This is a genomic window from Kitasatospora sp. NPDC093550 (assembly GCF_044764985.1).
Lineage (GTDB): Bacteria > Actinomycetota > Actinomycetes > Streptomycetales > Streptomycetaceae > Kitasatospora.
Genome location: NZ_JBIWJF010000004.1, coordinates 57,672 through 113,510, shown reverse-complemented (window position 1 = coordinate 113,510; position 55,839 = coordinate 57,672). Strand labels below are relative to the sequence as shown.

The following is a 55,839-nucleotide window of genomic DNA, read 5'->3' as shown; positions in this document are numbered from 1 at the left end:
GGCCGGACCGGGGCAGGGCCTCACCGCGCTGGCCCGCCGCCGGCCGGCCGTGGTCTCCGGACGCAGCGCGGCCGTCCCCACCCTGCCGGCCCGGCGCGGGGCGCCCGCCGACGACCGGCGGGCGGTGCTGGCGGCGGCGGACTTCCTCCGGGCGGAGGGGTACGGGATCGACGCGCCCGTGGTGGCGCCGGTCTGACAGCGCGCCGGGCCCGGACCGCGAACGGCGGACCGGGCCCGGCGCGGGTGCTCAGGGCCGGACGACCAGGTCGTCGCCGAGCACCCCGCCCTCGGCCACCGCGCGCTCCAGCAGCCCCACCAGGCGGGCCGGCGCCGGCATCGCCGCGTTCTCGTCCCGCAGCCGGGCGGCGCTCGCGCGGTGCCGGGGCACGGTGAGCAGCGCGGTGACGGCCTCCGCGACGGCGTCGGCGTCCGGGCCGTCCGGCAGGTCGAGGGTGAGACCGGCGCCGGCCTCGGTGATCCGCTCCGCCCAGTGGTCCTGGATCGCGGTGTGCGGCACCACCAGCTGGGGCAGCCCGGTGACGGCGCTGATCATGCCGGTGCCGACCCCGCCGTGGTGGATCACCGCATCGCAGCTCGACAGCAGGGTGCTCATCGGGAAGGCGCTCAACAGCCGGACGCCGTCCGGCAGATCGGCGGCGGACACGTCGTGGTGCCCGGCCACCGTCACCACCGGCTCGGCCCCGGCCCGCAGCACGCCCTCGGCCAGCCGCCCCAGCAGCCCGGTCAGGGCGGTGGTGGTCACCCCGCCGGTGACGCAGACCCGCGGCCGCTCCGGCCGGTCCAGCAACCACTCCGGGAGCACCAGCGGGCCGTTGTACGGGACCAGCCGCATCGGCGCCCAGGGCACCGGGTGCGGCGAGCGCAGAGTCTGCGGGCAGGGGTCGATCCAGGCCTCCGGCGCGAACCGGGGCTCGACGCCGAAGCGCTCGAAGAGCCGGGCGAAGGGCTGCCGGAGGTCCTCGTCCCGCTCGAAGTCGAAGCCGAAGGAGAAGCCCCAGGTGTGGCCGAAGGCGGGGACCTTGACCGCCGCCGCGGTGACCAGCCCGGCCAGCGCCACCGTGTCGTAGACGACCACGTCGGGCCGCCAGGCGCGGGCGAGCGCGACCAGGTCGTCGGTCATCGCGTCGGCGGAGGTGATCTGCCGGGTGCCGAGCAGCCGCCGGGCCTCCCGGTCGAGGCGCTCGGGGTTGCTGACCCAGCCGGAGGCCAGGTGCCGGGGCCCGCCGGTGGAAGCGAGCCCCCGGTGGGCGGCCTGCGCGGTACGGATGGCGTCCTCGTCGCCGACCGGGGCGACGGTCAGCCCGGCCGCGGTCAGGAACCCGGTGGCGGCCGGACGGGAGGCCACCAGCACCTCGTGGCCGGCGACTTGGCAGGCCCAGCTCAGCGGGGTGATCCACGGCAGGTGCGCCCCTGCGGTGGCCACGAACAACACGCGCATCCGCTACTCCCATCGGTCGGTTCTGCTCGGACGTGCGCCGGCCAGCCTGCACCGCTGCGCTCGCGGCCCGGTCGAGGGCGCCGGGCCGCTCGAACCGGCCTCAACCCGTGCCCCAAGGCGGCCTGCCACCGTCCCGGTACCCGGGTGCGGGTCCGCACCCACCGGACGGAGAGAGGTAGAACTTTGACCACGTCCAGCCCCCCTGCCCGCCAGCGGAGCGCCGTGGCCGGCGCTCCGCTGGCGACGATCGCCGACCGGCTCGCGGGCCCCCGGGTGGATCACCTGTCGAGCCGCGCGGCGGCCCTGGCCCCGGAGCGCGCGGCGCTGCGCACCCCCGACGGGTCGGCCCTGACCTTCGGCGAGCTCGACCGGCGGGTGGACGCCTTCGCCGCCGCCCTGCACGCGCTGACGCCCGGCCCGGACGCCGTGGTGGCGGTCGCGGCCGAGCTGTCCCCGGCGTTCCCGGTCGCGTACTACGGAGCGGCGCGGGCCGGCCGGATCGCCGCCCTGGTCAACCCGCTGCTGCGGGAGGACGCGCTGGTGCACGTGCTCGCCACCTCGGGCGCGCGGACGGCCGTGCTCACGCCCGAGGTGTACCGCCGGGTGTGCAGCGTGCGGTCCCGTCTGCCGCGGCTGGAGACGGTGCTGCTGACCTCCGCCGGGGCGGAGGAGGAGGGGGTGCCGGTGCTGGCCGAGGTGCTGGCGGCCGCGGCCGGGCGCCCGCTGCCGGAGGCCGGCGCGGATCCGGAGGCGGTCGCCAACCTGCTGTTCACCAGCGGCACCACCGGCGCGCCCAAGGCCGTCCAGCTGACCCACCGCAACCTGACCGTCAACGCGGCGCAGACCGCCCACGCGCACGGCCTGGACGCCGGGTCGGTGGTCTTCAACTACCTGCCGACGTACCACCTGATGCACCTGAACGCGGCGGTGCAGGCCGCCGCGACCCAGCTGCTGTGGACCGACCCGGACGTGCCCGGCTCGCTCGCCGCCGCGCGCGAGGGCGGCACGACGCACTACTACAGCCTGCCGATGCGACTGTCCCGGCTCGCCGCCGATCCGACGGCGGGCGGGACGGTCCCGACGCTGCGCGCGATCCTCTCCGGCGGCTCGGCGCTGCCGCCGGAGGCGACCCGGGCCCTGACCGCCCGCTTCGCGGTGCCGGTCGTCCAGGGCTACGGGCTGGCGGAGGCGTCCCCGCAGACGCACTTCGACCGGCTGGACGACCCGCGGGCCGGCTCCTGCGGGCCGCCCTCGGCCGGCACCGAGTCGCGGATCGTCCAGGTGGACACCCGGGCCGAGCTCCCGGTGGGGGAGCGCGGCGAGATCCAGGTCCGCGGACCGCAGTTGATGAAGGGCTACCTGGGCGCCGAGCCCGGCGCGCACCTGGACGCCGAGGGCTGGTTCTCGACCGGGGACATCGGATACACGGACCAGGACGGCCACCTGTTCGTCGTCGACCGGATCAAGGACGTCTTCAAGTGCGACAACTGGCTGGTGTCGCCGACCGAGGTCGAGGGGGTGCTCCGGCAGCGGCCCGAGGTCGCGGACAGCGTGGTGGTCGACCGCCCGGACCGCTTCAGCGGCGCGGTGGCGTACGCGCTGGTGGTGCTGGCGAAGCCGTACGCGGACGAGGAGGGGGCGGCGCTGGCGGCGGTGCGGGAGGCGAACGCGCGGATGCCGTACTACCAGCACCTGCGCTACGTGGAGGTGGTGGAGGGCATCCCGCGCTCGCAGAACGGCAAGGTCCAGCGCCGGGAGATCCGGGACGCGGTGCACGGGCGCGAGCTGCCGGAGCCGTCCGCGGACGGGCCGCTGGAGGTGACCCGGGCCGCCGGACGGGGCTGAGCGCGGACGCGGGCCGGACCGGCCTGGCGACCGAACGGTGGTCGCCGGGCCGGCCGGGCGTGCCGGACCGCCCGCACCGAGGGGTGGTGGGCCGTTCGCGGCCGGCGGCCCCGGCGGCGCGTCCGCCGCCCCCGGAGCGGGACGGTCAGGGCTGGCGGACGGCGGTGAGCGGGGGGTGCTGGGACCGGGTGGGCACCGGGATCAGTGACGCGGCCACCGCCTTGTTCACCGCGTCGATCCGGGACACCGCGCCCAACTTGCCGAAGACGTTGCGCAGATGGCGCTTGACGGTGCCCTCGGCGATGCCGAGCCGGGAGCCGATCTGGAAGTTCGTCAGCGCCTGGGCGGCGAGCACGAGGACCTCCAGCTCCCGGTCCGAGAGCGTGACCGAGGACTGCCGGCTGAGCTGGGCGAGGCTGTGCTGGGAGACGGCCAGGGTCGACTGGTCGCGGCTGTACACCCCGCGGATGGCCGCGAGCAGTTCGTAGCGGCTCACGCTCTTGAGCATGAAGCCGCGCACGCCGAGGTCCAGCAGGTCGCGGACGTCGGCGGGCCGGTCGCTCATGCTCAGCACGATGACCCGGGCGTCGGGGGAGGCGGAGGCGATCCGTCGGACCGCCTCCGCGACCTCCGAGTCGAGCAGTTCGCCGCCCAGCAGGACGACGTCGGGCGTGGTGGCGGCCACGAGGGGGACGGCCTCGTCGATGTCACCGGTGTCGCCGACCACCACCAGGTCGGCTTCGGCCGAGAGGACCTGTCGCAGCGACTGCCGCAGCAGGGTGTGGTCGTCGATGAGCAGCACCCGGGCGGGCTCAACCGGTTTCATGGCGACACCGTTCTGCCGTGGGGACGGGCCGGGTTATTGACGATCTTTCTCACAGACCGGCCGGGGGCGCTCCGCCGACCGGTGGGTCCTAATCCGCCTCGTGGGTTAAGAGAAACCTCCGCAGATTTCGTCGTCGACATGCCGATTCTTCTCCCCAGGTCCGGGATCCGGGTGCGTACTGCATGGATCTTGCGCCCGACCCTGCCATGAAGTCGTATTACCTGACAATACGAAGACTGTCGGATTGCTCATCGGCGCGACGATTTTACGCGGGAGAAACCGACTGGCCGTTCGGATCAAGCGAGATCGTCCCGGGTGACCCGGCGGTCCACCACCACCCAGTCGTCGCCGGCCGGAGCCAGCAGGTCGACGCAGACCGTGGAGCGGTGCACCGTCGCCTCGCCGCCGCGCGGGACCTCCAGGACCAGCGCGTAGCAGGTCGCCCGGAGCCGGCCGGCCTCCGCGGGCTCGGTGGTCAGCATCCCCACCCAGTGCCGGTGCACCACGCCCGCCTCGGCCAGCCGCCGGGCGGCCTCCTCGGCCGCCGCGGCGATGTTGCCGCGGCCGCGCACCGGGGCGGGCAGGCCGTTGGCCGCGAACACCCCGTCCTCGGCGAAGGTGGCCGCCCACGCGTCGGTGGCGCCGGTGTCGAGCAACCGCATCTGACGGGCGTAGAAGTGCTGGACGCGCACGTAGGTGTCGGTGTCGGCGAGCGGGGCGGTCGCGGTGGTCGTGGTGGTCTCGTGGGCTGCCATCGGGCTTCCTCTCGGCTGCTGAACGGGGACGGGACGGCGTGCTGGACGGGCGTGCTGGACGAGGTGTCGGAAGGCGTGCTGGACGGCGTGCTGGAGGGGCGCTGAACCGGCGCTGACCGGCGCGTACGGGCGTGCGCGGGGTGCACGCGGTGGCGCGGGGCGTGGGGCGGAACGGGAGCGCCCCACGTTCCCAGCGGGGTCTGGAGAGCGCTTGGAGCTGCGGTCCAGCCGGGCGGCCGGGCGCCCGGTGGCGCCCTCCCGCTTCGGCTCCGCCTTGAGGGGGTCTTGAGCCGCTCCCGGGAGAGTCCGCCGGGGTGTGACGACGCACCAGCCCCCGCCCGCACCCGGCGGCGGGGGACACCGGCGGGAAGGCGGAGACATGACGGAGCAGGGGAAGCGGGTCGCGCTGGTGACCGGCGGGACGAGCGGGATCGGGCTCGCCGTGGCCGAGGAACTGGGGCGGCGCGGCGACCGGGTGTTCGTCTGCGCGCGGACCGAGGAGGACGTCGCGGACACGGTCGAGCGGCTCCGGAAGGAGGGCCTGGACGTGGACGGCGTCAGCTGTGACGTCCGGTCCACCGAGCGGATCGCGGTCGCGGTGGCCGCGGCGGTCGAGCGGTTCGGGCCGATCGAGATCCTCGTCAACAACGCCGGCCGCGGGGGTGGCGGGGTTACGGCGGAGATTCCGGACGAGACCTGGTGCGACGTGATCGAGGTGAATCTCAACGGCGTTTTCCGAATGACCCGCGAGGTGCTCGCCCGCGGCGGCATGCGGGACGCGAGCTGGGGGCGAATCATCAATATCGCGTCGACCGGAGGAAAGCAGGGCGTCGTGCTAGGAGCTCCCTATTCCGCTTCCAAACACGGCGTCGTCGGATTTACCAAAGCTTTGGGACTGGAACTGGCCAAGAGCGGCATCACCGTCAACGCGGTGTGCCCCGGGTACGTCGAGACGCCGATGGCCGGCCGGGTCCGGCAGGGCTACGCCGACCACTGGGGCGTGACCGAGGCCGAGGTGCTGGAGAGGTTCGAGGCGAAGATCCCGCTCGGCCGCTACAGCACCGCGCGGGAGGTGGCCGCGATGGTCGGCTACCTGGCCTCCGAGGCCGCCGACCCGGTCACCGCCCAGGCGATCAACGTCTGCGGCGGGCTCGGCAGCTACTGACCCGGCCGGATCCCGGCCGGATCCCGGCCGCGCCCAGGCCGGACCCGAGTCGGACCCCGGCCGGACTCCACCCGGACTCCGGTCGGGCCCCAGTCGGACCCCAGTCGGACCCCACGGAAGGAGGGCCACCGTGCCCGCACAGGACACCCGGCACACCGATCACCGCATCCTCGTCTCCGCGCCCGCCGAGACGCTCTACCGGCTCGTCGCCGACGTCGGCGGCTGGCCGCACCTGTTCACGCCCACCGTCCACGCCGAGCGGGTGGACGGCGACGACCGCCGGGAGCGGATCCGGATCTGGGCCTTCGCCAACGGCGAGGTGCGGACCTGGACCTCGCTGCGCGAACTGGACCCGGGCGCCCGGCGGGTGGAGTTCCGCCAGGAGGTCTCCCAGGCGCCGGTCGCCTCGATGACCGGCAGCTGGACGATGAACCCCGCGGCCGACGGCCGGACCGAGGTGGTGCTCGGCCACTCCTTCGCCGCGGTCGGCGACAGCGCGCCCGACCTCGCCTGGATCGACCAGGCCGTGGACCGCAACTCCCGCTCCGAGCTCGGCTGCCTCAAGGAGATCGCCGAACGCAGCCCGGGCCTCGACGAGTTGCTGCTCTCCTTCGACGACACCGTGCTCGTCCGGGGCCCGCGCGAGGAGGCGTACGCGTTCATCCGCCGCTGCGAGCTGTGGCCGGAGCGGCTGCCGCACGTCGCCCGGCTGGAACTGACCGAACCGGAGGACGGCATCCAGCGGATGGTGATGGACACCCGCGCGCCGGACGGGACGACGCACACCACCGAGTCGGTGCGGGTCTGCCTGCCGGACAAGATCGTCTACAAGCAGACCGTGCTGCCCCCGATCATGGCGGCGCACACCGGAGTGTGGACCTTCGAGGAGACCGCCGAGGGCGTGGCGGCGACCTCCCACCACACCGTGGTGCTCCGCGCCGAGGCCGTCCCCGCGCTGCTGGGGCCCGAGGCCACCCTGGAGCAGGCCCGCGAGGCGGTGCGGGCCGCCCTCGGGGCCAACAGCCGCACCACGCTGGAGCACGCCCGGGCGCTGGTCGAGGGCGGCGTCCACGCCGGTGCCGGTGCCGACACCGGGCCCGGCCGGTGACCGACCTGACGGCCGAGGTCTGCGTCGTCGGCGCGGGCCCGGCCGGTCTCACCCTCGCCCTGCTGCTCGCCCGCTCCGGCGTGGACGTCGTCCTGGTCGAGCGCTCGCGCTCCTTCGAGCGGCAGTTCCGCGGCGAGATCCTCCAGCCCGGCGGGATGGCACTGCTCGACCGGCTGGGCGTGCTGGCCGGCGCCCGCGAGCGCGGCAGCCACGAGCACGACCGGTTCGTGCTGGAGGAACGCGGCCGGACCCTGATCGACGGCGACTACCGGCGGCTGCCCGGCCCGTTCAACTGCCTGCTGAGCATCCCGCAGCGCCACGTCCTGGAGGAACTCCTCCTCCGATGCCGGGAGTCGGGCGGATTCCGCTACCTGGAGGGCGCCAAGGCGGGCGCCCTGCTCACCGAGGACGGCCGGGTCCGGGGCGTGGTCGTCGGCGGCCGCGGCGGCGAACAGGTGGTCCGGGCCCGCTGGACGGTCGGCGCCGACGGCCGCTACTCCAAGGTGCGCCGGCTGGCCGGCATCGAGGCCGGCCGCCTGGACGACTTCGACCAGGACGTCCTCTGGTTCAAACTGCCCGCCGACGGCCGGCCGTTGAACGAGGTGCGGATCTTCCGGGCCGGCGGCAACCCGGTCCTCGCCTACACCGCGGTGCCGGACGCCGTCCAGGTCGGCTGGACCCTGCCGCACGGCGGCTACCGCACGCTCGCCGCCCGGGGCACGGAGCCCGTCCGCGAGCTGATCTGCGCCGCGATGCCGATGTACGCCGAGCAGGTCCGGGAACGGATCACCGCGCTCGGGGACCTCACCCTGCTGGACGTGTTCTCCGGCGTCGCCCGGGAGTGGGTCCGGGACGGGCTGGTGCTGATCGGCGACGCCGCGCACACCCACAGCCCGATCGGCGCGCAGGGCATCAACCTCGCCGTGCAGGACGCGGTGGCCCTGCACCCCGCGCTGCTCGCCTCGCTGGCGGCCGACGGGGACAGCGGGCCGGTCCACGCCTACGCCGCCGGGCGACGGCGGGACATCGCGCGGATCATGCGCATCCAGCGGCTGCAGAGCCGCGGCATGCTCTCCTCCGGCCGGGTGGCCGGCGCACTGCGGCCCGTCCTCGCACCGCTGCTCTCCCGGTCGCCGGTCTACCGCAGGGTGCTGGCCGAACTGGCCTTCGGCAACCGGGCCATCGCACCGGCACCGACCGCCGCCGCGCCCGCGCGGTCCGCCGTACCGGGACCGTCCGCCGCGCCCGCGCCGACCGCCGTACCGGGACCGTCCACCGTCCGCACCTCCGAAACCTCCGAAGCCCAGGGGCAGTGATGCAGCTGATCGACCTTTCCTCACCGGTGGACGCGACCTTCTGGGAGCCGGACCCGGTCACCCACGTGACCATGTCGCCGCGCGAGGGCGCGCTGCACATGGCCGCCTCGATGCGCGAGCACTTCGGCGTCGACTTCGACGTGGACGCGCTGCCCGACGGTGAGTTCCTCAACAACGACACCTTCACCCTCACCGTGCACACCGGCACCCACGTCGACGCCCCGGCGCACTACGGCACCCGCGCCTCCTACCGGGACGACGGCCCCCGGACCATCGACCGGCTCCCGCTGGACTGGTTCCACCGGCCCGCCTTCGTCCTCGACCTCCGCAAGGCCGGGACCGGCGCCGTCGGCGCCGAGCGGCTGGCCGCGGAGCTCGACCGGATCGGCTACACCCCGGCCCCGATGGACATCGCGCTGCTCAACACCGGCGCCGACCGCCACCTCGGCACCCCGGCCTACTTCTCCGAGTTCGCCGGCCTCGACGGCTCCGCCGTCCACTACCTGCTGGACCTCGGGGTGCGGGTCATCGGCACCGACGCGTTCAGCCTGGACGCGCCGTTCCCGCACATCCTGCGGACCTACCGGGACACCGGGGACCCCTCGGTGCTCTGGCCGGCCCACTTCGCCGGCCGCGACCGCGAGTACTGCCAGATCGAACGGCTCGCCAACCTCGACACCCTGCCCCGCCCGTACGGCTTCACCGTCTCCTGCTTCCCGGTCAAGCTGGCCCGGGCCGGCGCCGGCTGGGCCCGGGCCGTCGCGCTGCTGGAGGACTGAACCGTGCGCACCACGCGCCTGGGCCGGACCGGGCCGGCCGTCTCCGCGATCGGCCTCGGCGGGCTCCCGCTCGCCGGCGCCTACGGCCCGGCGCAGGACCCGGCCGGGATCGTCGCCCACGCCCTCGACCTCGGGGTGACCCACTTCGACACCGCCGACTACTACGGCCGGGGGGTCGGCGAGGAGCTCCTCGGCCGGGCCCTCGGCGGTCGCCGTGACGGTGTCGTGCTCGCCACCAAGACCGGCATCATCCACCGCGACGGCGGCCCGCCCGGCCTCGACGGCAGCCCCGCGCACCTGCGCCGGGCCTGCGAGGCCTCGCTGCGCCGCCTGGGCGTGGACCGGATCGACCTCTACTACCTGGCCCGGATCGACCCGCGGGTGCCGGTGGAGGACTCGATGGGCGCGCTGGCGGAGCTGGTCGCGGCGGGCAAGGTCGGCCGGGTCGGCCTGTGCGAGGCCGCGCCCGCGACGCTGCGCCGGGCGCACGCCGTCCACCCGGTCAGCGCGCTGCAGACCGAGTACTCGCTCTGGGAACGGCACGTCGAGCCGGAGATCCTGCCCGTCTGCCGGGAGTTGGACGTCACCCTGGTCGCCTACCGGCCGCTCGGCTCCGGCCTGCTGGCCGGCCGGCGGACCGACCCGCGCACGCTGCCGCCGGGGGACTTCCGCCACCGCGACCCCCGGTTCGCCCCCGAGAACCTGGGCCGCAACCTGGAACTGGCCGGCGCCCTCACCGCGCTCGCCCGGCAGGCCGGCGCCGAACCGGCCGGACTCGCCCTCGCCTGGCTGCTCGCGCACGAGGGCGTGCTGCCGATCCCCGGCACCCTGGACCGGGCCCACCTGGCGGCCGACCTCGGAGCGGCGGAGCTGCGGCTGGACGAGGCCGTGGCGAAGGCCCTGGAGGAGCTGCTCCCGCCGGGCGGCCCGGCCGGCGAGCGCTACCCGCCGGGCCTGCTGGCCACCGTCGACCGGGGCTGAGCCGCTACGACGGAGGGGGTGACCCGCGGACCGCGGGTCACCCCCTCCGTCGTCGGTGGGTCAGGACGCGGGGACGGTGCTCTCGAAGCAGTGCAGGTACGGACCGATCTGCCGGACCGCGCCCAGCTCCAGCCCGGCCCGGGTGATCAGCGCGGACAGCCCGGCCCTGGTGTGCTTCCTGCCGCCCACGTTGAGCAGCAGCAGCAGGTCCATCGCGGTGGTGAACCGCAGCTCCGGGCTGCCGTCCACCAGGTTCTCGATCACCACGACCCGGGCGCCGGCCGGAGCCGCGGCCCGGACGTTGCGCAGGGTGGTGACGGTGCTCTCGTCGTCCCACTCCAGGATGTTCTTCAGGAGGTAGAAGTCGGCCTTCACCGGGATGCCGGCCCGGCAGTCGCCCGGCAGCAGGGTCGCGCGCTCCGCCAGGGCGCCGCCCGGGCGCAGCCGCTCGTCCGCGCCGGCGATCACGTCGGGCAGGTCGAGCAGAGTGCCCCGCAGGCCCGGGTGGCGCTCCAGCAGGGTGGCCAGGACCAGGCCCTGACCGCCCGCGATGTCGGCGAAGGTGGTGGCCCCGCCGAGGTCGAGCACCTCGGCCACGGTCTTGGCGGAGAGCCGGCTGGACTCGGTCATGGCGCGGTCGAAGACCTCGGCGGAGTCGGGCGCGTCCTCGTGCAGGTAGGTGAAGAACTCCTTCCCGAAGACGTCCTGGAAGACGCCCTTGCCGGTGCGCACCGCTTCGTCGAGCAGGCCCCACACCGCCCAGGTCCACGGCTCGGTGGCCCACAGGACCATGTGGCGCAGGCTGCGCGGGGCGTCGTCGCGCAGCAGCCGGGACGCGTCGGTGTGCGCGAAGCCGTCCGGCCCCTCGGTGAGCACGCCGTGGGCGACCAGCGCCCGCAGCAGCCGCAGCAGCGTGTCGGGTTCGGCGCCGACGGCGGCCGCGAGTTCCCCGGCGGTGGCGGGGTGGTCGCCGATCGCGTCCGCGACCCGCAGCCGGGCGGCCGCGCGGACGGTCGCCGCGTAGGCGCCGCTCATGGCCAGTTCGCGCAGTCGCATCACGGCGGTGAAGCCGGAGGCCTCGGTGTCGTTCATGTGCTGCCTCTTCCTCTCTCGGACACGGGCGTGGCGGCCGGGAAGGCATGGGCTCCCGGCCGCCACGGAACGGGGTGACTACTGGCCGGCGGGGAACGCGGGGATCTCCAGGCAGGGCTCGAACTCGGCGGTGGCGTGCTTCATCAGCAGGCCCACCCGGTCGCGGAACCCGGCGCCCTGGAGGGCGGCGGCGTGGGCCTCGCGGCTCTCCCAGGTGCCGGTCTCGATCAGGACGTTCTCGTCCTTGAGCGACTTGTACAGGGTGTGCGACACGAAGCCGGGCCGGCTCTTCATGTAGCCGGTGATCTCGCCCAGCAGCTTCTCGAACTCGGCCCGGTCGCCGGTGACGGTCAGCTTGTTGACGATGGTCAGCATGGTTCCTCCTGAAGGGGATCGGGACGGGTGGGTCGGGTGGGTCGGTCCGGGTCGGTCAGCCGGGTCAGTCGAGTTCCCGGTGGCCGATCGCGAGGTACTCCCGCAGTTCCTTGCCGGGGTGGTTGCGGGCCCATTCGCCGACCTCGCGCATCTTGGCCGGGGTCGGGTCGATGAAGCGGGTGGCGGGGTCGGTGAAGCCGAGGGCGGGGAGCATCCAGTCGGACTCCCGGATCCGCTTCTGCATCCGCTGCGCGGCCTCCTCGCTGCCGAGCGTGCCGGCCTCGACCTGCTCGCAGACCTCGACGAGTTCGCCGAACAGCTCGGCGTAGAAGTCGGTGGGGCACCACAGCCCCGGGTATCGGTCGTCGTCCAGGGCGCGGCAGTGGGAGTCGTCGCCGGTGGCGACGGTGCGGGCGATCGCGGTGGCCAGCCGGCGGCCGCCGAGGATGCTGGCGCTGCCCCAGAGCCGGAACACGCAGTCCCACAGCCGATGGTCGGCGAAGGCGATGAACGAGGAGTTGACCAGCTGGTCGTTGTAGTCGAGCAGCCCCTGCTCCAGCCGCTCGACGTACTCGAAGCGCTCGGGGGCGAAGTCGTCCTCGCGCAGCGCCTCCATCAGCCGCCAGGAGAGGGTGTTGATGATCTCGCAGGTGTTGGCCAGGCCGCGGGAGAACAGCGGGTCGAGGAAGCCGGCCGCGTGCGACATCAGGCACCAGCGGTCGCCGACGGTACGGCGGGAGGAGTACTGCATCCGCCCGGTGCGCACCCACTCGCGCACCGGCCGGGCGCCGGCCAGGTGCCGCTCCACCGCCGGGAAGCGCCGGACGTGCAGCCAGAACTCCTGCTCCGGGGTCAGGTCGGAGCGCTCCGGGTAGGTGCGCGGGTCGATCTGGATACCGACGCTGCACAGCTGGTTGGTGGCGTTCGCGTGGTTGTCGAAGGGGATGACCCACATCCAGCCGCGCTCGAAGATGTGGTGCATCGTCCCGTCGTTCCAGCGCTCCGGCGGGCGCTGCCCGGCCGGCACGTCGATGTGGTCGTCGTACGGCTGCACCCCGATGAAGTGGGTGAAGATCGACCGGGCCTGGTGCTTGAGCCGGGTCGGGACCTCGCGCAGGTCCTCCTGGTGGGCCAGCGGGGAGCGGAAGCCGCTCGCGTCCACCAGGTAGCGGCCCTCGTACACCGTGCCGTCGGCGCCGGTCACCGAGACGCCGTCCTTGCGCAGGTCCAGGCGCTCGACCCGGAAGTTCTGCCGTGCGTCGCAGCCGTAGCCGACGGCGGTGTGGAACATGTAGGCGTCGGTGTCCTGGCGGAAGTAGTGCGCGGCGTAGCCGATGACCTCGGGGATCCGCAGCTGGTTGCTCTGCGCCGGGTCCGGCTCCCGGCCGTCCTGGTGGATCTGGAAGCCGAAGTTGGTCTTCTGGCCGTGGGAGCTGCTGACGTGCTTGATGGTGTCCGGGAAGCTCGCGAGGTAGCCGATCTCCGGGACGTCGTAGCGCTGGGCGATCAGCCGCAGCAGCGCCAGGGTCTGGCCGATCGTCGACTCGCCGATGGCGAAGCGCGGGTGCTGGGCGCCGTCCAGCAGCAGGGTGCGGAACCCGTGCCGGGCGAGGATCGAGCCCAGCATGGTGCCGGACAGCCCGGTGCCGACGATGATCACGTCGTACGGTTCGGTGGGTTCGGCGGGTTTCACCGGCAACTCCATTCTCTCGTGGTCGGGTTCCTGGCGTTCGGGTCCGTGCGCGGGGCTCGGTCGGGCGGGGCTCAGTCGGGCGGGGTGAGGCCGGCCCGCGCGGCGGCCTCGGTGAGCGCGGACTCGTCCAGCAGCTCGCCGCGGGCGGCCACGTACGCGTCCGGCCGCACGAGGATCCAGCCGCCGGGGCGGCCGCCGAGGGCGGCCGGCAGCCCGGGGTCGAGCGGCAGCGGGGCCGGGTGGCCCTCGCCGCCGTCCCCCGCCGAGCAGCGGACGGTGCGGACGGACAGCCAGTCCTTGTGCCGGTCGGCCAGCGCGGCCGCCCGCTCGCCGGTGTGCGCGGCGCCCGGGCCGGAGAAGACCAGCAAGGTCCAGTTGAGGTCGCGCAGTTCGGCCAGCAGCGCCTGCCAGCCGGGCGTCGCGGACCGCGCCTCGTCCACCTGGGTGATCCGCTCGCCGGGCGCCGGGCCGGAGCGGGCGCCGGCGGAGGGCACGGTCAGCGGGCTCCGCCCGTAGTGCAGGTTGAGGCCGGAGATGCCGCCCAGGAAGCCCCGCTGCACCCGCGCCCGCAGCGGGTGGACGGTGCGCAGGACCCCGAAGAGCAGCGGGAGCAGCCGGTCGGCGACCGGGTTCTTCAGCTGGATCATCCGGGTGGCCCGCTTCGTGGTGGCGAGCAGGGCCTCGCCCACCGGCACCCGCTCCGCGGTGTAGCTGTCCAGCAGGCCGGCGGAGGCCTGGCCGTGGACCACCATGGCCAGCTTCCAGGCCAGGTTGTACGCCTCCTGGATGCCGGTGTTCATGCCCTGGCCGGAGGCCGGGCTGTGCACGTGGGCGGCGTCGCCGACCAGCAGGCAGCGCCCGACCCGCATCCGCCGGACCATGCGCTGCTGGAAGGTGAACACCGAGGTCCACCGGGGCGGGGCGACCCGGAACTCCGTGCCGGTGCCCGCCGAGAGCATCCGGGTCAGCCGCTCGGCGACGGTCACCGGGTCGGTGCTGCGGTCGCGCGGCGCGGTGTCCAGCATCCGCCAGCGGCCGGGCTCGGTGAGCGGCACCGCCATCAGGGTGACCCCGCCGGTGCGCACCCAGTAGATGCTGTCGGCCGGCAGCGCGGTCTCCACCTGGGCGTCGGCGAGCATCCAGGTCTCGGCGCTCTCGCCCTCCAGGGGGACGCCGAGCGTCTTGCGGACCAGGCTGTGCCCGCCGTCGCAGCCGAGCAGCCAGGGGGTGCCGATGAGCTCCTGCGCCCCGCCGGGCAGCTCCAGCCGGGCCCGGACGAAGCCGTCCTCCTCGGCCAGTTCGGCCAGCCGGGTGCCCCACTCCACCTCGACGCCGAGCCGGGCCAGGGCGCCGCGCAGCACCCGCTCGGTGTCGGCCTGGTCGACGGCGAGGGTGAACGGGAAGCGGGTCGGGGTGGCCGAGTAGTCGGCGTCCAGCCGGGTCATCCGCCGCCCCCGCTGGTACAGGGTGAAGGCGGTGATCCGGCGGCCGGCGGCCAGCATCTCGTCCACGATCCCCATGTGGTCGTAGACCTCCAGGGTGCGCGGGTGGGTGGCGATGGCGCGGCTGGTCGTGGGGGGTTCGTCCCGGGCGTCCACGATCCGCACCCGCAGCCCGCGGCGGGTCAGCTCGTGGGCCGCCGCCAGGCCGACCGGCCCCGCGCCCACCACGAGCAGCGGGACGTGCGGCCGGCTGGTCGGATCCGTCGTCATACGGCTCACTCCTCGGTGGGGTTCGCGGTCCGGCCGATGCTGGCGACGGCCGTTCGAGGGACGGACGAGAGCAGCTTGATCGCCGGCGGCGGGGAACGGACCCCGTCCCTCCTCCACCGCCGCTCGATCGCGGATTGAGCTCCGCCGACCATCGTCCGGGGACAGATCCGACGGCGACTCGGGGCGGTTCGCACCGGACGCGGGTCACTGCCATGAGGAGGTTGCCGGTGGACCGGCTCGTCGCGATTACCGGAATCGGCGTGGTGGCGCCGGGAGATCCAGGGACGAAGGCGTTCTGGGACCTCGTCGTCTCGGGCCGCACGGCGACCCGGACGATCTCCGGGTTCGACCCGTCGCCGTACCGTTCGAGGGTCGCCGCCCAGTGCGCCTTCGACCCGCTGCAGGCGGGCCTCGGGCTCCAGGAGGTGCGCCGGCTGGACCGCGCCGCGCAGCTCGCCGTGGTCGGCACCCGCGAGGCGGTGGCCGACAGCGGGCTCGAACTGGGCCAGGAGCGGCCCGAGCGGATCGCGGTCTGCCTCGGCAGCGCGGTCGGCTGCACCATGAGCCTGGAGGCCGAGTACGCGGTGGTCAGCGACAGCGGCCGCCGCTGGGAGGTGGACCACGCGTACGCGCTGCCGCACCTCCCGGACTACTTCGTGCCCAGTTCGCTGGCGGCCGAGGTGGCCTGGACCGCCGGGGCCGAGGGGCCGGTCAACATGGTGTCGGCGGGCTGCACCTCGGGCCTGGACGCGGTCGGCTACGCCTGCGACCTGATCCGGGAGGGCAGCGCGGACGTGGTGATCACCGGCGGGACGGACGCCCCGATCTCGCCGATCACGGTGGCCTGCTTCGACGCGATCAAGGCGACCTCGACCTACAACGACGACCCGGAGCACGCGATGCGGCCGTTCGACCGCACCCGCAACGGCTTCGTGCTCGCCGAGGGCGCGGCCGTCCTGGTCCTGGAGGAGGCCGAGCGGGCGCGCCTGCGCGGGGCCCGGATCTACGCGCTGATCTCCGGCTTCGCCGCCCGCAGCAACGCGTACCACATGACCGGGCTGCGGACCGACGGCCGGGAGATGGCCGCGGCGATCGAGGCGGCGCTGGCCGAGGCGAGGCTCGCGCCGGAGGCGATCGACTACGTCAACGCGCACGGCACCGGCACCCGGCAGAACGACCGGCACGAGACCAACGCGTTCAAGCGCGCCCTCGGCGACCACGCCTACCGGACCCCGGTCAGCTCGATCAAGTCGATGATCGGGCACTCGCTGGGCGCGATCGGCTCGATCGAGATCGCCGCCTGCGCGCTGGCGATCGAGCACTCGACCGTCCCGCCGACCGCCAACCTGACCGAGCCGGACCCGGAGCTGGACCTCGACTACGTCCCGCTGACCGCCCGCGAGCGCGAGCTCGACGCGGTGCTCACCGTGGGCAGCGGCTTCGGCGGCTTCCAGAGCGCCATGGTGCTCACCCGGCCCGGGGCGGTGCGGTCATGAGCGGAGCGGTCATCAGCGGGGGCGGTGCGGTCGCGAGCGGTTCCGTCACGAGCGGTTCCGTCACGAGCGGTTCCGTCGCGAGCGGACGGAGCGCGGTCGCCGTGGTCACCGGGCTGGGCATCGCGGCCCCCAACGGCCTGGGCACCGAGGAGTGTTGGCGCAGCACCCTGGCGGGCACCAGCGGGATCGGCCCGATCACCCGGTTCGACGCCTCCGGCTACCCGGTCCGTCTGGCCGGTGAGGTCCCCGGGTTCGAGGTGGCCGAGCACGTCCCGAGCCGGCTCGTCCCGCAGACCGACCGGATGACCCAGCTGGCGCTGGCCGCCGCCGGGTGGGCGCTCGCGGACGCCGGGGTGGACCCGCAGGAGTTCGACGACCTCGACATGGGCGTGGTGACCGCCAACTCCTCGGGCGGATTCGAGTTCGGCCAGCGGGAGTTGGAGAAGCTCTGGGCGCAGGGCCCGGAGTACGTCAGCGCCTACCAGTCGTTCGCCTGGTTCTACGCGGTCAACACCGGCCAGCTGTCGATCCGGCACGGCATGTGCGGGCCCAGCGGGGTCACCGTCGCGGAGCAGGCCGGCGGCCTGGACGCGCTCGGCCAGGCCCGGCGCCAGCTGGCCAAGGGCATCCGGCTGGTGCTGACCGGAGGCATGGACGCCTCGCTCTGCCCGTGGGGCCTGGTGGCCCAGCTGCCCTCCGGCAGGCTGAGCGAACACCCGGACCCGCGCCGGGCGTTCCTGCCCTTCGACACCGCGGCCGGCGGTCAGGTGCTGGGGGAGGGCGGCGCCATCCTGGTCATGGAGCCGGCCGCGTCCGCCCGCGAGCGCGGCGCCCCGCACCTCTACGGCGAGGTCGCCGGCTACTGCGCGACCTTCGACCCGCGGCCCGGGTCGGGCCGGCCGTCCCGGCTGCCCGGGGCGATGCGCGGCGCGCTGGACTCGGCCGGACTGACCGCGGACGAGGTGGACGTGGTGTTCGCGGACGCCTCCGGGGTGCCCGAGCTGGACCGCGCCGAGGCCGAGGCGATCACCGCCCTGTTCGGCCCCCGCGGGGTGCCGGTGACCGCGCCGAAGACCATGTTCGGCCGGCTCAGCTCCGGCGGCGCACCGGTCGACGTCGCGCTGGCCCTGCTGGCGCTGCGGGACGGGGTGATCCCGCCCTCGGTCAACGTCACCGCGCCGGTCGAGGAGTACCGCCTGGACCTGGTCACCGAGGCCCGTCCGGCCCGGCTGCGCACCGCCCTGGTGGTCGCGCGCGGCGCCGGGGGGTTCAACACCGCGCTGGTCGTCCGCGCGATCTGACGACACGTCAGCACAAGGAAGCCCGACGAGAGGAATCACCACCGTGAGCGAGTTCACCATCGACGACCTCAAGCGGATCATGCGCGACTGCGCCGGGGAGGAGGAGTCCGTCGACCTGGACGGCGAGATCCTGGACGCCCGGTTCGAGGAGCTCGGGTACGACTCCCTGGCCCTCATCGAGACCACCAGCCGGATCGCCCGCGAGTTCGGCGTCCGACTCCCCGAGGAGGAGCTGGGCGAGGTCGGCACGGTGCGGGACCTGCTGGTGCTGGTCAACGAGCGGCTCTCCGTGCGCTCCTGACCCGTCCGCCCCTGCCCCCTTTGCCACCGTCCGCTCCGCCATCGTCCGCGCCCGTACGGACAACCCCGGGGGGCCGGTGGCCGGCATCCGCCGGCCGCCGGCCCCCCGGCGCTCCACCGCGTCCCCAACCCTCCTACCCAGCAAGGGAGTCACCGTGCCACTGGCCGCCGGACCGGTCGCCCCGCTCGCCGCCCACGACCTGATGGTCTTCCTCCTCCAAGTCGGCCTGCTGCTCGGGCTCGCCGTCCTGCTCGGACGCCTCTTCAGCCGGCTCGGGCTCTCCGCCGTCGTCGGCGAACTGTTCGTCGGCGTGCTGCTCGGGCCGTCCCTGCTCGGACACCTGGCCCCCGGCTTCGCCGAGTGGCTGCTGCCGCACGACCCGGCCAGGTTCCACCTGCTGGACGCCTTCGGGCAGGTCGGCGTCGTCCTCATGGTCGGCGTGACCGGCCTGCAGATGGACCTCGGACTCGTCCGACGGCGCGGGGCCACCGCGGTCCGGGTGAGCGTCCCCGGCATCCTCGTCCCGCTCGGTCTGGGCGTCGGGCTGGCCTACCTGTTGCCCGGTACGCTGCTCGGCACCGTCTCCGACCGGGGGACCTTCGCCCTGTTCGTCGGCGTCGCCATGGGCGTCAGCGCGATCCCGGTGATCGCCAAGACCCTGATCGAACTGGGCCTGCTGCACCGCAACATCGGCCAGCTGATCCTCTGCGCCGTCACCGTCGACGACATCGTCGGCTGGCTGCTGCTCTCGGTCGTCTCGGCGATGGCCACCGTCGGCGTGTCCGGCGGGCGGATCCTGCAGTCGGTGGCCGACCTGGCGGTCGTCGTGGTGCTCGCCCTCCTGCTGCGCCGCGGCGCCACGGCGGCCGGGCCCCGGCTCGCGGCCGGCCCGTCCGCCCCGGCAGTGCTGGTCGGATCGCTGCTGCTGGCCGCGGCCGGCACCCAGGCGCTCGGCCTGGAGGCCGTCTTCGGTGCCTTCCTGTGCGGGCTCGCGCTGAGCGGCACCCCGCTGGCCGATCCGGCGAAGCTCGCCCCGGTGCGGACCGTCGTGGTCTCGGTGCTCGCGCCGGTGTTCTTCGCGACCGCCGGCCTGCGGATGGACCTGACCGCGCTCGGCCGGCCCACCGTACTGGCCGCCGGTCTGGCGGTGCTCGCGGTCGCGGTCGCCGGCAAGTTCGGCGGCGCCTACCTGGGCTCGCGGCTCAGCCGGATGAGCCACTGGGAGGGCCTCGCGCTCGGCGCCGGGATGAACGCCCGGGGCGTGATCGAGGTGGTGGTCGCCATGGTCGGGCTCAAGCTCGGGGTGCTGAGCCAGGAGATGTACACCGTGGTCATCCTGGTCGCCATCGTCACCTCGCTGATGGCGCCGCCGCTGCTGCGCCGGTTCATGGCGCGGATCGAGGAGACGGCCGAGGAGCGGCTGCGCGAGCAGGCGCTCACCCCGGAGGCGGTCGCCGCCCACCTCTGAGGGCGGGACCGGCACGGGCCGGGCCCGGCCCCGTCGCGAGGACGGGGCCGGGCCCGGTGGTCCCGCCGGCGCTCAGCCGACGTCGCGGCTGTTGGTGCCCTCCTGCCAGGAGGCGTCCACGCCCCAGGCGATCACCCGCTCCGGGGTGATCCGGATCAACTCCTCGGCGAGGCCCGGGTTGTGGGCCCGGCCGCCGGTGGCGAGGGCGGCCGCCGTGCCGCGGATCTCGATCCCGCGCGCCACCCAGGGATCCGTACCGGGGACGTCGTCGACGACGAAGGACACCGCGGGGTGCTTCGCCACGTCCCGGTACTTGCGGCTGCGGCCGAGCTCGCGGCCGGTGATGTCGATGGTGCCGTCGTCGTTCAGCCGGAACCCGACCGGGACGTTGTGCGGGCGCCCGTCGGGGCCGACCGTGGCCAGCCGGCCGATGCGCTGGGACCGCAGGTAGGCGGTCTCCTTCTCGGTGAACGGCACGGGGTTCTCCTCCTCGTCAGTCGTGGGCGGTGCGGGGCGGTGCGGTGCGGTGCGGGGCGTTCAGGGATGCACGAGGGCTCAGAGCGTCGCCAGCAGGGCGGCGATGAGCGTGCGCGCCTGCACGTTGAGGTACCCGTCGTAGCGCAGCAGTGTCATCGCCTGGTGGACGCTCATCCAGGCGAAGTCCTCCGGCACGTCCAGCGGGAAGTCCTCCGGCACCTCGACGATCCGGTACCGCGAGCGGGCCTCGAAGAAACGGCCGCCCTCCTCGGACAGCACGGTGTTGTACCGCACCAGGCTGCCGGTGGTGGTCAACGCCTCCTCCAGGAAGCGCGGTTGGCGCTCCGGCGGCAGGCCGGCGTAGTTGTCCGGGCAGCACTGCACGGTCGGCGCGATCTCCGCGACGTCGGCCAGTCCGGCCTCCACCCGGGCGTGCGCGAGCAGGTGCAGCACCCCCTCGATCGGGCGGACCAGGAAGGCGGTGACGCCGAGCCCGATCGGCTCGAACAGCGGCTGGGTCCAGCTGGCCACCTCGCGGTTGGCGGCGGTCACCGAGGCGGCGATCACCTGGAAGTAGCGCCCCTGCTCGTGCCGGATCACCTCGGCGGTCCGCTGCCAGCGCTCGACCCGGTCCAACGGCCGGTAGCTCTGGGCGAGTTCGCTGGTCGCCCGGATCCGGGTGAGCCAGCTGAGCACGTCGGTCAGCGACTGGTAGGCGCCCTGGTCCTCGACCCGGGGGCCGAGCGGGATGGAGGAGAGCACCGTCCGGGCGTCCATGTTGACCACGTCGTCGAAGCCCATCAGCCGGTGGATCTGGCCCAGGGTGAGCCACCGGAACTCGGGAGCCTCGGGCGGCTCCTCGTCGATCTCCACCACGATGTTCCGGTTGCGCTTGCGCAGGAACCACGCGCCCTGCTCGGACTGCAGGGAGTCCAGCAGCACCCGCCCGCCGGTGGGCGGCACGAAGTGCTCCAGGAAGGTGATCGGCCGGCCCCGGTGCACCCCGGTGTAGTTGCTGCGGGTGGCCTGCACGGTGGGGGACAGCTGCACCGAGTTGATGTTCCCAGGCTCCATCTTGGCCTGCATCAGGAAGTGCAGGACGCCGTCGAACTCCTTGGCGACGAAGCCGAGGATGCCGATCTCCGGCTGGTTGATGATGGGCTGCATCCACCGGGCGGTGTCGGTCCGGATGTCGAGCCCCTGGACGGTGAAGAACCGCCCGCTCTGGTGCCCGAGGTCGCCGGTGGCGCCGAAGCCCCAGCCGGTCAGCTCGGCGAACGGGATGCGGGTGACCTCGTGGCGGAAGATCCGGCGGTTCTCCTCCAGCCAGGCGAGGATCGCGCGGTTGGGCGTCACCGGGCTGTCGGTGGCGGCCGCGGAGCGGGTGAAGCGCCGGATCAGCTCGGTGCGGTCGGCGACGTCGGAGCCGTGCCGCAGCCCGGCGGCGGTGGGCGGAGTGAGGATCACCGGGCCACCCGCACTCTGGCGAGGTCGCCGACGATCAACTGCTGGCGGGCGGCGGCCGGTTCGGCGTGCAGCTCGGCGCGGCGGCCGATCAGTGAGCCGTCCAGGCCGCGCACCCCGGTGATCGAGGTGCCCTCCAGGACGATGGAGTTCTCGATGCCGGTGGCCTCCAGGACGCAGTTCGGGCCGACCGAGGTGTACGGGCCGAGCCGGCAGTCCCGCACGACGGTGCCGGCCGCCACGGTGACCGGCCCGGTCAGCCGGGAGCGGACCACCTCGGCGCCCTCCGCCAGCACCACGTCGCCGGTGAGCACCGAGTGCCGGTCGACGCCGCCGCGGACGTCGCGGCGCAGCGTGTCGAGAACCGCGCGGTTGCAGTCCAGCAGCCCCTCGACGGTGCCGCTGTCGCGCCAGAACCCGGAGTACTCCAGCGCCCGGACGTCACCACCGGTGGCGATCAGCTCCCCGATGGCGTCGGTGATCTCCAGCTCGCCGCGGCGGCTGGGGCGGATGTCGCGGACGGCCCGGTGGATCGCCGGGGTGAAGAAGTAGACGCCGATCAGCGCCAGGTCGCTCGGCGGCTGCTCCGGCTTCTCCACCACGGCGTCCACCCGGCCGTCCGCACCGAGCGAGGCGACCCCGTACGCGGACGGGTTCGCCACCTTGGTGACCAGCACCTGGGCGTCCGGCCGCTCGGCCCGGAACGCCTCGGCGGCCTCGGCCACCCCCTCGGTCAGGAGGTTGTCGCCGAGGTACATCAGGAAGTCCTCGTCGCCGAGGAAGTCCGCCGCGACCGAGACGCAGTGCGCCAGGCCGAGCGGCCGCTCCTGGTGGAGGTAGCTGAGCCGCAGGCCCAGCGCAGAGCCGTCGCCGAACACGGCGGCGACCTGCTCGGCGTGCGGGCCGACGATGACGCCGACCTCCTCGATCCCGCAGTCGCGGATGTTCTCCAGGCAGTGTCCGAGCACGGGCTTGTTCCCCACCGGGACAAGCTGTTTCGGTATCGAGTACGTGAGCGGGCGCAGGCGGGTGCCTGTCCCTCCGGACAACAACAGAGCCCTCACGGTCGCCTTCTCCTCACCGCCGCGGCACCGGAGGCCGGGCAGGCTCCGGAGCGGTCTCGCCCCGGCCGGACAGAAAGCATGGGTCCGCTGCGGTGTGCTCCCGCGCGGCGGGCCGGACCCGCCGCCGGGAGCGCACACCGGCCCCAGGCGGGACGATGCTTGGGTCTGGCGTTCGAGGGCCGTTCAAGCCGTCCGGTCCGCGCGGAGGTGCCCGGGCTGGACGGCGCCTCCAGCGGGCGCCGCCAGGCTGGCCGCGGCACACCGACCCGGTCGACCAGCGGAGGCGACGATGGACCAGACCCCACCCCGGACGCCCGTCCTGAGGATGGGCGTGCTCGGCTGCTCCGACATCGCGCGGCGCCGGGCGCTGCCCGCGCTCGCCGCCGACCCCGCGGTGGAGGTGGTCGCGGTGGCCAGCCGGGACGGCGCCAAGGCCCGCCGCTTCGCCGAGCAGTTCGGCTGCGAGGCCGTCACCGGCTACCGCGACCTGGTGGCACGCACCGATGTCGACGCGCTCTACCTCCCGGTGCCGGCCGCGCTGCACGCGACCTGGGCCGAGGAGGCGCTGCGGGCCGGCAAGCACGTGCTCTGCGAGAAGCCGCTGACCGACGACGCGTCGGCCACCCGCCGGCTGGTCGGACTCGCCGCGGCCCGCGGGCTGGTGCTGCTGGAGAATTTCATGTTCCAGTTCCACGCCCAGCACCGGGCCGTCCGGGACCTGCTCGACCAGGGCGCGATCGGCGAACTGCGGGGTGTGCGGGCGGTGTTCACCATCCCGGCGCTGCACCCCGACGACATCCGCTACCGGCCCGAGCTCGGCGGCGGCTGCCTGCTCGACGTCGGCGGCTACCCGATCCGCACCGCCCAGCTCCTCCTCGGCCCCGGGCTGCGGGTGGCCGGTGCGACGGCCCTGCGCGACCCGGGCTGCGGCGTGGACGTGGCCGGCACCGCCCTGCTGGTCTCCGCCGAGGGCGTGAGCGCCCAGCTCACCTACGGGATGGCGCACGGCTACCGCTCGGCCTACGAGCTGGCCGGCAGCGAGGGGCGGATCGTCCTGGAGCGGGCGTACACCCCGCCGGCCGACCACCTGCCGCTGCTCCGGGTGGAGAGCAAGGGCGGCGCCGAGGAGCTCGCGCTGCCCGCCGACGACCAGTGGGCCGGGCTGGTGCGGGCCTTCACCGGGGCCGTGGGCCGCGTGCGGAACCTGGACCACTACACCGCGCTGACCCTCGACCAGGCGCGCATCGTCGAGGAGATCCGGACGGCCGCCGGCCTCCGGTGACCTCCGGGCCGGGAACCCCGGGCCGGGAAACACCGGAGCGGGTGCCTCCAACGCGCTTCGACCGACCGTCCGCACCATCGACCGCGAACGGGCCCCGCGAGGCGGGCGAGCCCGCGGCCGTGCCTACTGCCTGGAGGAACAACGGTGAACGACCGCCGCGATCTACTGATCGAACAGGTCCGGGAGTACCATCGCGAGCTCAGCGCGGAGCAGGAGTTCGTGCCCGGGGTGACCCCGCTGCTGCCGGCCGGGGCCGTGCTGGCGGAGGAGGACCGGGTCGCGCTGGTCGAGGCCGCCCTCGACCTGAGGATGACCTCCGGGGACATCTCGGTGCGCTTCGAGCGGGCGCTCGCCCGGCGGCTCGGCCTGCGCAAGGCGCACCTGGTCAACTCCGGATCCTCGGCCAACCTGCTCGCCCTCTCCGCGCTCACCGCGCACGAGCTGGGCGAGCGCCGGCTCCGCCCCGGCGACGAGGTGATCACCGTCGCGGCCGGCTTCCCGACCACGGTGAACCCGATCATCCAGAACGGCCTGGTGCCGGTCTTCGTCGACATCGAGCTGGGCACCTACAACACCACGCCGGAGCGGGTCGCCGCGGCGATCGGGCCGCGCACCCGGGCCATCATGATCGCCCACCCGCTGGGGAACCCGTACCAGGCCGAGGAGTTGGCGGCACTCGCCCGCGAGCACGGGCTGCACTTCGTCGAGGACAACTGCGACGCGCTCGGCTCCACCTACCGCGGCCGGCTCACCGGCACCTTCGGTGACCTCAGCACGGTGAGCTTCTACCCGGCGCACCACATCACCACCGGCGAGGGCGGCTGCGTGCTGACCCACAGCGTCAAACTGGCCCGGCTGGTGGAGTCCTACCGGGACTGGGGCCGGGACTGCTGGTGTGCCCCCGGCAAGGACAACACCTGCCTCAAGCGCTTCGAGCACACGATGGGGACGCTGCCGGCCGGCTACGACCACAAGTACATCTTCTCCCACATCGGGTACAACCTGAAGTCGACGGACCTCCAAGCAGCCCTGGGGGAAGCGCAGTTGACCAAGCTGGACGAGTTCGGCCGACTGCGCCGGCGCAACTGGGCACGACTGCGCGAGGCGCTGGACGGGCTGCCCGGGCTGCTGCTGCCGCGGGCCACGCCGGGCAGCGATCCGAGCTGGTTCGGCTTCGTGCTCACGGTGCTGCCGGACGCCCCGTACACCCGGGCCGAGCTGGTCGCCTTCCTGGAGGCGCGGGCGATCGGCACCCGGCGGTTCTTCGCCGGCAACCTCACCCGTCAGCCCGCCTACGCCCACGCCCACTACCGGGTCGCCGGGACGCTGGAGAACAGCGACACCGTCACCGAGCACACCTTCTGGATCGGCGTCCACCCCCGGCTCACCCCGCAGATGGTGGACTACCTCGCCGACTCCGTCAGGGAGTTCGTGACCTCCCGGCGCAGCCCGGTGCTGTCCGTCCCGGACGGCCTCGGGCAGGCGGGGGCCTGATCCCCGGCCCCGCGTCACCGATCCCCTTCATCGAGGAGCTGCTGCTGTGCGTGTGATCGTGAATGCCCTGGTGCTCACCCACCTGATGCCGATGGTGCCGGTCGCCTGGGGGCTGCGGCTGGCCGGCCACGACGTGCTGGTGGTCGGCGACGCGGAGGTGGCCAGGGCGGCGGGCCGGGCCGGCCTGCCCAGCCGGCGGGTCGGCCCCGCGGACGGCGGCGCGGAGCGCTGGAGCCGGCCGCTGGTGGCCAAGTCCCCGTTCGCCGTGGCCGGTTCGGGCAGCCGGGGCCCGAGCGAGGAGCCCCCGTGGGCGCAGATGGGGCAGCGCTGGCTGGCCCGGCTGGACACCTACGTCGACGAGTACCTGGAGCTGGCGCGGGTCTGGCGGCCCGACCTGATCATCACCGACCCGCTGGAGTGGGGCGGGCTGGTGGTCGGCGGCGCGCTCGGGGTGCCGGTGGTGCTGCACCGCTGGGGCCTGGACAACATGAGCTCCTCGCTGCTGAAGCCCGGCAAGCAGGCGCTGCACGAGCTGTGCGTCCGGCTGGGCTCGCCGGAGGGCCTGCCCGATCCGGTGCTGGTCCTGGACCCGTGCCCGCCCAGCGTGCAGTCCCCGAACGTGACGCCGGGCGAGCCGGTGCGCTTCGTGCCGTACAACGGGACGGCCCCGCTGCCGGACTGGGTGCTCGGCCCGCGCCCGCGGCGGCGGGTGTTCGTCAGCCTGGGCGCCTGGGGGACCGGCCGGCTGGCCGAGCAGGGCAAGCTGGACTCGATCGTGGACAGCATCGCGGCCGCCGTCCACGAGGTGGACGAGGTGGAGGCGGTGCTCTTCCTGGAGGAGCGCTTCCGGGAGACCCTCGGGCCGCTGCCCGGGACCGTCCGGGTGGCCGACCCGCTGCCGGTCAACCTCTGCCTGCCGTACGGTGACGCGATCATCCACCACGGCGGCTCCGGCACGGCGCTCACCGCGTTCTGCTACGGCGTGCCGCAGCTGGTCCTCGCCCAGGACGGGCCGCTGCTGGTGCCCAACGCCGAGCGGGTCGAGGCCAGCGGCGGCGGGCGCGGCATCGTCGACGAGCGGGAGCGGGACGACCCGGCGGCGATCGGCAAGGCGCTCGGCGAGATCCTCACCGAGGAGCGCTTCCGGGAGGGGGCCGAGCGGATCCGCCGGGAGATGACGGCGATGCCCTCCCCCGGGCTGCTGGGCGACCTGCTGGAGGGCATCGCGCTGGGCTGACCGGCGCCCCGCCGCGCGGACGCGCCGCCGCCCGCCCCCGGACCGGGGGCGGGCGGCGCTTCGTGGTGCTGCTCGGCGGCCGGTCGCTCAGACCGACCAGGGCGGTGTCGACAGGTACTCCAGCACCGCCGTGCCGAAGTGCAGGCCGGGGCCGACGCCGGCCATCAGGTAGGTCTCGTTCGGCTTGATCAGCTGCTGCTCGATCAGCCGGTCGAAGCAGATGACCTGGTCGCCGGTGCCGACGTGGCCCAGGTCGCGGCCGAGCCGGTAGGTGGAGCGCTCCTCGGTGAAGCCGAACAGCGGCAGCAGCCGCTCGGCGACCACGGCCCGGCCGGCGTTGATGTGGCCGATCCAGTCGATCTGCGCCATCGAGTCGAAGCCCGCCTCGGCCACCGTGCGGTCGTTCAGCGCCTGCTGGCCGTCGACCAGCAGGTCCTTCAACCGGCCGGCGAGCGGGGAGTGCCGGACGAAGTGCGCGCTGCGGGCCCGCAGGTCCATGGTCTGGCCCTCGAGGGTCGTCGGCGGCCAGATCGGCACCCCGGAGCGGTGCAGCTCCTCCAGCTCGGGCACGGCGTGCACGCCCACCGAGCGCAGTCGGGCGAACCCCGGGCGGCGGGTCAGCAGGACGGCGACCGCGGCGTCCCCGAGGACCATCCCGTTGAGGTGGGACCAGCGGTCCACCAGCGGACCGGAGAAGTTGTCCGAGCCCACCACCAGCACCGAGGCGCCCTCGGGCGCGGCCCGCAGCTGCCCGACGGCCAGCTGCATGGCGCTGAACACGCCGGTGCAGTGGCCCCGCAGCTCGACCGCCGGCGCGGAGCCGCCGATCGTGTTCCGCTGGATGTACGAGGCCGGGCTCCAGCCGTTGGGCCCCTGGTGGAACCCGGTCGCGTAGAGCACGAAACAGACGTCCGCCGGGTCCGCCCCGGACCGGTCGAAGGCATGCCGGACGGCCTGCACCGCCATGTCCACCGGCGCGGTGTCCCCGGCGACGGGCACCTCGTCGATCTCGTTCGCGGCGAAGTCCTCGGCCGAGTAGACGCCCTCGTCGACGGCCCTGGCCGCGTTCTGCCTCTCCGGCAGGTGGATCCCGATTCCCTCGATGAAGACGTCGCCGACCCGCATCTGGCCTCCTCCTCCGCAGTGATCACTTCTCGACGGTCGCCGCCAGCCTGGTCGGGCCGGCTGGAGGGTCCGTCCAGCACGGCTGGAGGACCGCCCGGCCCCGCCGGGCGCCCAGGATGCCGTCGAAGGCGTCGGCGCTCAAGTGGTCCTGACGAAAGCCGAGTCGGGAGTGGCAGGGACCGCGCGACCCGATGGCCCCGGCCGCGCCGACGGTGCGCGTCCGGTCCTGTCCGGCGGCCCGCGGCCGCATGCCGGACGGCGCGGACGGCGCCGAGGAGCCGGGCCGCACCCCTGGCGTCGGCGGTGCGGCGGGCGGGAAGATGCGGACTGCCGCCCCACCCCTGCCCGTGCCCGCGCCCTCGCCGATCGGATGCCCCGCCTTGGACTCCCTGCTGCTCTCCCGCCGCGACCTCGACTTCCTGCTCCACGACTGGCTGGACGTCACGGCGCTGACCCGCCGCCCGCGCTACGCCGACCACGACCGGGACACCTTCGACGCGGTGCTGGAGCTCAGCGAGACCATCGCGACCCGGCACTTCGCCCCGCACAACAAGAAGAACGACGCCGAGGAGCCCCGCTTCGACGGCGAACGGGTGCACCTCATCCCGGAGGTGGGCGAGGCCCTGGAGGTCTACGCCGAGGCAGGGCTGGTCGGCGCCTCGATGGCGTACGAGCTCGGCGGCCAGCAGCTGCCCGTGGTGGTCGCCAACGCCTGCCGGGCCTGGTTCCAGGCCGCGAACATCGCCACCTCCTCCTACCCGCTGCTCACCGTCGGCAACGCCAACCTGCTGCTGGCGCACGGCAGCCCGGAGCAGGTCGACACCTACGTCCGGCCGATGGTCGAGGGCCGCTACTTCGGCACCATGTGCCTGTCGGAGCCCCAGGCGGGCTCCTCGCTGGCCGACATCACCACCCGGGCGGTGCCGGCGGCCGACGGCACGTACCGGATCACCGGCACCAAGATGTGGATCTCCGGCGGCGACCACGAACTCAGCGAGAACATCGTCCACCTGGTGCTGGCCAAGATCCCCGGCGGCCCGGCGGGCGTGAAGGGCATCTCGCTGTTCATCGTGCCCAAGTTCCTGGTCGGGCCGGACGGTGCGCCCGGGGAGCGCAACGACGTGGTGCTCGCCGGCCTCAACCACAAGATGGGCTACCGCGGCACCACCAACACCCTGCTGAACTTCGGCGAGGGCCGGCACACCCCGGGCGGCGAGCCCGGCGCGGTCGGGTACCTGGTCGGCGAGGCCCACCACGGGCTCGCGTACATGTTCCACATGATGAACGAGGCCCGGATCGGTGTCGGCCAGGGCGCCACCGCGCTCGGCTACACCGGGTACCTGCACGCCCTCGACTACGCCCGCACCCGCCCGCAGGGCCGCCCGCTCGGGGCCAAGGACCCGGCCGCCCCGCAGGTGCCGATCATCGAGCACGCCGACGTGCGCCGGATGCTGCTGGCGCAGAAGAGCTACGTGGAGGGCGCGCTCGCCCTCGGCCTGTACTGCAGCCGGCTGCTCGACGAGGAGGCCACCGCCGAGCGGGCGGAGGACCGGGCCCGCGCCCACCTGCTGCTGGACGTCCTGACGCCGATCGCCAAGAGCTGGCCCTCGCAGTGGTGCCTGGCCGCCAACGACCTCGCCATCCAGGTGCACGGCGGGTACGGCTACACCCGCGAGTACGACGTCGAGCAGTTCTACCGGGACAACCGGCTCAACGCCATCCACGAGGGCACCCACGGCATCCACGGCCTGGACCTGCTCGGCCGCAAGGTCGTGATGGACGGCGGCGCGGGGCTGCGGCTGCTCCTGGACACCCTCGCGGCGACCTGCGCGCGGGCGGCGTCGGCCGGCGGCGAGGCGGCCGAGCTGGCCGCGCTCCTGGACGCCGCCGCGGCCCGGACCGCGCGGACCACCGCCGCGCTCTGGTCCACCGGGGACCCGGCGGTCGCGCTGGCCAACGCCTCCGTCTACCTGGAGGCCGTCGGCCACGTGGTGCTGGCCTGGATCTGGCTGGAGCAGTACCTGGCACTCGGCTCCGGCGCGGACGCCTTCCACGAGGGCAAGCGGCAGGCGGCCCGCTACTTCTTCCGGGTCGAACTCCCGCGCACCGGGCCGCAGTTCGATCTGCTGGACAGCCTGGACACGACGGCGGCGCAGTGCCGGCCGGAGTGGTTCTGACCCACCGGGCGCCGGTCCGCGCGGTCGACCGGGGAACATGAGAGGCTCCTCCCCATGGAACAGCGCGTACTCGGCCGCACCGGCCGGCCCGTATCGATCGTCGGCCTCGGCACCTGGCAGCTCGGCGCGGACTGGGGGGACGTCCGGGAGGAGGACGCCCTGGCCGTGCTGGAGGCCTCCGTGGCGGCGGGCGTGACCCTCTTCGACACCGCCGACGTCTACGGCGACGGCCGCAGCGAACAGCTGATCGGCCGCTTCCTGAAGGACCGCCCGGACGCCGAGGTCCTCGTCGCCACCAAGTTCGGGCGCCGGGTCGAGCAGCGGCCGGAGCACTACAACCTGGCCAACTTCCGTGCCTGGGCCGACCGTTCCCGGGCCAACCTGGGGGTGGACCGGCTCGACCTGGTGCAGCTGCACTGCCCGCCGACGCCGGTCTACTCCTCGGACGAGGTGTTCGACGCCCTGGACACCCTGGTGGCCGAGCAGCGGATCGCCGCCTACGGGGTCAGCGTGGAGACCTGCGCGGAGGCGCTGACCGCGATCGCCCGGCGCGGGGTGGCGAGCGTGCAGATCATCCTGAACGCGTTCCGGCTCAAGCCGCTGGAGCGGGTGCTGCCCGCCGCCGAGGCGGCCGGGGTGGGCATCCTGGCCCGGGTGCCACTGGCCTCGGGGCTGCTCTCGGGCCGCTACAGCGAGCGCACCGTCTTCGCGCCGGACGACCACCGCAGCTACAACCGCCACGGCGAGGCCTTCGACCAGGGCGAGACCTTCTCCGGCGTGGACTTCGCGACCGGCGTCGAGGCGGCGGCGGAGTTCGCCGCGCTCGCGCCGGAGGGCGCCACCGCGGCGCAGACCGCGCTGCGCTGGATCGTCCAGCAGCCGGGCGTGACCACGGTGATCCCCGGGGCCCGCAACGTCGCCCAGGCCCGGGCCAACGCCGCTGCCGCCGCACTGCCGCCACTGCCGCCGGCCACCCTGACGGCCGTGCGGGAGCTGTACGACCGCCGGATCCGGCCGCAGGTGCACGACCGCTGGTAGTCGGCGCCCGAGGTCCCGGCCCCGGGGGCGTGCGCCGCCGTGCCGCGCCCCCGCCCGCGCGTCTGTGCGCCCCCGGCGGGGCCCGCCGCAGCCCTGGGCACCCGCCCTCCGCTCTGGCACCGTGGCGCGGACGGTTCCGGTTCCGCGGAGGGGGCACCGCATGGCACGGCGTTGGCTGGTGACGGGTTGTTCGTCCGGGCTGGGGCGGGCACTGGCCGCCGCCGCAGCCGAGGCCGGGGACACGGTGCTCGCCACCGCCCGTACGCCGGCCGCCCTGGAGGAACTGCGGCGGCGCCACGGACGGCGGATCCTGCCGCTGGCCCTGGACGTGCGGGACGCCGAGCAGTGCCGCGCCGCCGTCACCGCCGCGGTGGAGCTCCTCGGCGGTCTCGACGTCCTGGTGAACAACGCCGGAAACGGCGTGTTCGGCACGGTGGAGGAGGTCGGCGACGCGGAACTGCGCGACCAGCTGGAGACCCTGGTGGTCGGTCCCTGGCGGCTGGCCCGGCTGGCGCTGCCGGTGCTGCGCGCCCAGGGCGGCGGCCACATCCTCAACGTCTCCTCGCTGGCCGGCCGGATGTCCTTCCCCGGCCTGGCCGCGTACGTCGCCGGCAAGCACGCCCTGGAGGGCATGACCCAGGCCCTGGCGGCCGAGGCCGCGCCCTTCGGCGTCCGGGTCGTCGCGCTGGAACCGGCCGGCTACGCCACCCGCTACGGGACCTCGCTCACCGACGCCGCGGACCGCTCCCCGCTCTACCGGGACGCCACCGAGCCGATGCGCGAACAGCTGCGCGCCCTGGGGGAGTCACCGGCGATGAGCCGCCCGGAGCACTTCGCCCGCGACGTCCTGCGGATCGTGGCCGCCGACGGCCCGCTGCCGGTGCGCATCCCGGTCGGCGCGGGCGGGGCGGACCTCATCGCGGCCTCCGTGCACGCCGGGGCGGCGGAACTCGACGCCGTACGGGCGCTGTTGGAGGGGCCGTCGGCCCCCGCCGACTGAGCGCCCGGACCTCGGGGTCCGTCCTCGGGCCCGGCCCGCAGGCCGAGGCCAGGGACGGACCCCGGGTGTCAGGCGAGCACCCTCTCCTTGGCGCGCTGGTACTCCTCCTCGGTGATGTCGCCGTTCTTCTTGAGATCGGCCAGGCGCGCCAGGTCGTCGACGTGGCCGGAGGACGGGGTGGCGCCGGCGGCCGTCTCCCGGACGTAGCTGCGGAACTCCTGCTCCGCCTCCGCCGCCTGCTGGTACTCCCGCTGCCCCATGCCCTTGCCCCTGGCGATCAGGTAGACGAACACGCCCAGGAACGGGAGGAGGAGCAGGAAGACGCACCACCCCGCCTTGCCCCAGCCGTTCACGGTGTCGTCACGGAAGAGGTCACCGAAGACGCGGAACAGCAGGAAGAACCACATGATCCACAAGAAGAGCCACATGGTCGTGAAGAAGATGTCCAGCAGCGGGTAGTCCACCGTCGGCCTCCTTTCGTCGACGGCCTGCCCGGGCAACCGCGGCAGGCACGTGGTCGGCTTGGCGGAGGCGTCCGGTGGCCACCGGCCGTCGGGCCCCGCGGGGGACCGGCTCGCTCTCCACCTCCATCTAGCGGCCCGGGGCCCGTCCGGGCATCACCCGGGCCGGGTGAGTCCACCCGGGGCGGCCTCCGACCGGCGGCGATATTCTGCGGCTGATGGGCGGAACGGAGAGCGCACGGCAACGGCGACCCGGCCTGGTGGAACTGCTGCGGACGGTCCGGGCGGGCCCCGCGCGCATGCCCGAGCGCCTCGCGGTCTACGCGGTGGACTTCCTGGGGCCCCCGGTGGCCGACACGGTGGCGTCGGCGCGCGAAGCCGAGCGGGGAGGGACCACCACGGCGGAGCTCACCGAGCAGGTCATCTCCCGTGGCGTGCGCCGGTCGGTGGTGGACGGCTCCTTCCTCGGCGGCCCGTTCATCCTCCTGCTGCCGGTCGCCTTCCTCGGCGCGCTGCTCGCCCAGTTGCAGATGGTGCTCGAACTCGCCGCCCTGTCCGGCCTCGACCCCCGCGGCGAGGAGGCCGCGGTGGAGGTGCTGGTGGTGCAGGGGGTCCACGCGACGCCCGAGCTGGCGGCGCAGGCCCTGCGGGAGGCGGCCCGCGCCCATGACGAGGCCAAGGCGTCCTGGCTGTCCGTCGTCCGCCGCCAGGCGTACCTGATCGGCCTGGTGACGCCCGACGACCCGAGCCGGGGGCGGGTCCGCAGGTGGCTGGGCTGGGCCGGTATCGGCGTGCTGCTGCTCATCGGGACGGTGGTGCCGTTCGTCTGGGTGCCCGCCTGCGCGGAGATGTACCGCAAGGCCACCAACGAGCTCGCCGACCGCGCCCTGCTGCGGTTCGCGTCGGGCGAGGACGGGGCCGCACCGGCCCGCTCCTGGAACCGGTCCGTGCTGCGTCCCGGTCTGGTCCTGGTGGTGCTGCGCACCCTGGTGGCGTTCCTGGCGACGGCGGGCGCGGTGCTGGTCGTGCTGCTCACCGGGGTCCGCGTCGCGGACAACACCTGGCTCGCGGTGTTCCTCGTGCTGCTCGGGATGAGCGCGGTGGTCGTCGGATGGCAGCGGTTCCGCTCCCGCCGTGCGCGCCGTTCCGGTCCGGGCCGCCGGGGGTGAGCGGGCCCGGGAGCGGCGGTCCGGCGGTCAGATCAGGTGCAGTTCGCGCGCCCGTCGCACCGCCCTGCTGCGCCCGGACACGGAGAGCTTCCGGTTGATGCTCTTGAGGTGCGTCTTCACCGTGTTGACGGAGAGGAAGAGGTCGGCGGCGATCTCGTCGGTGGACATCAGCTGCGCCGCCCGTTCCAGCACGTCGAGCTCGCGGTCGCTCAACGGCTCGACCGGTTGCTCCGGCGCGGCGGTGTCCGGACCCCCGGTGACCGGGACGCCGGGCAGCAGGTCGGGCGGGAGCCAGCCGTGGGAGCTCACCAGGGCCGGACGGGCGCGCAGCAGCTGCCGCAGCCAGGGCCCGGCCTCCCGGAACGGCCGGCGCAGCTGCTCGGGCCGGGCGAGCGTCAGGGCGCGGGTCAGCAGCCGCTGGGCCCCGGCCTCGTCGCCCAGGGCGCAGGCGGCCTGGGCGCGGGTCAGCAGGATCCGGACGGCGATCGCGGGCCCGTGGCCGCCCCGGGCGGGGACCGCGTCCAGGAGCCCGAGGGCGGCCCGGCTCTCCCCCGCGGCGAGGTGGGCCCGGGCGGCGGCGACGGCGCATTCCGGGCCGTCGGTGCCGTCGCGTCGCACCGCCTCCAGGGCCGCGGCCGGGTCGCCGTCGGCGAGGTGTGCGGCGGACCGGACCACCGCCACGCCCGACCGGACCCAGGGCGGTGGCGGTCCGGTGGCGGCCGGACCGTCGTCCCGGGGCTCCGCGAGCGCGTCGAGGGCCGCCCGGACGTGGTCGCCGGCCAGCAGCACCCGGGCCCGGACGATCGCGAGTCCGGCGGCGACCGCCGGGTCGTGACGGACCGCGGCCGACCCGGCCGCCCGGTCGAGCGCCGCGCGCGCGGCCGGCAGGTCGTCGCGGTCGACGGCGAGCGCGGCGAGCACGGACTGGACGGCCCCCGTGCGGGCGGCCGGTCGCAGCCCCGCGCGTTCGGCCTCGGCCGCGGCCCGGCGCAGGTGGGCCTCGGCGCGGGCGGGCCTCCCGGCGATCACCTCGATCAGGGCGAGCCGGGCGAGCGCCTCCTGGCGCGGGCCGACGGTGGCCGCCCCGTCGGGCGTCCTGAGGACGGCCGTCAGCGCCGCACCGGCGGCGTCGAGGCTGCCCTCCCAGAGCAGCACCGAACCGAGGTCGTTCAGCCGCAGCGCGCGCAGTTCGGGACGCTCCTCCAGCAGCTCCCGCGGGAGGTGCTCCTCCAGCTCCTCGGCCTGCCGTGCGGCGGTCCGGGCCATGTCGGCCGAACCGAGCAGCCGGCCCGCCAGCACCCGCAGGTGGGCGGCGCCGAGCAGGGCGGCCGCCACGTCCGCGCGGTCGTGCTCGCGCAGGAGCGCCTCGGCCCTGCGCAGGTGTTCGAGACCGCCGTCCACCTCGTGCCGGGCCAGGTCGCGGGCCGCCCGGACCAGCTCCGGGGCATGACCCCGGGCGTGCGGGGACATGCCCGCGAACAGCTCGTCGAGCCGTTCCGCGTCGCTGCCGGTGGACAGCCGGCCCAGGGCCAGCCCGTCGACGACCCGGGCCGCGGCGAACTCCCAGTCCCCGGCCGCGGCCGCGTGCGGCAGCGCCTCGCCCGGGAACCCGGCTGCGGCCAGCCAGCGGGCGGTCCTGCGGTGGAGCTCCCGTTCCAGCCCCGGACTGCGGGCCGCCAGGTGCATGCGCAGGATCTCGGCGAACAGCGGGTGGCAGCGGTACCAGGAGTGCCCCACGGGCTCGACGAAGGCGTTGGCACGGCACAGGTCGGCGAGGATCCGCGCGCCGTCCGACCGGCCGGTGAGGGCGTCGGCGAGCTCGGGATGGATCCGCTCCAGGACGCTCGTGCGCAGCAGGAGGTCCTGGGTCTCGGCGGGCTGGGTGTCGAGGACCTCGGCGAGGAGGAAGTCGGCGACCGTGCTCCGGCTGGCCTCGAACTCCGCCAGGTAGGCCTCCGGGTCGGCGGCGCCCTGGGCGGCCAGGGCCGACAGCCGCAGGCCGGCGGCCCAGCCGCCGGTGCGCTCGACCAGCGTCCGGCTGCTCCCCGCGGGGAGGTCGAGGCCGTGCCGGTGGAGCAGGTCGGCGGCCTCCTCCGGCCGGAAGGCCAGGTCGGCGGCCCGGACCTCGGTGACACCGCCGGAGGCGCGGTAGCGGTGGATCGGCAGGAGCGGCTCGGTCCGGCTGATCAGCACCAGCCGCAGGCCGGGGCCGGCGTGGCCGAGCAGGAAGTGGAGGTCCGAGGCCACCTCGGGGGAGGTCACCTGCTCGAACTCGTCGAGGACCAGGACCACCGGCTCGTCCAGGCGGCTCAGGTGGGCGGCCAGGCGGGCCAACAGCGAGTGGTCGACCTCCTGGGCCCGGGCGGGGACGCCGATGTCGTCCGGCAGGGCCACGCCGTGGTGGCGGACGGCTTCCAGCAGGTAGGTCCAGAAGACCCCGGGTGCGTTGTCCTCCCGCTCGACGGTGAGCCACACCGTGGAGCCGGCCGGCCGGGTGGTGGTCAGCCAGTCGGCGACGAGCAGGGTCTTCCCGGCGCCGGCCGGACCGCTCACGAACAGCAGGGACGTCCCCAGCCCCTCGGCGAGCCGCTCGACCAGGCGCTCCCTGCGGACGAAGGTCGCGGGCAGCGGGGGTACGGCGAAGCGGGCCGAGAGCACCGGGTCCCCGCCGGGTATCCGGCGCGTCGGCTCAGGGCCGCGTCCCGGGGCGTCCACCGAACGGGTGGCCGCCCCGACGGCTGGTCCGAGGGCCATGGTGCTCACCTCAGGCGAGTGGCGCACGGGAGGCGCGGATCACTGACATTCCCATCCTTTCCGACCGCACCGGGCTCGGCAAAGGGGCGTACGGTCCTCCGGGAGGGGCCGTGCGCCCCCGCCCCTCCGGCGACGGGCCCGGCTTCCCGCCCGGGGGGGCGCGCGTCGGTGGCCCACTCGGGTGAACCGGCCGCGGCGCCCGTCCGGCGCTCCGGTCAGTCGTCCTCCGGGTCGCCCTCCGGCGTGCCCAGGAGCCGGGCCAGTCGGCCCTGCCCCGCGATCACGTAGCCGATGCCGATGCCGAGGGTGACGGCCGTGAACACCACGATGAGCCAGCTGAGCAGGGTGAAGACCAGACCGAGCGGGCCGAACTGGGTCACGCTGCGGTTCAGCGACCGGGGGATGTAGAGCCGTGCCGTCAGAGCCAGGGCGGTCAGTCCGGCACCGGTGAGCACGGCCCCCGGCAGCAGGGGCAGCCACGGGACCCGGCCACCGAGCAACAGGTACTGGGTCCACCACCACAGCAGGACGGCGGTGATCAGGTAGAGCAGGCTCCCGAGTCCGGTGCCCGCCCCGAACCCGGACCGCAGCTGGCTCTGGACGATCAGGGCGGCGAGCCACACCAGCAGCCAGGTGAGCCACCGCCAGGCGGCCACCCGTCCGGTCAGGCGCGGCAGGTGCCAGCTGCGCTCGCACAGCCGCTGCAGGATGCGGCTGCAGCTCGTGGCCGACAGCAGGGTCACCAGGATCCCGATGCCGCCGAAGGCGTCGGTCGTGACGCCCTCGCCGGAGGGGTTGAGCGCGCCCTTGACCTCGTCCAGCGCGGCGCCCTGCAACCCCATGACGGTGCGCATCGAGTCGGACATGCTGTCGCGCACCTCCTGGGGCATGAAGGCGGCCAGCACGAAGAGCACGGGGATGGCGGTCAGGAACGCCTGGGCCGCGAGGCGGGTGGCGGTGTCCAGGACGTTGACGTGGACGAGCTGCGCCATGAGCCGGCGCGGGAACGGGGCGTCGCGCAGGGTGGCCGTGCGACCCCGTAGCCAGGCGGACCTGGCCCGGAGCCAGTCAGCGCGGCTGGGCCGACCACGCCGTTCCTCCGCCACGCCGGCCTCCTTCGGGTCGATGTCGTCGGCCGGGCCGTCGCCGCGAGGGCGTCCCCCGCGTGAGCACTCGGGCCCCGTCCAAGACTGGGCGACGGGACGCGGGGCGGCACGTCGGGTGGACCGCCGTTCGGCGCAAGCCCCGGGGCCTGACTCAGCCGCCCGGTGTCCGGGTCCGCGGCCGTCCGAACGTCTCCAGGTCGGGCAGTTGACGCAGTTCGACGACGTGCAGCCCGAGCGCCTGGAACCGGCTGAGCAGGCCGTAGAGGTGGGCCTCGTCCGTGACGGGGCCGAACAGCAGGGTCTGGTCCGGCACGAAGACGCTCTCCAACTCGGGGAACGCCTCGCGGACGATCACGTCCGGCACCGCCCCGGCGATGCGGAACTCGTAGCGCATGGGCGTCCTTCCGTCGTGTGCTCCGACGGGACTGCCGTCCCCGTTCGACCAGGCTGCGCGTTCCGGCGCCCACCGCGGACCACCCGACGGGGGTGAGCCGTGCCGGCGGCCGCGCCGCCTAGCGTCGAACCGGTGGGGGGACCGCGTGGCCGGGTGGGCACGGGCGGCGCGTCCGGCGGGACGTGAGGAGGCACGGTGAACCGGTGGCGAGCGCTGATCGTCCTGGGCATGGCGCAGTTCCTGATGGTGCTGGACGCGTCCGTGATGAACGTGTCCATCAGCCAGCTGGTCGAGGACTTCCACACCGAGGTCACGGCGATCCAGGCGGTGATCACCCTCTACACGCTGGTGATGGCGGCCTTCATGATCACCGGCGGCAAGCTCGGTGACATGTTCGGGCGACGCCGGGTGTTCGTGATCGGGATGGTCGTCTACGGCGTCGGCTCGGCGCTCACCGCCGTCGCGCCCACGCTGTGGGTGCTGGCGCTCGGCTGGTCGGTGATCGAGGGACTGGGAGCGGCTCTGGTGCTGCCGGCGCTGGCCGCACTCGTGGCGGGCTCCTACCGGGGCCGGGACCGCGCGACCGCCTACGGCGTCATCGGCGGCCTGGCCGGGGCGGGCATCGCCGTCGGACCGCTGCTCGGCGGCTGGCTGACCACCTACCTGACCTGGCGGCTGGTCTTCGCCGGCGAGGTCGTCCTGGTGCTGGTCATCCTCGTCCTGATGCGCTGGATCGCGCAGGCCCCCGCACCGGAGCACCACGCGGGGCTGGACGTGGTCGGCGTGCTGCTGTCGGTGGCGGGGCTGGGCCTGGTGGTGCTGGCCGTGCTGCAGAGCAGCACCTGGGGTTGGCTGGAGCCCCGCGATCCGCCGTTCACCGTGCTCGGCTACTCGCCGACCCTCTTCGCGGTCGCGCTGGGCGGCGTGTGCCTGGTGCTCTTCCGCTCGTGGGAGCTGCGCCGTCAGGACCCGCTGGTGCGGTTCGGACTGTTCGGCATCCCGCCCCTGCGGTCCGGTCTGCTGATGCTCTTCAGCCAGAACCTGATCCTCCTCGGGCTGTTCTTCGTCATTCCGCTCTACCTCCAGACCGTGCTGGGGCACACCGCCTTCGAGACGGGTCTGCGGCTGCTCCCCGTGTCGGTGACGATGCTGGCGGCCTCGATGTCCGGCCCGCTGGTCAGCCGGTTCGCCTCGCCGAGGACGGTGGTGCGGATCGGGCTGGTGGTGCTGTGCGCCTCGTCGCTGTGGCTGGTCGGAACCGTCGAACCGGAGCTCGACGACCTGTCGTTCGCGCTGGCGATGGCCCTGCTGGGGATCGGCATGGGGCTGCTCGCCTCGCAACTGGGCAACGTCGTGCAGTCGAGCGTCGGCGAGGAGGACCGCAGCGAGGTCGGCGGGCTGCAGTACACCGCCCAGAACCTGGGGTCGTCCCTGGGCACCGCGTTGATCGGTGCCATCCTGATCGGTGCCCTGGCGGCCGCGTTCGGCACCGCCGTCGCCGAACACCCGCAGATCTCCGACACGGTGCGCCGGCAGGCCGGGATCAGGATCGAGGCGGGCGTCAACTTCGTGCCCGCGGAGCAGCTCTCCACGGCACTGGTGCAGACCTCGGTCCCGCCGCAGGAGGCGGACGCCATCGTCGACTCCTACAGCGCGGCCCAACTCGACGGCCTCAAGGTGTCGTTCCTGGCCGCCGCCGGGATCACGCTCGTCGCCTTCGCCTTCACCGGCCACCTGCCCGCCCGGCGCGCCTGAGCGCCCGGACGCCGACGCGGGCCGTCGGGCGGGTCACACGACGCGCCGGTGGAGGGCGTGGTTGGTGTCCCTGATGCCCTTGGAGCCGCTGGCGACGGCGTGGCGCATGGCGCCGGTCATCACGAGCAGGGCGCCGAGCAGGATCCAGCCGTCCCGCTCGTTGATGCTGAGGGCGGCGGACGGCACGGTGCGGGCAGGCGCGGTGCCGCTGTGCGGAGCCGACGTCACGAGGTCCTTGGCGATCTCGACGAGGCCGGACAGCGCGTGCGCGATCCCTGCGGCGGCGAGCACCGAGGAACCGAGCACGAACCAGCCGACGCGGCCGAGGTCGTCCGGTGCGGGCGTGACCGCGGGGGATGAGACCCGCTGGTGGATGCCGAGCATCGGTCTCGCCTCCTTGCTGTTGTGGCGGGAGACCCTTCCGTATCGAGCCTGGCAGGTCACCGCCGGGTCGCCATGGGTCGACCGGCCCTACGCGGAGGGCCGGACGGGCGTGACCTGAGGGACCGGAGCGGTCGCGGGCGGCCGGACGCGCTCAGCCGGCCCGGTCGGTCGGCGGGTTCGCGGGGGCGGGCCGGTCGCCCGGCAGGAGGAGCGCCGCGCAGAGTCCGATCACGCCGCAGAGCGCGAGGACCGCCATGGCCGCCGCGTACCCGTTGCGGGTGAGTTCGGAGACCAGGATGGTGCCGGCGACGGCGGTGCCGATCGAGGAGCCGAGGTTGGAGACGCTCCGGGAGAGGCCGGAGATCTCGCCCTGACGGCTGTCGGGGAAGGCGGACTGCACGATGTTGACCGACGGGGTGAGCATCAGTCCGATCCCCAGACCGATCAGCAGCAGGCCGGGGGTGAAGGCCCAGACGGAGTCGACGGCCCGCACCAGGAGGAGGACGGCGAGGATGCCGACGGTGGTGACCGCGAAGCCCGTGACGATCAGGGAGCGCTGCGACCGTCGTTCCGCCAGCCGTTCGGCGGCGAGCGAGGTGGCGAGCAGCCCCAGGGTGGCGGCGGTGAAGACCGCTCCGGTGGCGATGGCGCTGTAGCCGCGGACCACCTGGAGGTAGGCGCCGACGGTGAACGAGACGCCCATCAGGACGAGCCACTGGGCGTTCTGGGTCACCAGGCCCAGGTTGGAGGTGCGGTTGCGGAAGAGGCTGGTGGCCAGCAGCGGCTCGCGTCCGGTGCGCTCCAGGTGGCGGATCCAGCGGAAGAACCCGGCCAGCACCGCGGCACCGGCCACCAGCAGACCGATCATCAGCCAGGTGCTGTTGTCCGCGGCGAGGATGCCGGTGACCAGCAGCACCAGCCCGGCCGCCGACAGGACGGCGCCGACGGTGTCGAACGGCCGGGTGGGGTCGGCGGGGAGCGGGTCCTCCAGCTTGCGGGTCAGGAACGCGATCAGCGCCACCACCAGGGTCTGGAAGGCGAAGTTGGCGCGCCAGTCGATGGCCGTGGTGAGCAGGCCGCCGAGGAGCGGACCGGCGGCCGCCCCGATGCCGCCCAGGGCCATGATGGTGCCGAAGGCGCGCGCCCGGGCGGCGGTACCGGTGAACAGCAGCGTGGTCAGGATGTACACCGGGGGGATCAGCAGGGCGGTGCCGACGCCCTCCAGCACGGAGTTGCCGAGGATGAGCACGCCCAGGCCGGGGGCGGCCGCGCTGAGCAGGGCGCCGACGCCGTAGGTGATCAGGCCGGCCATCAGGCAGCGCTTGCGGCCCCACCGGTCGGTGAGCTTGCCTCCCGGGATCATCAGCGCGGCCATGACCAGCAGGAAGACGGTGATGGCGACCTGGACGCCCTGGACGCTGGTGTCCAGGTCCGTGCTGATGTCGTTGATCATCACGTTCATGCTGGAACCGGCGAAGCTGCAGATGAACTGGGCCAGCGCCAGCGGGATCAGCACGTTGCGCCCGGTCGTGGCGGTGGCGGTGACGGTGCCGGTCATGACCGGTTCCTCTCGTCGGGCGGGTCCCCGGGTGCGCGCAGGACGACGTAGAGCGCGGCCAGGTCGACGGCGATGATCGTCAGGGACCAGGCCGGGAAGCTCGGCAGGAAGACGAACTGGACGAACACGTTGGCGCACAGCACCACCACCGGGAACCAGCGGGACGGCAGGTCCCCGGTGAGCAGCGTGATCCCGGCCAGCCCCTGGGCGACGGCGAGCACGAGCAGCGCCCAGCCCAGGCCGTGCAGGTCGCCGAAGACGTAGCGGTCGGTGCCGGTGACGACGGGGGAGTCGAGCAGCGCCGCCATCGCGTCCATCCCGTTGAACAGGGCCAGCAGGAGCATCGCGACCCCGGCGAACGGCAGCCGGTTGCGCCGCCGCCGCGCCGGGCGGGGAAGGGAGGCCAAGGCCGTCTCCTCTCGGTCCGCACGGGCCACCGGACGCGGCGGTCAGCCGACCCCCCTGCGGTCGAGTTCCTCGTCGAGGGCGAGTGCCGCGTCGATGAGGGCGAGATGGGTGAACGCCTGAGGGAAGTTGCCCAGTTGCTCGCCGGAGGGGCCGATCTCCTCGGCGAACAGGCCGACGTGGTTGGCGTAGGTGAGCATCTTGTCGAACGCGTAGCGCGCCTGGTCCACCCGGCCGGCCCGGGCCAGGGCCTCCACGTAGAGGAAGGTGCAGAGGTTGAAGGTGCCCTCGGAGCCGCTGAGCCCGTCGGGGGAGGCGGCCGGGTCGTAGCGGTAGACCAGGCTGTCCTGGACCAGTTCCCGGTCGATGGCGTCCAGGGTGGACAGCCAGGCCGGGTCGGTGGGGGAGAGGAAGCCGACCTTGGGCATCAGCAGCAGCGAGGCGTCCAGGACGTCGGTGGCGTAGTGCTGGGTGAAGGCCTCGCGCTTGGGACTCCATCCGCGCTGCACGATCTGGCGCAGGATGTCGTCGCGTTCCGAGGTCCAGCGGTCCAGGTCGGCGGGGCGGGCGAACGTCCGGGCGACGCGGATGGCGCGGTCGAAGGCCACCCAGCACATCAGCCGGCTGTAGGTGAAGTCCTGGCGCCCGCCGCGGGTCTCCCAGATGCCCTCGTCGGAGCGGTCCCACTGTTCGGTCAGCCAGTCGACGAGCCGGCGGAACGCGTCCCAGCCGCGCAGGGCGCCCATGTCGCTCCCCTCGGCGGCGAAGGCGTACGCCGCTTCGCCGTAGATGTCGAGCTGGAGCTGGTCGGCGGCGGCATTGCCGGCGCGCACCGGGAAGGAGCCGCGGTAGCCCTCCCACTGGGGAAGGGTCTCCTCGGTCAGATGCGGGTCGCCGTCGATCCGGTACATGATCTGGAGCCGTTCCCCCTCGGCGTGGGCACCGGCCTCGACCCGGTCCCGCACCCACCGGCGGAAGGCCAGCGCCTCGTCCTGGAAACCGATGCCGATGAGGGTGTGGACGGACAGCGAGGCGTCCCGGATCCAGGTGTAGCGGTAGTCCCAGTTCCGTTCGCCGCCGATCTGTTCCGGCAGCCCCATCGTCGCGGCGGCGATCAGCGCGCCGGTCGGCCGGTAGCTGAGCAGCTTGAGCGTGATCGCCGAGCGGTCCACCATCTGCCGCCAACGGCCCCGGTACGTGGACGACTTGATCCAGTCGTACCAGAACGCCCGGCAGGCGTCGAAGGCGGCCTGGTCGTCCGCGTGGTCCGGCGGAGCGGGCGGGGCGGCACCCGGCGGCCCGGTGGTGAGGACGACGGTGGCCATCTCGCCCGCGTCCAGGGTGAACCGCGCGGTGACGTCGGAGCCGTCGGCCCGCAGGACGACCGGGTCGGTGGCCTGGACGCACAGTTCCTGGTCGGGCCCCCGCAGCAGCGCGCAGCGCTCGTCCGGCAGGGACAGCTCGTGGGTGGCGCGGCCGTAGTCGAACCGCGGCCGGCACTCCAGGAGGAAGGGGACCCGCCCGCGCACCGCCCGGGCCACCCGGAAGAGGCGGTGCCGGTCGCCGGGGGCCGCCGCGGTCTCGGGGGGCATGAAGTCGAGCACCTCGGCCACGCCCTGCGGGGCGAGGTAGCGGGTGATGAGGATCGCCGTGTCGGCGAGGTAGAGCTGCTTCACCTGCGCGTCGGGCACTTCCGCCCGGTCGACGGCGAGCCCGCAGCGGCCGCCCTTGGCGTGGTCGAGCAGGGAGGCGAACAGGCTGGGGGAGTCGAAGCGCGGGGTGCACCACCAGTCGATGTCGCCGTCCGTGGAGACGAGCGCCGCGGTCTGCAGATCGCCGATGATCCCGTGCTCGGCGATCGGAGGGTAAGGGTTCATGGTGCGCTCCCCGGCGGACGGAGGAAACCAGCCTTCGCCGTCACGGTAGGGAGCGCGGCCGTGCCGCGGATCACCCCGGATGGGTGAGCGGGCGGGACCGGGCGGACCGCCCGTGCCCGGAGCCGTCACCCCCGGGCGGCGGACCCGGTCCGGCTCACCTGCCCGGGGTGAGGCGGGGCGCCCGGGGGACGACGAGAATGTCGGGAGCCATCGGTCGTCCCCGGTGCGGCGAGCCGAGCAGCCGCCGCGCGGTGTGGGAGGAGCTGCCGTGACGACACCCCGAAGCCGCACCCCCGCCCCGGACCGCCCGCGCACCCGGACGGACTACGCCGGCGCGGTCTACGGTTCGATGCTGGCCGCCTCCGTGATCGCCGCCGCCGGTGTCCACGATCCGCACCCGCGGCTGTCGTTGATCCTGCTGCTGGTGGTCACCGGGATCGTCTTCTGGATCGCCCACGTCTACGCGCGCGTCGCCGGGGAGCGGGAGGTCGGCCGGCGGGTCGGGTGGCGCACGGTGCGCGAGGTCGGACGGGACGAGTGGCCGCTCGTCGAGGCCTCGGCCCTGCCCGCGCTGGCGGTGCTGGTCAGTCCCTGGCTCGGAGCGGGGGAGAACGCCTGGCTGGCGCTCGGTGTCGCCGTGGCGCAGCAGGTGGCCTGGGCGACGCTGGGGGCCCGCAGGGCGGGTGCCGAACCGGGCCAGGCCGCCGTCGAGGGCCTGGTCAACCTGTGCCTGGGTCTGGTCATCGTGGCGGCCAAGGTGGCCGTGGGGCACTGAATCACCCGGCCCGGGTGGTGCCGCCGGGCCGCCGGGCTGACTGAGTGGGGACACCGGCCCCACCACCGGCCCTCCCGGCCCTCCCGGCCCTCCCGACAACTCACGGAGGCAACCATGGCCGCCCCCGCCCCGCACGGCGCCGAGCCGGCCGCCGGCACCCGCGGAACCGGTCGTCCGGGCAGCGGACCGCTCACCTTCGCCGGCGTGCTGCTGGTGCTGTCGGGCGCCCTCAACGCCCTGGACGGCATCGCGGCGATCGCACGGTCGCACGTCTTCGTCGCCGGGGCCCCCTACCTGTTCGGCGACCTCAGGGCCTGGGGCTGGGCGATGCTGGCCCTGGCGGTGGCCCACCTCGCGACGGCGTACGGCGTGCTGGTGGCCCGCGCGCAGTGGGCTCGGTGGACGGGCGTCGTCGTCCTCGGGCTGAACGCCTTCTCCCAGATGGCCTTCGCCCCCTCGTACCCGCTCTGGGCGGTGACCCTCGTCGCGATCGACGTGATCGGCATCTACGCCCTGACCGCCCACGGCGGGACCGAGCGGGACTCCGTCCCCGGCTCCGGGGCATGAGCCCGCGGGAGGGCCGGTGCCGGGGTGTCCCGGCACCGGCCCTCCCGCGTCGGCCCTCCCGCGTCCTGTCGTCAGCCGGCGAGCAGGCGTTGCTTCTGCGCCGCGAACTCCTCCTCCGTGAGCACTCCCTGGTCCTTCAGCTGCGCCAGCTTCTGCAGCTGGGCGATCTTGTCGTCCATGCTCGGGGCCGGCGGTGCGGCCGGGGGCGGGGGCGGGGGCGGCGGCGCGGGTTCGGCCGCCATGTCCTGCTGGGCCCAGCGACCCGCCTGACGGCGGGAGACCCGGTTGGACACGGCGGTCGCCGTTCCGGCGACGACGGCGGTGCGCGCCATACCGCGCAGCAGTCCAGGCATGACCAGCTCTCCTCTCGACGGCTTCACCCGGTGGCGGACGGTCCGGTACCGGAGCCGCCCGGCGTCCCCGTTCCGTCGCCGACGTCCAGGTCGTCCAGCGCGTCCAGCGATTGCAGCAGATCCGGCAGGGGTATCCGGCCGCTGGCGACGACCTTGGCACCACCCCGGCGCAGGGCCGTGGCGAAGGGCGCGGCCCAGGTGTTCTCGTACACCAGCACCCCGGCGGAGTTCCCGGGTTCGATGACGCCGCCGGCCTCGCCCAGGTCCGCGGCGTCGAGCAGTCCGGAGCCGACGCCCTCGAAGACGGCCAGGTCCAGCCGGCCGTCGCCGTCGAAGTCGGCCAGTTCCATTCCCGTGACGGTGCCGTCCGTGTCCTTGCGCACGAACGCGAAGTCCAGGATGCGGATCACACCCCGGTCCACCAGGTCGATCAGCAGGGGAAGCCCCTCCCCGGTCATCCGGTTGCCGGGGAACTCGACCACCAGGTAGTCGATGGGCCCGGTCTCGACGAGGTCGTCCTCGGCCATGGCGGTGCTCCTTCCGACGTGGAGTCCGTCGCCCGGCCCACCGGCTCGGGCGTCGTCTCGACGCTAGGCGCGGACGCCGGCGCGCGGATCACCTGCCCGGGGTGACCCGACGGCCTGGTGCCGTACCGCCGCGGTGCCGGCCCGCCGGGGCGACCCCGGCGGGCGGGGAGCGCTCCTCCGGGCGGCCCAACCCGGCGAGCCGACGGCGGCACGCGCGGCGTGAATGGTGGACAGCGGCGCCAAGGCCGCGTGTCGACCTTCGGGAGTGCTGTTGAACGGGCCGCTGGAACCCCCACCCCCGGAGCCGGCTCCGGACGGGCCGCGCGACGGGGCCACCGCCGGGGCACGGCGCCCCTCCCTGGTCTCGCGGGTCCTCAGGAGCACCGCGTCGGCCGTGCTGATCGTCCTGACCTGCATCCTGGTGCCGGTGTCGCTGCTCACCGTCTGGGTGCACGACATCGCGCTGGACACCGACCGGTACGTCTCCACGGTGGCTCCGCTGGCGACCGATCCCGCGATCCAGGACGCCGCGGTCGCCCGGATGACGAAGGCGGTGGACGTGAGGGTCGACGGCCCGGCCGTCGCCTCCGACCTGGCGGCCTGGCTGCAGTCCCAGGGGCTGCCGCCCAGGGCGGCCTCGGCGGTCAAGGCGCTCGGGCCCAAGCTGGACGACGCGGTGGACCAGGTGGTCGAGCGGGCCGCGACCAAGGTGGTGCACAGCGACACCTTCGTCACCGTGTGGACCCAGGCGAACCGCGCCGGTCACGCGGCCGTGGTGCACGCGCTCACCGGTGAGGGCCGCGGGGCGATCGGGGTCAGCGACGGCACCGTCACCCTCGACGTCGGGACGGCCGTCGACCGGCTGAAGGACGAACTGGTGGCCGCCGGCCTCACCCCGGCCGAGAAGATCCCGGAGGTGAACAAGCAACTGGTGCTGTTCCAGTCCGACAAGCTGGCCAAGATCCGGGGTGCCGCGCACGCCCTCGACGTGGTCGGCAACTGGCTGCCCGTCCTCACCGTGCTGCTCGGCGCCGCCGGCGTCCTGCTGGCGCGGCGCCGGCGCCGGGCCCTGGTGACCACCGCGCTCTGCGCGGCCGGCGCCTGCCTGCTGGTCGCCATCGCCCTGGTGATCGCCCGGCACTACTACCTCGACCACCTGCCCCCGGCCGTGCAGTCCCCGGCCGCGGCGGCGGCGGTCTTCGACACGCTGCTGCGCTTCCTGCGGGTCAGCCTGCGCACGGCGATCGTCCTGGGCGTCGTGGTGGCCCTCGGCGCCTACCTCTCCGGGGCGGGACGGCTGCCGCGCGCCGTCCGCGGCCGGGCCGACCACGCCGCGGACTCGGTGGCGGGCTGGAGCGACGCGCACGGCGTGCGCACCGGCAGGGTCGGGACCTGGACCGAGGCCCACCGGCGTGCGCTGATGATCGTGGCGCTGCTCGTCATTGCCCTGGTGTTCGCCCTCTGGAACCACCCGACCGTGCTGACGGTCCTGCTGCTGGTCCTGGTCCTGCTCGCGCTGCTCGCCGTCCTGGCGCTGCTCGCGGCCTCCGGGCGGGTCGCCACCGGCTCCCCGCCGGAGGCCACCGAGGCCGCGCGGCCCGGCCCGCCGGCGCCGCCCGCGCCACCTGCGTGAGCGGCCCACCCGGGGCCGTCCGGTCCGGGGGCGAGGGCCGGCCAGCCCACGACAGCACCGCGGGTCGGCCTTACCGTGAAACGTAGGGCTTGCTTCCCGGCTCTGCCGCGAGCGAGGCCGGGCGGGCGCCGTCTCCCCTCGTGGGGGCGCCCCCTCCCGATCGCGGTCGGCGAAGCGGCCGTCACCGAAGGAGTCGATGTCATGACCAGCAGTGTGAGCAGCACCAGCCACGTTGCACCCGAGGGCGAACGCCGCCCCTTCGCGAGCGGCTGGACCATCTTCGCCGGCGTGATGCTGATCGCCGGCGGCATCATGGCGATCTTCGAGGGCATCTCGGCCATCACCAAGGACGACCTGATCGTCGTCACCCGCAACTACGTGTACCAGATGAACACCACGGGGTGGGGATGGATCCACCTCATCCTCGGAATCGTCATCGTCCTCGCGGGCGCGGCGCTCTTCAGCGGTGCCACCTGGGCCCGTGCGGTCGGTATCGTCGTCGCTGCGCTCGGAATGATCGCCAACTTCCTGTGGCTGCCGTACTACCCGTTCTGGGCCATCGTCCTCATCGCGGTCGACGCCTTCGTCATCTGGGCGCTCTGCGTCGGTACGACCAGGAAGCCCGCCTGACGGCAACCGCGGTCCCCGTCGTCCGCGACCCCGCCCCGCCGACCGGAACCCGTCCGGTCGGCGCGGTGCGCCTCAGCCGGAGGTGAGCCCGAGGAAGTAGGCGCGGTCCGGCAGGGCGGGCGGCAGCGGGTAGTCGAGCAGGACGTGCAGGTTGCACGCGGCGAGGGTGTAGGAGTGCAGCAGCAGATCGGCGGTGGTGTCGGCGCCGAGCCTGCGCAGCACGGTCTTGACGGTGCGGCTCCTGGTCGTCCGCTCCGCCCAGAGGGCCCGCCGCTGCGGGTCGTCGCCGAGCAGGTCGAGCACCTCCTTGGCGCGGGCCGCGCGGGCCGCCCGGGCGGCGAGGTCCGGAGCGGGCCCGGCGCCGCTCGCGCCGCCGCCTCCGCCGGCCGCGTCGGCCGCGTGCGCGTAGGCGTCGGCCACCCGGTACGGCGACTGCGCGATGTGGACCAGCGCACCGGCCGGCCCGCCGTCGCGGCCGAGCCGCTCGGACCACTGGACCAGCTCGCTGCGCCGCAGACTGGTGCCGACGTCGTACATCACGCTCTTGATCCGGACCAGCGCCAGCAGTTCGCCGAGCACCGGGAACCGCGAGGCGGGGAACGACTGCCAGGTCATCCCGGCCGAGGCGTTCACCACGACGATCTCGTCGACGTCGTAGTGGGCGCGCGGGTGGTCGGGGCGCCGCGCCCGTTCGGGCAGCCCGACCAGCCACTCGTCGGCCATGTTGTCGTACACCCCGCCGTCGGTGAGCACCAGGTCGGCGGTGGCCCCGGTGGGCCCGGCGGGCGGCGGGAAGCGGTGCGGGGCGGTCGGCAGGCGCCGGACGGCGAAGGCGCCCGGCAGGCAGGCCGAGGCCTGGACGGCGGTGGAGAGCCGCAGACCGCCGGGCACACCGGTGCCGTAGCGGAAGCCGTAGACGAACCCGGGCGAGAAGTAGAAGTGGTCCCCGCTCTGCAGCTCGGTGGCGCAGAAGACGTGGTCGACGGAGCGCTCGACCGCGGCCAGGCCCGTCGCGGCGCCGTCGCGGTGGAAGAACTCGCGCGCCAGCGCCCGGTCCACCACCGCGCTGCGCCGCTCGAACACCAGCACCGCGCCGGCCAGGAGCAGCAGCCCGGCGCCCAGCAGCACGCCGGAGAGCAGCCGCAGGCCGTCCACGGCGGTGGCGGCGACCCCGGCGAGCAGGGTCAGCAGTGCCACGCCGGCGAGGGCGAACAGCGAGCGCACGTACCGGTTGGTGGACGGCCCCCAGAAGAACAGTCCGGTGCGGGCGCAGTGGCGGATCAGCGGGCGGACGCGCTCGGCGAACTCCGCGCCCGGGTCCTGCCGGTAGTCGGTCTCGTGGGCGACCACGCCGTTGGCGACCGAGCCGCCGGACACCGAGGAGATCGCCACCACGTCCTTGTGCCGGCCGCAGTCGGCGAGGTACATCAGGGCGCCGACGCCCCACAGGGTGGCGCGGTAGCCGCCGCCGGAGAGGGCCACTCCGATGCGGGCCATGATCAGACCTCCACGGTCGTGCCCGCGGCCGCCGTCGCCGGATGGACCGCGGTGCAGCGGCGCACGCGCCGGCGCGCGGGGTCGGCCCACGGTTCGGTGGTGCGGCTGCGGTGGGTGAGGACGAGTTCGGTCGGCCGGGCGCCGTGACCGTCGTCGGTGAGCGGCGGCCGGCGGCCGCCGTGCTCCAGCAGGAGGGCGAAGGTGGAGCCGTCGGGGACGGAGGCGGCCGGCCGTTCGCCGCGGAGCAGGTCGGGGGCGAGGCCGTGCAGGTCCTTGCGCGCGTCCGGCAGTTCCAGGGCCCGGGCGATGGAGCGGATGTCGTACGACTCGGGCATGGGAGACCTCGGAAAGGACTCCGGGGGAGGTCGGCCACCGCTCAGGCCGCGCTCCCGACTCCTCCACTCTGCCACGATCCGGGCGGTTCGCGGGAGGGGGGCGGCGGGTACCCGGAACCGGCTCGGTGCCGGAGGGATTGACGCGCTGAAGGTCGAACGGTCGACCGGCGACGCGCGGCTGTTCCGGGGGCAGGGGCGGGGAAGGGCGCGGAAAGGGTTTGGCGGGCGGGCCGGGGAATCTTGTATGGTTCCTGGCGAATCATCCAGAGGGGTGGAGGGACCGGCCCTACGAAGCCCCGGCAACTCCCCGGTCGACTCGGCGTCCGAAGTACGCGCCGCGCCGCCTGGGATCAGTGCCAACTCCGGCCTGTCGCCACTGTGGCGCGGGAAAGATGAGGAGACACGGTGCTCTCTGTGCTGTCCTTCGCCCGGGCGCTTCCCGCCCCGGCCCTTCCGCGTACCCCTCTCGTGCCCGGCGCAGGCGACCGGCCGACTTCTCCGGCCCGCCCCCGCTGACCACACCCCCCACGGCTTCCCACCCGGAGCCTCCGCGAGCGCTGCCCACCCGCCGCTCGCGGGATTCGAGACGGAGTACCCATCCATGCAGAACACGAGCGGCGTCGGCGTGCTCGACAAGATCACCTCGATCCTCGGCACCCTGGAGGCCGGACCGGCCACGCTGGCCGGACTCGTCGCCGCGACCGGCCTGGCGCGGCCCACCGCGCACCGGCTCGCGGTCGCGCTCGAACACCACCGGCTGGTGAGCCGGGACCTGCAGGGCCGGTTCGTCCTCGGCCCCCGGATCGGCGAGCTCTCGGCGGCCGCCGGGGAGGACCGGCTGCTGGCCGCGGCCGGCTCGGTCCTCACCCACCTGCGGGACGTCACCGGTGAGAGCGCCCAGCTGTACCGCCGTCAGGGCGAGATCCGGATCTGCGTGGCCGCCGCCGAGCGGCTCTCCGGGCTGCGCGACACCGTCCCGGTGGGGATCACGCTGCCGATGAAGGTGGGGTCCGCCGCCCAGGTGCTGCTGGCCTGGGAGGAGCCCGAGCGGCTGCACCGCGGCCTGCAGGGCGCCCGCTTCACGGCCACCGCGCTGAGCGGCGTCCGGCGCCGGGGCTGGGCCCAGTCGATCGGCGAGCGCGAGCTCGGGGTGGCCTCCGTCTCGGCTCCGGTGCGCGGACCGTCCAACCGGGTGGTGGCCGCCGTCTCGGTCTCCGGCCCGATCGAACGGCTGACCCGCCACCCCGGCGCCCAGCTCTCCCAGGCCGTGATCGAGGCGGCGAACCGGCTCACCGAGGCGCTGCGGCACCCGTGACCGGCCGGGTCCGCCCGCCCGCCGCGCGCCGTACGGTTCAGGCCCGGGCCCGCCGCAGCGCGCGGGAGGGGCGGGGGATCCGGCCGACCACCGAGCCGATCAGGGTGCCGATCGACACCCCGAACACCGCCGACACGGCCGCCAGGACGGACTGCGCGCCGTTGCCGACCTCGATCTGCGCGGTGTTCAGCAGGCCGAAGGAGCCGGGCACCACGATCCAGAACGCCGGGAGGTAGAGCACCTGCCAGAGCGGACCGCCGGGCAGCCAGTGCACCAGGGTGGCCGCGCCCGCGGCGGAGACCGCGCCGGCCAGACCGCCGATCGCCGCCCCGTGCGCCGAGCCCACCGCCACCTGGACGGTGACGCTCACCGCGATCACCGCGACGATCCACGGGATGGCCGGGGGCGGGGTGTGGACGTTGATCACCACCCCGGCCACGGCGATCGCCAGCCCCAGCCCGATCACCCACCAACTCGGCCGGGCCACCTGGACGTTGGCCAGGGCGGTGGCCGGCATGCCGATCGCGGTCGCGGCCGCGGCCACCCCGGCGAGGAAGAGCGCCAGCTGCACCGCGCCGGACACCAGCCGGGCCGTACCGGCGCTGGCCGCGCCCGCGGCGATCTCCGACAGCCCGGTGACCAGCAGCCCGCCCGGCAGCAGGATCGCCAGCGTGGCCACGATCGTCCGCAGCGCGCCGTCCAGCAGCCCGGCCCGGGCGAGCGACAGGACCAGCAGCGCGACCAGGAACCCGGCCGTGACCGGCAGCAGCGGCCGCAGGTACGGCAGCCGCCGGGCGGCGACGGTCAGGCCCACCACGATCAGCGAGCCGAGCCCGGCCGCCAGCACGTTCGCCGCCACCGGCTGCAGGAAGAGGCAGACCCCGACGCCGACCGGCAGCGCCCCGAGGTCCGCGACCCAGGTGGGCCAGCGGGCGGGCGCCCGGCGGATCCGGTCCAGTTCGGCGAGCGCCCGGGGCCCGTCGAGCTCGCCCGCGCGCAGCCGGTGCACCAGGTGGAGGACGTCGGCGGTCTGCTCGAACCGCAGCGCGGCGCCGACCGGCTGGAACCGGGTGCCCTCGTCGGCGGACAGGGTGACGAACAGTCCGTTGGTCAGGGCGGCGACCCGGACCTCCGGGGCCCCCATGGCCCTCCCCAGGCCGTGGAGCTCCTCCTCGACGTCATGGACGGGAAGGCCGCCGCCCAGCAGGGCTTCGCCCAGTTCGAGCAGCAGACGGCGGAGCGGATCGGGCGGGGCGTCGGCGACCCGGACCGGGGGAGACGTGCTAGGCATGGCACGTATCGTCCCATCCCGCCCGGTTCGGTCCGACTGTGCCCCGGTCTGATCGCTTCCGGTGCGGGGTCCGTTCGCTCCCCGCCCGGGTTCGTTCGACTGCCCGTCCGGCCGCCTCCGCAGTCGGCACCACGCCCGCCGCCAGGGCTCCGGTCCGCTTGTGAGGCCCCCGTGAAGGTGGCGGGTGGGGCCGGTGATCGGCCGTTGATCGGGCGTAGACGGCGAGCCTGGAGCATCGGGAACCGGAGGGAACCGGTTCGCGGGCCACAGCCTGATCACCGGGTCCCGTGCGACCGGACCACAGGCCGCGCGGGTGCCCAGTGCTGCAGCCGTCGGACCGGACCTCCGGTGAGTGTCCGAACCACGGAAGGGCAGACGAGGCATGGACAGCGGGCAGTCGTTGCAAGCGGTGAGGACGGCGGCGGGCTTCGGCGAGCTGCTGCGGGTACGGCGCGAGCGGATCGGGCTGACCCAGCAGTGCCTGGCCGACCACGCGACCCTCAGCGTGCGGGCGATCCGGGACATGGAGAGCGGCCGGGTGCGCCGCCCCCGCAACGAGACCGTCCGGCTGCTGGCGGACGCGCTGCGGCTGGAGGGTCGCAGCCGCACGGACTTCGAGGAGGCCGCCCGCCGCCACCCGCTCGCCGGCGAGCCGGTGACGCCCCCCGCCCCGGCCGCCCCGCCGGTGCCGCGCGGGGCGATGGTCGGCCGGGAGATGGAGACCGACGTGCTGGCCGACGCCTTCGCGGTGCACGGGGACCGGCTGGTCGCGCTGGTCGGGCTCGGCGGGGTGGGCAAGACCCGGCTCGCCCTGGAGGTGGCCCGTCGGCTGCACCAGGGCGCCCACTGGCCGGTCCGCTGGGTCGACTGCGGCGGTGGCCCGCACCCCTGGCGCGGCCTGCTGGACGACTTCGTCCGGGAGATCGGCGACCGGCCCGCGCTGCTGGTGCTGGACGGCGCCGACGGCGGGGTGGACGCCGGGCAACTGGACGGGCTGTTCCACCACTGCCCCGGCCTGCGGGTGCTGATCACCGCCCGGGAGGCCCGGCCGCTGCCCGGCTGCCAGGTCATCCCACTCGCGCCGCTGCCCGTACCGGCCCCCGAACTCGACGCCGAACCGGAGGCGTTGGCCCAGGTCGGCGCCGTGCGGCTGCTGCTCTCGCACCTGTGCCGGCTGCGGCCCGGCTACACCCTGGAACGGTCCGAGGCGCCGGCCGTCGCCGAGCTGTGCCGCCACCTGGACGGCCTGCCGGGCGCCCTGGAGCGTGCGGCGGGCTGGGCGCTGGTGCAGTCCACCGGCCAGCTGGTGGCCCGGCTGGCGGCCTCCCCGTTCACGCTGGCGGCGCCGCCGCTGGTGTACGGCGCGCGCGGCGACGTGCGGGACGAGGTGGAGCCCGCCATCCGGCGACTGACGGAGCGTCAGCGCGCCCTGCTGGAGGTCCTCGTGGACGAGCCGGCGGACTGGTCCGGGGAGGACGCGGTGGTCCGCAGCGGCTGGGCGCCGCAGACCTGCCTGGCGACGGTGCACGAGCTGCTGTCGCGCGGGCTGATCCGCAGCGTGCCCGCCCGGGGCGGCGTGCGCTTCACCGTGCTCAACCTCTGCCGGCGCCTCGTCCGGGAGGAGCCGGGCCTCCGGCTCGCCCCGACCGGGGACGTCCCGCTGCTGGCCGTCGCGGGCTGAGCGACGGCCCCGGCGTCCCGGGGGCGCCGGCCGTGCGGCAGTGCCGGTGCCGCGGCCGGGCGCCGATTCTGCCGCAAGGTGCCGCAGGACCTGCCGCTTGCCCGGCCCGGGCGTTCCTAACGTTCTCGGTGGGGCCGGGCCGTCGCGGAACACGCGCCGGAACTCCCGGACCGCCGGCCGGGCGTCGGCGGAATTCCATCGCCGATCTCTACCGATGAGGGCTGAGTTGTGGAGCACGCACACGCCGAACACGGCGGGCTGGACGTCGTCGTGACGACGACGGCCTCGGATTCGCACACCTGGAACCTGGTGTTCCTGCAGCTCCTGCTGGAGGAAATGGGCCACCGGGTGACCAATCTGGGCGCCTGCGTCCCGGACGCGCTGCTGCTCGCCGAATGCCGCCGGATCGAACCGGACCTGATCGTGATCAGCAGCGTCAACGGGCACGGCCACCAGGAGGGCCTGCGGGTCGCCCCCGCGCTGCGCGCCTGCCCGGAGCTGCGGACCACGCCGACCGTCATCGGCGGCAAGCTCGGCATCGCCGGGGCCGACGACCCCGACCGCGAACGCACGCTGCTGGCGGCCGGCTTCGACGCCGTCTTCGAGGAGGGCACCTCGGTGGAGGCCTTCCGCGAGTTCGTCGACGGGCTGCGCTCCCGGGTCCTGCTGTGACCAGCTTCGGGGCGTTCGTCGCGCAGGCCGCGGAGGCCGGCGCGCTGGTGGTGCAGCCCCGGATGGGCATGGCGGAGGCGGCCCCGATGCGGGCGGGCCTGCTCGCCACCCGGGGGGCGGCCGCCGTCACCGTCGGCACCATCACGCTGGACAGCTACACCCGCACCGGCGACCTCGACATGGCGCGGCGCGCCCTGGCCGCCGGGGCGGGCCTCAACGGCTACCCGATCGCCACCCACCCGGTGGAGGTCACCCGGGCGGTGCTGCACGGGGTCGCGGACGCGGGCTTCCCGGTGCAGGTCCGGCACGGCTCGGCGGCACCGGAGGGGATCGTCCGGGCGCTGCTCGCGGCCGGCCTGGACGCCACCGAGGGCGGGCCGGTCTCCTACTGCCTGCCGTACGGCCGCACCCCGCTGCACGAGGCGGTGGCCCGCTGGCGGACCAGCTGCGAACTCCTCGCCGCCCGGCGGGACTCCGGCGCCGAACCGCACCTGGAGACCTTCGGCGGCTGCATGATGGGCCAGCTCTGCCCGCCCTCGCTGCTGATCGCCATCAGCGTGCTGGAAGCCCTGTTCTTCCGTCAGCACGGGCTGCGCAGCATCTCGCTCAGCTACGCCCAGCAGGCCAACGCCCAGCAGGACGAGGAGGCGCTGGCCGCACTCGGCCGGAT

At 74.5% G+C, this 55,839-nt stretch carries 51 protein-coding genes and 1 riboswitch (2 of these 52 running past the window's edge); of the genes, 27 read left to right on the top strand and 24 right to left on the bottom strand.

The annotated features are described in order from the left end of the window. Positions 1-196: the final stretch of an acyltransferase domain-containing protein gene (locus tag ACIRD3_RS07750; RefSeq protein ID WP_402213012.1), read on the top strand. Its footprint begins 863 nt before the window's first position; the window shows 196 of its 1,059 coding nt (coding positions 864-1,059); the start codon falls outside the window, past its left edge; the stop codon is at positions 194-196. 51 nt (positions 197-247) lie between these two features. Here the strand turns inward: ACIRD3_RS07750 and ACIRD3_RS07745 are convergent, their stop codons facing one another. Continuing rightward, complete coding sequence (locus ACIRD3_RS07745) at positions 248-1,459, bottom strand: nucleotide disphospho-sugar-binding domain-containing protein (RefSeq protein WP_402213010.1); 1,212 nt, start codon at positions 1,457-1,459, stop codon at positions 248-250. Positions 1,460-1,642: 183 nt separating this feature from the next. On the opposite strand from ACIRD3_RS07745, the gene ACIRD3_RS07740 reads away from it, so the two are divergent. Next, positions 1,643-3,304 (top strand): class I adenylate-forming enzyme family protein, encoded by a 1,662-nt coding sequence (locus ACIRD3_RS07740; protein WP_402213008.1) that lies wholly within the window; start codon positions 1,643-1,645, stop codon positions 3,302-3,304. 145 nt (positions 3,305-3,449) lie between these two features. On the opposite strand, the gene ACIRD3_RS07735 is transcribed toward ACIRD3_RS07740, so the two are convergent. Continuing rightward, positions 3,450-4,130 carry a response regulator gene (locus ACIRD3_RS07735; RefSeq protein WP_402213007.1) on the bottom strand — a complete coding sequence of 227 codons (681 nt, stop codon included), beginning with the start codon at positions 4,128-4,130 and terminating at the stop codon, positions 3,450-3,452. Positions 4,131-4,426: 296 nt separating this feature from the next. Then, entirely contained in the window at positions 4,427-4,885 is a 459-nt protein-coding gene (locus tag ACIRD3_RS07730; RefSeq protein ID WP_402213006.1) for a nuclear transport factor 2 family protein, read from the bottom strand. A 379-nt stretch (positions 4,886-5,264) separates the two neighbouring features. On the opposite strand from ACIRD3_RS07730, the gene fabG reads away from it, so the two are divergent. From fabG to ACIRD3_RS07705, 5 genes are all read left to right on the top strand, one after another. Continuing rightward, positions 5,265-6,050 carry a 3-oxoacyl-ACP reductase FabG gene (fabG, locus tag ACIRD3_RS07725; protein WP_402213004.1) on the top strand — a complete coding sequence of 262 codons (786 nt, stop codon included), beginning with the start codon at positions 5,265-5,267 and terminating at the stop codon, positions 6,048-6,050. Between the two features lie 130 nt (positions 6,051-6,180). Beyond that, positions 6,181-7,158, top strand: a complete 978-nt coding sequence (locus ACIRD3_RS07720) for an aromatase/cyclase (protein WP_402213002.1) — start codon at positions 6,181-6,183, stop codon at positions 7,156-7,158. Next, positions 7,155-8,474 (top strand): FAD-dependent monooxygenase, encoded by a 1,320-nt coding sequence (locus tag ACIRD3_RS07715; protein WP_402213000.1) that lies wholly within the window; start codon positions 7,155-7,157, stop codon positions 8,472-8,474. The genes ACIRD3_RS07720 and ACIRD3_RS07715 overlap by 4 nt, the downstream gene beginning before the upstream one ends. Further along, positions 8,474-9,253, top strand: a complete 780-nt coding sequence (locus ACIRD3_RS07710) for a cyclase family protein (protein ID WP_402212998.1) — start codon at positions 8,474-8,476, stop codon at positions 9,251-9,253. The genes ACIRD3_RS07715 and ACIRD3_RS07710 overlap by 1 nt, the downstream gene beginning before the upstream one ends. 3 nt (positions 9,254-9,256) lie before the next feature. After that, positions 9,257-10,234 (top strand): aldo/keto reductase, encoded by a 978-nt coding sequence (locus ACIRD3_RS07705; protein ID WP_402212996.1) that lies wholly within the window; start codon positions 9,257-9,259, stop codon positions 10,232-10,234. 60 nt (positions 10,235-10,294) lie between these two features. Here the strand turns inward: ACIRD3_RS07705 and ACIRD3_RS07700 are convergent, their stop codons facing one another. The 4 genes from ACIRD3_RS07700 to ACIRD3_RS07685 all read right to left on the bottom strand — a co-directional run bounded on the left by ACIRD3_RS07700 (position 10,295) and on the right by ACIRD3_RS07685 (position 15,106). Next, complete coding sequence (locus tag ACIRD3_RS07700) at positions 10,295-11,326, bottom strand: methyltransferase (RefSeq protein ID WP_402212994.1); 1,032 nt, start codon at positions 11,324-11,326, stop codon at positions 10,295-10,297. Positions 11,327-11,404: 78 nt separating this feature from the next. Further along, a complete protein-coding gene (locus ACIRD3_RS07695; RefSeq protein ID WP_402212992.1) occupies positions 11,405-11,701 on the bottom strand; it encodes an antibiotic biosynthesis monooxygenase family protein in 297 nt (98 codons plus the stop codon). A gap of 64 nt (positions 11,702-11,765) precedes the next feature. After that, positions 11,766-13,394 (bottom strand): NAD(P)/FAD-dependent oxidoreductase, encoded by a 1,629-nt coding sequence (locus ACIRD3_RS07690; protein ID WP_402212991.1) that lies wholly within the window; start codon positions 13,392-13,394, stop codon positions 11,766-11,768. Positions 13,395-13,465: 71 nt separating this feature from the next. Next, positions 13,466-15,106 (bottom strand): FAD-dependent oxidoreductase, encoded by a 1,641-nt coding sequence (locus tag ACIRD3_RS07685; RefSeq protein WP_402212989.1) that lies wholly within the window; start codon positions 15,104-15,106, stop codon positions 13,466-13,468. A 212-nt stretch (positions 15,107-15,318) separates the two neighbouring features. Between ACIRD3_RS07685 and ACIRD3_RS07680 the strand changes: the two genes are divergently transcribed. From ACIRD3_RS07680 to ACIRD3_RS07665, 4 genes are all read left to right on the top strand, one after another. After that, positions 15,319-16,602 carry a beta-ketoacyl-[acyl-carrier-protein] synthase family protein gene (locus ACIRD3_RS07680; protein WP_402212988.1) on the top strand — a complete coding sequence of 428 codons (1,284 nt, stop codon included), beginning with the start codon at positions 15,319-15,321 and terminating at the stop codon, positions 16,600-16,602. Continuing rightward, entirely contained in the window at positions 16,599-17,903 is a 1,305-nt protein-coding gene (locus ACIRD3_RS07675; RefSeq protein ID WP_402212986.1) for a ketosynthase chain-length factor, read from the top strand. Before ACIRD3_RS07680 ends, ACIRD3_RS07675 begins: the two co-directional genes overlap by 4 nt. Before the next feature lie 43 nt (positions 17,904-17,946). Then, positions 17,947-18,204: an acyl carrier protein gene (locus tag ACIRD3_RS07670; protein WP_402212985.1), complete on the top strand. Its 258-nt coding sequence runs from the start codon at positions 17,947-17,949 to the stop codon at positions 18,202-18,204. Between the two features lie 154 nt (positions 18,205-18,358). After that, a complete protein-coding gene (locus ACIRD3_RS07665) occupies positions 18,359-19,672 on the top strand; it encodes a cation:proton antiporter (protein WP_402212983.1) in 1,314 nt (437 codons plus the stop codon). A 72-nt stretch (positions 19,673-19,744) separates the two neighbouring features. Here the strand turns inward: ACIRD3_RS07665 and ACIRD3_RS07660 are convergent, their stop codons facing one another. The 3 genes from ACIRD3_RS07660 to ACIRD3_RS07650 form a co-directional block, all read right to left on the bottom strand. Then, a complete protein-coding gene (locus tag ACIRD3_RS07660; protein ID WP_402212981.1) occupies positions 19,745-20,149 on the bottom strand; it encodes a PPOX class F420-dependent oxidoreductase in 405 nt (134 codons plus the stop codon). A 78-nt stretch (positions 20,150-20,227) separates the two neighbouring features. After that, entirely contained in the window at positions 20,228-21,613 is a 1,386-nt protein-coding gene (locus tag ACIRD3_RS07655) for an NDP-hexose 2,3-dehydratase family protein (protein ID WP_402213472.1), read from the bottom strand. Further along, positions 21,613-22,677, bottom strand: coding sequence for a glucose-1-phosphate thymidylyltransferase (locus ACIRD3_RS07650; RefSeq protein ID WP_402212979.1), 1,065 nt, complete (start codon positions 22,675-22,677; stop codon positions 21,613-21,615). The genes ACIRD3_RS07655 and ACIRD3_RS07650 overlap by 1 nt, the downstream gene beginning before the upstream one ends. A gap of 289 nt (positions 22,678-22,966) precedes the next feature. Here ACIRD3_RS07650 and ACIRD3_RS07645 point away from each other — a divergent pair, with 289 nt between their 5' ends. From ACIRD3_RS07645 to ACIRD3_RS07635, 3 genes are all read left to right on the top strand, one after another. Continuing rightward, positions 22,967-23,959 (top strand): Gfo/Idh/MocA family protein, encoded by a 993-nt coding sequence (locus tag ACIRD3_RS07645; RefSeq protein WP_402212977.1) that lies wholly within the window; start codon positions 22,967-22,969, stop codon positions 23,957-23,959. A 144-nt stretch (positions 23,960-24,103) separates the two neighbouring features. Next, entirely contained in the window at positions 24,104-25,453 is a 1,350-nt protein-coding gene (gene rfbH, locus ACIRD3_RS07640; protein ID WP_402212975.1) for a lipopolysaccharide biosynthesis protein RfbH, read from the top strand. A gap of 46 nt (positions 25,454-25,499) precedes the next feature. Then, positions 25,500-26,690: a nucleotide disphospho-sugar-binding domain-containing protein gene (locus ACIRD3_RS07635; protein WP_402212973.1), complete on the top strand. Its 1,191-nt coding sequence runs from the start codon at positions 25,500-25,502 to the stop codon at positions 26,688-26,690. An 87-nt stretch (positions 26,691-26,777) separates the two neighbouring features. On the opposite strand, the gene ACIRD3_RS07630 is transcribed toward ACIRD3_RS07635, so the two are convergent. After that, positions 26,778-27,815: a ketoacyl-ACP synthase III family protein gene (locus tag ACIRD3_RS07630; protein WP_402212971.1), complete on the bottom strand. Its 1,038-nt coding sequence runs from the start codon at positions 27,813-27,815 to the stop codon at positions 26,778-26,780. 320 nt (positions 27,816-28,135) lie between these two features. Here ACIRD3_RS07630 and ACIRD3_RS07625 point away from each other — a divergent pair, with 320 nt between their 5' ends. The 3 genes from ACIRD3_RS07625 to ACIRD3_RS07615 all read left to right on the top strand — a co-directional run bounded on the left by ACIRD3_RS07625 (position 28,136) and on the right by ACIRD3_RS07615 (position 32,030). Continuing rightward, positions 28,136-29,992: an acyl-CoA dehydrogenase gene (locus ACIRD3_RS07625; RefSeq protein ID WP_402213470.1), complete on the top strand. Its 1,857-nt coding sequence runs from the start codon at positions 28,136-28,138 to the stop codon at positions 29,990-29,992. A 54-nt stretch (positions 29,993-30,046) separates the two neighbouring features. Continuing rightward, entirely contained in the window at positions 30,047-31,030 is a 984-nt protein-coding gene (locus ACIRD3_RS07620; protein WP_402212970.1) for an aldo/keto reductase, read from the top strand. 160 nt (positions 31,031-31,190) lie between these two features. Beyond that, positions 31,191-32,030, top strand: a complete 840-nt coding sequence (locus tag ACIRD3_RS07615) for an SDR family oxidoreductase (RefSeq protein WP_402212968.1) — start codon at positions 31,191-31,193, stop codon at positions 32,028-32,030. Positions 32,031-32,098: 68 nt separating this feature from the next. Here the strand turns inward: ACIRD3_RS07615 and ACIRD3_RS07610 are convergent, their stop codons facing one another. Next, on the bottom strand, positions 32,099-32,494 hold the full coding sequence (locus ACIRD3_RS07610; protein WP_402212967.1) for an SHOCT domain-containing protein: 396 nt from the start codon (positions 32,492-32,494) through the stop codon (positions 32,099-32,101). A gap of 215 nt (positions 32,495-32,709) precedes the next feature. Here ACIRD3_RS07610 and ACIRD3_RS07605 point away from each other — a divergent pair, with 215 nt between their 5' ends. Beyond that, positions 32,710-33,660: a hypothetical protein gene (locus ACIRD3_RS07605; protein WP_402212965.1), complete on the top strand. Its 951-nt coding sequence runs from the start codon at positions 32,710-32,712 to the stop codon at positions 33,658-33,660. 27 nt (positions 33,661-33,687) lie between these two features. On the opposite strand, the gene ACIRD3_RS07600 is transcribed toward ACIRD3_RS07605, so the two are convergent. The 3 genes from ACIRD3_RS07600 to ACIRD3_RS07590 all read right to left on the bottom strand — a co-directional run bounded on the left by ACIRD3_RS07600 (position 33,688) and on the right by ACIRD3_RS07590 (position 37,914). After that, positions 33,688-36,414 carry a LuxR C-terminal-related transcriptional regulator gene (locus ACIRD3_RS07600; RefSeq protein WP_402212964.1) on the bottom strand — a complete coding sequence of 909 codons (2,727 nt, stop codon included), beginning with the start codon at positions 36,412-36,414 and terminating at the stop codon, positions 33,688-33,690. Positions 36,415-36,629: 215 nt separating this feature from the next. Next, on the bottom strand, positions 36,630-37,520 hold the full coding sequence (locus ACIRD3_RS07595) for a YhjD/YihY/BrkB family envelope integrity protein (protein ID WP_402212962.1): 891 nt from the start codon (positions 37,518-37,520) through the stop codon (positions 36,630-36,632). Between the two features lie 151 nt (positions 37,521-37,671). Further along, complete coding sequence (locus ACIRD3_RS07590) at positions 37,672-37,914, bottom strand: hypothetical protein (RefSeq protein WP_402212960.1); 243 nt, start codon at positions 37,912-37,914, stop codon at positions 37,672-37,674. Between the two features lie 195 nt (positions 37,915-38,109). On the opposite strand from ACIRD3_RS07590, the gene ACIRD3_RS07585 reads away from it, so the two are divergent. After that, entirely contained in the window at positions 38,110-39,669 is a 1,560-nt protein-coding gene (locus ACIRD3_RS07585) for an MFS transporter (protein ID WP_402212959.1), read from the top strand. Positions 39,670-39,702: 33 nt separating this feature from the next. Here the strand turns inward: ACIRD3_RS07585 and ACIRD3_RS07580 are convergent, their stop codons facing one another. The 4 genes from ACIRD3_RS07580 to ACIRD3_RS07565 all read right to left on the bottom strand — a co-directional run bounded on the left by ACIRD3_RS07580 (position 39,703) and on the right by ACIRD3_RS07565 (position 43,893). Continuing rightward, positions 39,703-40,053 (bottom strand): hypothetical protein, encoded by a 351-nt coding sequence (locus tag ACIRD3_RS07580; protein ID WP_402212958.1) that lies wholly within the window; start codon positions 40,051-40,053, stop codon positions 39,703-39,705. A gap of 151 nt (positions 40,054-40,204) precedes the next feature. Continuing rightward, the gene (locus ACIRD3_RS07575) at positions 40,205-41,611 is read right to left on the bottom strand and encodes an MFS transporter (protein WP_402212956.1); all 1,407 of its coding nucleotides are present in this window, start codon (positions 41,609-41,611) and stop codon (positions 40,205-40,207) included. Then, positions 41,608-42,018, bottom strand: coding sequence for a hypothetical protein (locus ACIRD3_RS07570; RefSeq protein ID WP_402212955.1), 411 nt, complete (start codon positions 42,016-42,018; stop codon positions 41,608-41,610). The genes ACIRD3_RS07575 and ACIRD3_RS07570 overlap by 4 nt, the downstream gene beginning before the upstream one ends. 42 nt (positions 42,019-42,060) lie before the next feature. Next, entirely contained in the window at positions 42,061-43,893 is a 1,833-nt protein-coding gene (locus tag ACIRD3_RS07565) for a glycoside hydrolase family 15 protein (RefSeq protein WP_402212953.1), read from the bottom strand. A 268-nt stretch (positions 43,894-44,161) separates the two neighbouring features. Between ACIRD3_RS07565 and ACIRD3_RS07560 the strand changes: the two genes are divergently transcribed. After that, positions 44,162-44,668 carry a hypothetical protein gene (locus ACIRD3_RS07560; protein WP_402212951.1) on the top strand — a complete coding sequence of 169 codons (507 nt, stop codon included), beginning with the start codon at positions 44,162-44,164 and terminating at the stop codon, positions 44,666-44,668. A gap of 114 nt (positions 44,669-44,782) precedes the next feature. Then, on the top strand, positions 44,783-45,235 hold the full coding sequence (locus ACIRD3_RS07555) for a hypothetical protein (protein WP_402212949.1): 453 nt from the start codon (positions 44,783-44,785) through the stop codon (positions 45,233-45,235). Between the two features lie 71 nt (positions 45,236-45,306). Here ACIRD3_RS07555 and ACIRD3_RS07550 read toward each other — a convergent pair whose 3' ends face one another. Together ACIRD3_RS07550 and ACIRD3_RS07545 are read right to left on the bottom strand one after the other, a co-directional pair. Continuing rightward, positions 45,307-45,588 carry an SHOCT domain-containing protein gene (locus ACIRD3_RS07550; protein ID WP_402212947.1) on the bottom strand — a complete coding sequence of 94 codons (282 nt, stop codon included), beginning with the start codon at positions 45,586-45,588 and terminating at the stop codon, positions 45,307-45,309. A 23-nt stretch (positions 45,589-45,611) separates the two neighbouring features. Beyond that, entirely contained in the window at positions 45,612-46,115 is a 504-nt protein-coding gene (locus ACIRD3_RS07545) for a DUF6325 family protein (protein WP_402212946.1), read from the bottom strand. A 394-nt stretch (positions 46,116-46,509) separates the two neighbouring features. On the opposite strand from ACIRD3_RS07545, the gene ACIRD3_RS07540 reads away from it, so the two are divergent. Then, on the top strand, positions 46,510-47,748 hold the full coding sequence (locus ACIRD3_RS07540; protein WP_402212944.1) for a hypothetical protein: 1,239 nt from the start codon (positions 46,510-46,512) through the stop codon (positions 47,746-47,748). Between the two features lie 201 nt (positions 47,749-47,949). Further along, positions 47,950-48,378 (top strand): hypothetical protein, encoded by a 429-nt coding sequence (locus ACIRD3_RS07535; RefSeq protein ID WP_402212942.1) that lies wholly within the window; start codon positions 47,950-47,952, stop codon positions 48,376-48,378. 72 nt (positions 48,379-48,450) lie between these two features. Here ACIRD3_RS07535 and ACIRD3_RS07530 read toward each other — a convergent pair whose 3' ends face one another. Both ACIRD3_RS07530 and ACIRD3_RS07525 read right to left on the bottom strand, forming a co-directional pair. After that, positions 48,451-49,875, bottom strand: a complete 1,425-nt coding sequence (locus tag ACIRD3_RS07530) for a patatin-like phospholipase family protein (RefSeq protein ID WP_402212941.1) — start codon at positions 49,873-49,875, stop codon at positions 48,451-48,453. A 2-nt stretch (positions 49,876-49,877) separates the two neighbouring features. Continuing rightward, positions 49,878-50,210 (bottom strand): hypothetical protein, encoded by a 333-nt coding sequence (locus tag ACIRD3_RS07525; protein WP_402212940.1) that lies wholly within the window; start codon positions 50,208-50,210, stop codon positions 49,878-49,880. Positions 50,211-50,466: 256 nt separating this feature from the next. Further along, positions 50,467-50,609, top strand: a riboswitch (SAM riboswitch). Between the two features lie 202 nt (positions 50,610-50,811). On the opposite strand from ACIRD3_RS07525, the gene ACIRD3_RS07520 reads away from it, so the two are divergent. Next, complete coding sequence (locus tag ACIRD3_RS07520; protein WP_402212938.1) at positions 50,812-51,525, top strand: IclR family transcriptional regulator; 714 nt, start codon at positions 50,812-50,814, stop codon at positions 51,523-51,525. A 37-nt stretch (positions 51,526-51,562) separates the two neighbouring features. Here the strand turns inward: ACIRD3_RS07520 and ACIRD3_RS07515 are convergent, their stop codons facing one another. Further along, positions 51,563-52,816, bottom strand: a complete 1,254-nt coding sequence (locus tag ACIRD3_RS07515; RefSeq protein WP_402212937.1) for a threonine/serine exporter family protein — start codon at positions 52,814-52,816, stop codon at positions 51,563-51,565. A 382-nt stretch (positions 52,817-53,198) separates the two neighbouring features. On the opposite strand from ACIRD3_RS07515, the gene ACIRD3_RS07510 reads away from it, so the two are divergent. From ACIRD3_RS07510 to ACIRD3_RS07500, 3 genes are all read left to right on the top strand, one after another. After that, entirely contained in the window at positions 53,199-54,497 is a 1,299-nt protein-coding gene (locus ACIRD3_RS07510; RefSeq protein ID WP_402212935.1) for a helix-turn-helix domain-containing protein, read from the top strand. A 228-nt stretch (positions 54,498-54,725) separates the two neighbouring features. Then, entirely contained in the window at positions 54,726-55,169 is a 444-nt protein-coding gene (locus ACIRD3_RS07505; RefSeq protein WP_402212933.1) for a cobalamin B12-binding domain-containing protein, read from the top strand. Then, on the top strand, positions 55,166-55,839 hold the 5' portion of the coding sequence (locus tag ACIRD3_RS07500) for a methylaspartate mutase (RefSeq protein WP_402212931.1). It continues 619 nt past the right edge of the window; only the first 674 of its 1,293 coding nucleotides appear in the window; it begins with the start codon at positions 55,166-55,168; its stop codon lies off the right edge, out of view. Before ACIRD3_RS07505 ends, ACIRD3_RS07500 begins: the two co-directional genes overlap by 4 nt.

What these genes read in the sequence shown, in the direction of transcription:
- ACIRD3_RS07745 (WP_402213010.1), bottom strand. Translation starts at nt 1,459, where the DNA reads ATGCGCGTGTTGTTCGTGGCCACCGCAGGGGCGCACCTGCCGTGGATC.
- ACIRD3_RS07735 (WP_402213007.1), bottom strand. Translation starts at nt 4,130, where the DNA reads ATGAAACCGGTTGAGCCCGCCCGGGTGCTGCTCATCGACGACCACACC.
- ACIRD3_RS07730 (WP_402213006.1), bottom strand. Translation starts at nt 4,885, where the DNA reads ATGGCAGCCCACGAGACCACCACGACCACCGCGACCGCCCCGCTCGCC.
- fabG (WP_402213004.1), top strand. Translation starts at nt 5,265, where the DNA reads ATGACGGAGCAGGGGAAGCGGGTCGCGCTGGTGACCGGCGGGACGAGC.
- ACIRD3_RS07710 (WP_402212998.1), top strand. Translation starts at nt 8,474, where the DNA reads ATGCAGCTGATCGACCTTTCCTCACCGGTGGACGCGACCTTCTGGGAG.
- ACIRD3_RS07700 (WP_402212994.1), bottom strand. Translation starts at nt 11,326, where the DNA reads ATGAACGACACCGAGGCCTCCGGCTTCACCGCCGTGATGCGACTGCGC.
- ACIRD3_RS07695 (WP_402212992.1), bottom strand. Translation starts at nt 11,701, where the DNA reads ATGCTGACCATCGTCAACAAGCTGACCGTCACCGGCGACCGGGCCGAG.
- ACIRD3_RS07685 (WP_402212989.1), bottom strand. Translation starts at nt 15,106, where the DNA reads ATGACGACGGATCCGACCAGCCGGCCGCACGTCCCGCTGCTCGTGGTG.
- ACIRD3_RS07680 (WP_402212988.1), top strand. Translation starts at nt 15,319, where the DNA reads ATGAGGAGGTTGCCGGTGGACCGGCTCGTCGCGATTACCGGAATCGGC.
- ACIRD3_RS07675 (WP_402212986.1), top strand. Translation starts at nt 16,599, where the DNA reads ATGAGCGGAGCGGTCATCAGCGGGGGCGGTGCGGTCGCGAGCGGTTCC.
- ACIRD3_RS07645 (WP_402212977.1), top strand. Translation starts at nt 22,967, where the DNA reads ATGGACCAGACCCCACCCCGGACGCCCGTCCTGAGGATGGGCGTGCTC.
- ACIRD3_RS07630 (WP_402212971.1), bottom strand. Translation starts at nt 27,815, where the DNA reads ATGCGGGTCGGCGACGTCTTCATCGAGGGAATCGGGATCCACCTGCCG.
- ACIRD3_RS07625 (WP_402213470.1), top strand. Translation starts at nt 28,136, where the DNA reads ATGCGGACTGCCGCCCCACCCCTGCCCGTGCCCGCGCCCTCGCCGATC.
- ACIRD3_RS07620 (WP_402212970.1), top strand. Translation starts at nt 30,047, where the DNA reads ATGGAACAGCGCGTACTCGGCCGCACCGGCCGGCCCGTATCGATCGTC.
- ACIRD3_RS07615 (WP_402212968.1), top strand. Translation starts at nt 31,191, where the DNA reads ATGGCACGGCGTTGGCTGGTGACGGGTTGTTCGTCCGGGCTGGGGCGG.
- ACIRD3_RS07605 (WP_402212965.1), top strand. Translation starts at nt 32,710, where the DNA reads ATGGGCGGAACGGAGAGCGCACGGCAACGGCGACCCGGCCTGGTGGAA.
- ACIRD3_RS07600 (WP_402212964.1), bottom strand. Translation starts at nt 36,414, where the DNA reads ATGGCCCTCGGACCAGCCGTCGGGGCGGCCACCCGTTCGGTGGACGCC.
- ACIRD3_RS07590 (WP_402212960.1), bottom strand. Translation starts at nt 37,914, where the DNA reads ATGCGCTACGAGTTCCGCATCGCCGGGGCGGTGCCGGACGTGATCGTC.
- ACIRD3_RS07580 (WP_402212958.1), bottom strand. Translation starts at nt 40,053, where the DNA reads ATGCTCGGCATCCACCAGCGGGTCTCATCCCCCGCGGTCACGCCCGCA.
- ACIRD3_RS07575 (WP_402212956.1), bottom strand. Translation starts at nt 41,611, where the DNA reads ATGACCGGCACCGTCACCGCCACCGCCACGACCGGGCGCAACGTGCTG.
- ACIRD3_RS07565 (WP_402212953.1), bottom strand. Translation starts at nt 43,893, where the DNA reads ATGAACCCTTACCCTCCGATCGCCGAGCACGGGATCATCGGCGATCTG.
- ACIRD3_RS07555 (WP_402212949.1), top strand. Translation starts at nt 44,783, where the DNA reads ATGGCCGCCCCCGCCCCGCACGGCGCCGAGCCGGCCGCCGGCACCCGC.
- ACIRD3_RS07550 (WP_402212947.1), bottom strand. Translation starts at nt 45,588, where the DNA reads ATGCCTGGACTGCTGCGCGGTATGGCGCGCACCGCCGTCGTCGCCGGA.
- ACIRD3_RS07545 (WP_402212946.1), bottom strand. Translation starts at nt 46,115, where the DNA reads ATGGCCGAGGACGACCTCGTCGAGACCGGGCCCATCGACTACCTGGTG.
- ACIRD3_RS07535 (WP_402212942.1), top strand. Translation starts at nt 47,950, where the DNA reads ATGACCAGCAGTGTGAGCAGCACCAGCCACGTTGCACCCGAGGGCGAA.
- ACIRD3_RS07530 (WP_402212941.1), bottom strand. Translation starts at nt 49,875, where the DNA reads ATGGCCCGCATCGGAGTGGCCCTCTCCGGCGGCGGCTACCGCGCCACC.
- ACIRD3_RS07525 (WP_402212940.1), bottom strand. Translation starts at nt 50,210, where the DNA reads ATGCCCGAGTCGTACGACATCCGCTCCATCGCCCGGGCCCTGGAACTG.
- ACIRD3_RS07520 (WP_402212938.1), top strand. Translation starts at nt 50,812, where the DNA reads ATGCAGAACACGAGCGGCGTCGGCGTGCTCGACAAGATCACCTCGATC.
- ACIRD3_RS07515 (WP_402212937.1), bottom strand. Translation starts at nt 52,816, where the DNA reads ATGCCTAGCACGTCTCCCCCGGTCCGGGTCGCCGACGCCCCGCCCGAT.
- ACIRD3_RS07510 (WP_402212935.1), top strand. Translation starts at nt 53,199, where the DNA reads ATGGACAGCGGGCAGTCGTTGCAAGCGGTGAGGACGGCGGCGGGCTTC.